Genomic DNA, 57,671 nt, shown 5'->3' with positions numbered 1-57,671 from the left:
ATAACTTTCATCATATGGTCTCGTTCTTCTTGAGAGTGGCGAAACAAATAATTGGCTATTCCGCCATAACCTTCACTGTCCGCCCAACAGCCATAAGATAAATATATTTGAGCGGCTTCTGCCTCTTTGGTTACTTGATGGTTTAAAATTGTTTCTATTTTTTTTGATAATCTGTTGGTGTTCATTTTATATGGTTTTTTTATGCTTTAATAAAGGTCTTGAATAGCCTTAAGAAAGGTTAACTACTTAGAATTAAATTTTAACTCAAATGCGTTATTTGTTTTCTGAAGAAGTTCTTAAGTATTTTAAACAAGTGCAATATATCACAGAAAGCAAGATTTAAACCTTAATAGTTTTAGCTTAAAATTTAGGGTTAGTTCTTCTGTTATCTGGTTTTACCTCAGTTTAAAGACATTTTCTTTAAATCCTGTCTCTATTTGTTTTTACAGGGTTTAAGCGAGATGGAATATAGGCTGCGCTACTTAAGTTGATTTAGTAGTTATTGAGTAATGGGCTGAGTTTTTTTATAATTTTTGAAGCGTAATTTTTCACATCAATCATTTTTGATGAGCCAGTAATGGCATCTAACTCTTCTATTTTCAGGTCTCCTTGATATGAAGTACTAAATACTAAAATGTTATTTAAGCAGCGATAATGGTTATTTATAAATATTTCAACTTCTTTAGGTGGCTTCCATGTGTACCAGGAATGAAGAATAAGTATAGCATCCTGATTTTTAGGCTGAGCATCGGATAGAGAACTCAAGGAAATTACTTTAATGTTTACCGGTTTAGAGTTGTAATGTTGTATAATTAGACTAACCAAAGAATCTTTAAAATGGCTTCCTTCGTTGGCTATTAGTAAGTTGTATTTGTCAGGAGTTTTTTTCGAGAAAAGACTGTAGCCACAAGGATTATAAAACAGTGAGAGGTACAATACGAAACTTAGTAAACCTAATAAGGTAATTATCACTGTTTTTTTAAATATGGACATAAGGGTAGATTTTTAACTTCAATTAGCTGTTTCTTTTATTGTATTTACAAACAGTTTAAGAATGTAGCTATAAAGTTACATGTAATTTCCTTGAAGATTAATGATTTATGTCAATTGAGAGCTGTCTTTAAAATAAAGCAATAATTATAAATGGAAAATTGTGAATGTTTTGGAAGAGGTTGAATTTGTATTATAGGTATTGATATGGGAGATAAGAAAGGTACTGTAATATAAAAGTATAATTAAATATAAAAACCAAAAAACCCGAACATTTGTTCGGGTTTTTAGTGGTGGTGCCTCCAGGAATCGAACCAGGGACACAAGGATTTTCAGTCCTTTGCTCTACCAACTGAGCTAAGGCACCAATTGCATAATTGCGAGTGCAAATATAGAATCAATTTTATTATTCGCCAAATGAAAGTAAATAAAAAATCGTTTTGTAAATTTGCAACCTTAAAACGAGCCATGAATTTAATTATAGATATTGGAAATACTTTTATTAAATTTGCTGTTTTTCAGCAAGATGAGGTTGTGTTTCAATCTTCGGTTGAAGAAAATGAAGTTAAAAATGAATTTGAATTATTTTTAAAAAAATATCCTAAAATTAATAAATGTGTCATTTCTTCCGTAGGAAAACTTGATGAACAGGCTTTAAATTTTGTAAAACAACGTTTAAAAGTAATAGTTTTAGATTCGGAAACTAAATTGCCATTTAATAATTTATATGCTACTCCAAAAACGCTGGGAGTAGATAGATTGGCTTTAGTAAGTGCAGCCGTTAAACAATTTCCAAATAAAAATTGTTTGATAATAGATATGGGGTCGTGTATTACCTATGATTTTATTTCTGACAAAAATAATTTTTTAGGCGGTGCTATTTCGCCAGGATTACGAATGAGATATAAATCTTTGAATAATTTTACAGCCAAATTACCGTTAATAGAAACAAAGTTACCGGAAGACATCATTGGAAACTCAACAGAAAACGCCATTCACACAGGAATTGTTTTTGGTATTTTAAACGAAATAGATGGTGTAATAGACAGTTATAAAGAGAAATATTCAGATTTAACAGTTATTTTAACAGGAGGAGATGCTAATTTCTTGTCAAAACAATTTAAAAATAGCATATTTGCCAACTCAAATTTCCTATTAATAGGATTGAACCATATTTTACAATTTAATTCAACCGAATGATTAAAAAACTTGTATTAGTTTTTATTGCCTTGTGTGCAATTCAAAGTTACGCCCAAGAAGGTACGGCCTCACCATATTCATTTTATGGTATAGGTAGCTTAAAATTTAAAGGAACTGTCGAGAACAGAAGTATGGGAGGGTTGAGTATTTATTCAGATAGTATTCATTTAAATTTAAGAAACCCAGCATCTTACGCAACTAAAAACTTAGCCCAATATAATAACGAAAGTAGGCCTGTAAAATTTGCTATTGGTGGAGGTCACTCTAATTCTAAACTAAAAAGTGAATCTGCATCAGATAAGGTAAATTCAACCACTTTAGATTATCTTGCAATGTCTTTTCCAATTGGAAGATTTGGGTTAGGTATGGGGCTGATACCTTATACAACTGTAGGTTACAAATTAGAAACCTTGAATAATGAGGATAATCTACAAAGTAAATTTAGAGGTGAAGGTGGAGTTAATAAGGTGTATGCCTCATTAGGATATTTAATTTCTGACGAATTAAGTGTTGGTGTAGATTTTGGGTATAACTTTGGTAGTATTAAAAACAATACCATTGAATACGTCTATACGCATGAAGGAAGTTTGGCACAATACCAAACAAGAGAAGATAATAGATCAGATTTAGGAGGATTAGGAGTAAATCTTGGATTAACATATACGAAAATGATTAAAGATGAGTTTGAATTAACCACATCATTAACATATAGACCAAAGACAAATTTATCTTCAAATAATTCTCGTACATTTAATACCATTACCATAAATCAGATTAATGGTAATGAAAATGTTATTAATTCTATAGATGCCAATTTAGAAGCACAAGGTTTAAGATATACGGATTTTGTTATTCCATCCAGGTTAGCTTTCGGAGCTGGAATTGGGCAACCTAGAATATGGTTTGTAGGTGCAGAATATTCATATTTAGACACAAGTAAATTTGAAAACGCATTATATGCAGCTAGCGATTCTGCAGGAAATGTTAAGTATTCTGGAGCCTCAGCATTTTCTGTTGGAGGATTTTTTATTCCAGATTATAATTCATTCTCAAGTTATTTAAGTAGAGTGGTTTATAGAGCTGGAGTTCGATTTGAAGAAACTGGATTAAACATTAATGACGAGGCTATAAACGAGTTTGGCATATCTTTTGGAGTAGGATTACCAATGGGGAACTCATTCTCTAATGCCAACATTGGTGTAGAGTTTGGAAAGAAAGGAACAACAAGTAGCAATTTAATTCAAGAAAATTTTATTAATTTCCAATTAAGCTTCTCGTTCAACGACAGATGGTTCCAAAGAAGAAAATTTAATTAAGAATAAACTAAATATTATGAAAACCAAAATTACATTCTTGCTATTAACCTTATTTTTAGGATTGAATTTTGTGACTGCTCAAGATGAGGATTCAAGTACTTTATCTATCATGTCTGAATATGCTAAAGCGAAAAATTACGACGCTGCATATAAACCTTTTATGGAATTAAGGAAAAGAAATCCAAATTACAGTAGAGCAATTTACGTTTATGGAGAAAGTATTCTTAACGACAAGATTGAAAAGTCTACCGGAACTGAACAGGTTGCTTATATTAACGATTTAGTAAAACTTTGGGAAGAGAGAGAAGCTAATTTCGCAAGTAAAACACCAAAGGGTGAATTTGGAGCTAAATCTTGTCAGTTATTATATGATAATAGAGAAGTTCTAAATAAATCTGACGAAGAATTATACGCTTGTTTTGATGCTGTATACAAAGCAGATGCAGAGACTTTTACTAATCCAAAATCCTTATATACATATTTTTCTTTAATGGTAGACCTATTTGATGCCGGTAAAAAATCTGCAGGTGAATTGTTTACTAAATATGATGAGGTTGTTGAAAAAGTAGATAAGGAAGTTGCTAACTATTCAGAAAGCTTAAACGAACTTATTGAAAAAGAAGATGCTGGTACAGCTTTAACAAGTAAAGAAGGAAGATATAAGAAAATGTACGAAAGCTATTTAAAAGCTTACGATCAGATTTCTGGAAGTATTAATAGTAAATTAGGGTCTAGAGCTAATTGTGAGAATTTAATTCCTTTATACAGTAAAGATTTTGAAGCTAATAAAAATGATGCTGTTTGGTTACAAAGAGCTGCTGGGAACATGTCTGCCAAAGAATGTACAGACGATCCATTATTCTTTAAATTAGTAAATGCATATCACGATTTAAGCCCATCTGCTAATTCAGCTTATTACTTAGGGATATTAAAAGATAAAGAAGGAAAGTCTAACGAAGCGCTTAAGTTCTACGAACAAGCTTTAAGCTTAGAATCTGATAGTTTCAAAAAAGCAAAACTTTATGAGAAAATTGGAGATAAGTTAAAAGCTAAAGGTAGCTTTGGTTCTGCAAGATCATACTTTAGAAATGCTTTAAAATTTAACCCTTCTAACGGACGTCCGCATTTAAAAATTGCAGACATGTATAATAGAAGTGCAAACAACTGTGGAGATTCTAACTTTAACAAACGTGCCGTATTCTGGTTAGCAGCTATTGAAGCAGAAAAAGCAGGTCGAGTAGACCCAACATTAAAGAGCGCTGCTGCCCAATCTGCAGCAAGTTATAGAGCTAAAGCACCACAGAAATCTGAAATTTTTAGCGAAGGTAACGCTGGTCAGAAAATAAACATTGGATGTTGGATTGGAGATAGTGTAACTGTTCCAAGTTTATAATGAATAAAATTTTTCCACATAAAATTAATCACATAGTCACAGCTTTTGCTGTGACTATGTTTTTTTAAAATGGGTATATATAATTCACATAAAAACTTTCTTATTTACTGCATAATTTTTATTGTGCTCAATTCTTGTAAAAATAACTTCGATGAAGTTAAAAAAATAGGTGTTTCTGAAAACGAACCTATGGGTGTTGCAGAACATATTAACCTTATTCGAACGGATTCTGGAAGAGTGACTGCCAATTTAAAAAGCCCTAAAATGTTGGATTATTCCAATAGAGATTTTGTTTTTAACGAGTTTCCAGACGGTATCGACTTAGATTTATTCGATGAACAAAACCAAAAAAGTAATGTTATTGCAGACTATGCAATAGCATACGATAAAACTGGAATAATAGATCTGCAAGGAAACGTGGTCTTGTCTTCTGCCAATAACGATACGTTATTTGCAGAACAACTCTATTACGATCAAAAAAGAGAGTGGCTTTTTACAAATAAACCCGTAACTTTTAGAACAGGGCAAGACGTTATAAATGGTAAAGGTTTCGATTCCGATACAAAATTTAATCAAGCTCAAGTATTAGAAATCGACGGAATCATTACACTTGACGAATAATTCTTTATCTTTACACACCAACTTTAACATATCGAAATGAAATTATTTAAGTTTTTTCAATACGCCTATTTAGTGTTTGCTATTATCTTTTTTTACAATGTTGTATCAGTGTATTTAAAGGAAGGAACTCTTGATATTGCTTCTTTATTATTAGCTGCAGCAGCTGTATTTATGTTTTTCTTTAGAAAAAGATTTAATAAAAAGCTTGAGAACAAAGACGATCAGTAATCAATGAGTCCAGATGTTATAATTATTATAGCTTCCTTAATTCTTTCTGCTTTTTTTTCCGGAATGGAGATTGCTTATGTGTCTTCTAATAAAATTCACATAGAAATTGAAAAAAAGCAACAAGGGATTTTGGCAAAAATACTAACAAGATTAACAGCAAAACCTTCCAAGTTTATTGCCACAATGCTTATTGGAAACAATATTGCTTTGGTAATTTATGGTCTTTTTATGGGAAATTTGCTGGTAAACTGGTTTCATACCTTTTTGCCTTCAGATTCAAAAATTGTTAATTTTCTACTTATAGATTTTAGTTTGTTAACTCAAACCGTTATCTCAACTTTAGTTATTTTAATAACTGCAGAGTTTTTACCTAAAGTGTTTTTTCAAATTTATGCCAATTCACTACTAAAACTTTTAGCTCTTCCGGCATATTTTTTCTATATCCTTTTTAGTTATATTTCAGATTTTGTTATTTGGATTTCAGATTTTATTTTAAAGAAATTCTTTAAAACAGAAGGAGATCAAATACAATTGGCATTTTCAAAAGTAGAATTAGGAAATTATATAAGCGAACAAATGGAATCTGTTGAAGAAAGTGACGATGTTGATTCCGAAATTCAAATCTTTCAAAACGCTCTAGAATTTTCAGAAGTAAAAGCTAGAGAAGTAATGGTGCCACGAACGGAAATTACAGCTGTAGACGTAACAGAGACCTCAAAAAACCTTAATTCCCTTTTTACCGAGACTGGATATTCTAAAATATTAATATATAAAGATACTATAGACGATATTTTAGGATACGTGCATTCCTTTGAGCTTTTTAAAAAACCAAAAACTTTAAAATCCATTCTGGTTCCCATAGAGTTTGTTCCAGAAACTATGCTAATCAAAGATATTTTAAGTACTCTAATTAAGAAACGAAAAAGTATGGCTGTAGTTTTAGACGAATATGGCGGTACTTCAGGAATCTTAACAGTAGAAGATATCGTGGAAGAGCTTTTTGGTGAAATTGAAGACGAACATGATACCATGCTTCTAATTGAAGAAAGATTGGAAGAAGATGTATATAGATTTTCGGCAAGGTTAGAGGTGGATTATTTAAACGAAACCTTTAAACTTAACTTACCCGATAGCGAAAACTATGAAACTCTTGGTGGTCTAATTGTCGACTTCACGGAAGAAATTCCTCAACAAAATGACATAGTTAAAATTGATAATTTTCAGTTTAACATCCTTGAAGTCTCCAATACAAAAATCGATTTAGTGGAACTTAAAATACTTGAGGTCGATTAAAATCCTAATCTTAATATAATTAATGCGTAATTCTACTTTTATTATTAAATAGAAAATGGTATTTTCGCGCTCGATAATTTATAATCTATAGAAATAAAAAATGGCAGTTTTAAATAAAATTAGACAACGTGGACTTTTCTTAATCATAGTGATTGCGTTAGCGTTATTCTCTTTTGTAATTGGAGATTTGTTTAGAAATACAGATGCATTAGTTGGAAAATCCCAAAATATTGTTGCAACAATTAACGGAAAAGATATTACCCGTGAAGATTTTATGCAAAAAGTGGAAGTAGCGCAGAGACAACTTGGTCCTAACGGAACAAGTACTCAAGCTATGAACAGAGTGTGGGATCAAGAAGTAAGACAAGCTGTTTTAGAAACACAATTTGAAGAATTAGGTCTAGATGTTCAAAAGGATCAAATGAGAGATTTGTTAAGAACCAACTTAGCTAATAGCCCAGAGTTTCAAAATGAAGTAGGACTTTTTGACGAGAACAAATTAAACGAATACATTGCAAACTTAAAAGAAACATCGGCTGTTGCATATAAACAATGGGTTGATTACGAAAATAGTATTGGAGTAAGTGCTTTACAGCAAGACTACTTTAATATGGTTAAAGCAGGAATGACTGGAACTTTGGCTGAAGGAAAATTAGAACACACCTTGCAGAGTGAAACTGTAGATATAAAATACGTTCAAGTTCCTTATACGTCTATTTCTGATAGTACAGTACCTGTTTCTAAGTCTGAAATTTCTTCATATATCAAAAAGCACAAAAAGCAATACGAAGTTGAAGCTTCTAGAGATATACGTTATGTAGAGTTTAGAGAAGTTGCTACGGCAGAAGATGAAAATAACATCAAACAAGATTTATCAGATTTATTGAAAGATCAAGTTGTTTATAACGAGGTTAGCAAAACTAACGATACAGTTAAAGGATTTGCTCAGGTTACAAATAATAAGGCTTTTGTAAATTCAAATTCTGATATTAAATTTGAAGATCGTTTCGTATTTAAATCAGGTTTACCTACGGCTGTTGCTGATACTATTTTTAAATTAAATACTGGTCAGGTTTACGGACCTTATAAAGATCAAAACTATATTAAGTTAACTAAAGTGGTTGCTGCTGTTCAAATGCCAGACTCCGTTAAAGCAAGACATATTTTAATACCTTTTGTTGGTGCTGCAAGTGCGCAACCAGATGTAACACAGTCTGAAGCTGATGCTAAGAAAACGGCAGATAGTTTATTAACTATCTTGAAAAAGGATAAATCGAGATTTGGTGAATTTGTAACAACATATTCTTCAGATCAAGGAAGTGTTGAAAATGGAGGAAGTTACGATTACTTCCCTTACAACGCCATGGTAGAAGAGTTTAGAGATTTTGCATTCGAAAATAATGTAGGGGATATGGATGTGGTTCAAACTGCTTTCGGATTTCACATTATAGAAATTGAAGGACAAACTGCTAAGCAACGTGCTATAAAAGTAGCTACTATTGCTAGAGAGATTGAACCGTCTGAAACAACCATTAATCAAGTGTTTAGGGATGCTTCTAATTTCGAAATTGCTATTGAAAAAGGTGATTTTGAAACTGTTGCAAAAGAGAAAGAATTAACTGTACGTCCTATAAATGGAATTAAGCTTTTAGATGAAAATATTCCAGGTTTAGGAAACCAGAGACCTATTGTACGTTGGGCTTTTGAAGAAGGTACTAAAGTAGGAGCAGCTAAACGTTTTAACTTAAATGGAGGTTATGCTATTGTTCAAGTTACAGCATCTAATCCTGAAGGTTTAATGAATTCAGAACAAGCTTCTGTTACAGCCTTACCTGCTATTAGAAAAGAAAAGAAAGCTAAATTAATAATGGATAGAATTTCTGCAACAACGGTTGAAGATGTAGCTTCTGGTGAAAACCAAACTGTTAAAACTGCTCTAGCTATCAATATGAAAAATCCAACTATTTCTGGTGCCGGTAAAGAAGGTGTTGTTGTTGGAACTGCTTTTGGATTAAATGAAGGTGAAACTTCAAAATTAATTGAAGGAGAAAAAGGTGTTTATATGATTCAAGTTACCAAAAGAACTCCTGCTCCAGAAATGGATAACTATCAAGGATTTGCAAATCAAATTGGAAGTGCAAAAACGGCAAAAGTAAATACCAAACTATACGATGCTTTAAAAGAAGCTTCAGAAATTGAAGACAATAGAGCAAATACAGTTCAATAAGATTTCTTCTTATTATAGATATAAAAAAAGCTTCACAGATCTGTGAAGCTTTTTTCGTTTTAAGTATATAAGATTATTTAATCATTTCAGTATATGGAATAATAGTATCATAGCCTTTGTTATTAAAATAGGATCTAGGATTCCCTTCTGATGTTGCTAAAACAAAATCTCCTCCCCAGGCTCCAAGACTTTTTATAGAACCTTTAAAATCTGAAAACAATCTTTCCTTAACAGGAGATTGATGAATAATTTTAGATATTAAATGCTCATGATTGTCTAATAGGATATTAAATTCCTTTAGATTGTTGCAATTTATCAAAGAGCTAGTTATTTCGCTAATCTCTTTTATTGCTTTGGTTTTATTAGTTTTATTAGACTTGTATTGTGCAATTCCTTCACGGCTATTTTGCTTTTTATTTAAGTATACAAAATATAGAGCTCCTTTGAATGTGGGATTAAAAGTTACTTCTTTAATTTCCCTATGTTTATTATTGCTTAATTGATAGGTTATGGGTTTATTGTTTTCTGCGCAAGCAATATCGTAACCAGAACCTCCAAAAGTCTTTGCTAAAAGCTGGTAAGCATCTACTTTAGCCCAATTTGCTATATTATTAATTAGGGTAGAAGATGAGCCTAAGCCCCATGATTGAGGAAAAGTCAATTTGGTTTCAACATGATATCCATCCTTTAAAAAATTTGGATTGAGCTGTTTTGCAGTTTGTAATATTTCAAATAACCTAATTGATTTGTCATCGGACATATTAGGAGCTCCCGCAATTATATCTTGTAGAGTCAATGTGGCTTCAAACCAGAGCTTATTTGTATAGTCTAAACTCTTCCAGTTAATTTTAGATTCATTAGTTTTTCTTACTTCTAAATACTGACCTTGAGCGGTAGGTATAGCTAAAGATAAAGCGCCATCCAGAACTACATATTCCCCTGTTAGTAATAATTTTCCGTTACTATAATATGTTTCGGCCTGCATATTTACACTTAAATTTACTTTTTTCTTAAGTTTTTTATCGCTTGAACAACAGAGCTATGTGTTGCTGTATGTGTTTTAAAATATTGAATAAGAGTGACTTTCTCTTCTTCAGTGGCTTCAAACTGATTTAAGATATTCATCAAATGCATTTTCATATGGCCTTCTTGAATTCCAGACGTTGTTAAAGAACGCAAGGCTCCAAAATTTTGTGCCAACCCAGCTACAGCTACAATTTGCATGAGTTCTTTTGCAGATGGCTCGTGTAGTAATTCTAAAGCTAATTTTACCAATGGATGTAAGCTTGTTAAGCCCCCCACGGTTCCAAGTGCTAAAGGAATTTCAATCCAAAAATAAAAGATGCCATTTTCAATTTTTGCATGGGTAAGACTACTGTAGGTTCCATTTCTGGAAGCATAGGCGTGTACACCAGCCTCTACAGCTCTAAAATCGTTTCCAGTGGCTAAAACTACGGCGTCTATACCGTTCATTATTCCTTTATTGTGCGTTACCGCTCGGAAGGGTTCTACTTCAGCAATTCTAACAGCCTGAAGAAATTTATTAGCAAATTCTTCTGGGTTTATAGAAGGGTTTTCGGTTAAATCTTTAACAGGGCAACTTACTTCCGCTCTTACCAAACAATCGGGTACATAATTAGAAAGAATACTCATAATAATTTCAATATTCTTTTCTTTTTTAGAAAAGGCACTAAAAACGAGAGCTTCTTCTCTAAAGGTTTTAGCAAATTGCTCTAAACAAGAGTTGATAAAATTGGCGCCCATAGCATCCAAAGTTTCAAAAGTGGCATGTAGTTGATAATAACCTTCTAGACTTTCGGTTTTATCGCGTAACTCTATATCTATAATTCCACCCCCACGTTTTTCCATGTTTTTTGTTATGGGTTTTGTGGCTTCAATAAGCTTAGGTTTTACAGTTTTAAAATAGTTTTGTAAAATCTTGAAATCCCCATGAAACATAAAATGAACTTGCCCTATTTTCGTAGTGGATAATACTTCAGCTTTAAATCCACCTCTCTCAGACCAGAATTTAGCAGCTTTACTCGCGGCAGCAACTACAGAACTCTCTTCAATTGCCATTGGAATAGCATGCATTTTTCCATTTATTAAAAAGTTTGGCGCTACTCCAAATGGTAAATAATAATTGGTAATGGTATTTTCTATAAACTCGTCATGGAGTTGTTGTAATTTAAAATTTGAATTCCAATATTGTTCAATGATATTTTTAGTATCAGGATTGTTATTGAAATAAGTGGAAACTATCCAATCGATTTTATGTGATTTAGAAAGTTTAGAAAAGCCTGTTATAGATTTACTCATGAAAATTTAAATTGGAATACAAAGATACTCTTCTTGTAATTATTTTTGTGCGCAATACATTTTAAAAGCCTATTTAACTGTTAATATTTGGTGTTTTTTGCTTAATTTTTAGTAAACTTGACAATATTTTTTTTGAAAAAACTTTTTTAATGAAATTTACAAGACATCTACTTTTGTTTTGCTTTTTAGCAACTCTCTTTACATCAGCCCAAAACAAAGAAATTACTTTAGAAGAAATTTGGAATGGTACCTTTAGAACCGAAGGTATGGACGCTTTACATTCTATGAAAAACGGACAGCAATACTCTGTTCTTGACTTTGATAGAAACTCCGGAGTAACGGCGATTGATGTTTACGATTATAAAACTTTGAAGAAAGTAAAAACCTTAGTTAATTCTAAAAATTTAGAGGATATAACTTATTTTACCAATTATACTTTTAGTGAAGACGAAAATAAAATCCTTCTAGCTACAGATGTAACACCTATTTTTAGACGTTCGACCTTAGGGATATATTATGTCTTTAATACAAAAACTGAAAAACTGACTCTAGTTGCTGAAGAAAAAATTCAAGAGCCAACCTTTTCACCAGATGGAACAAAAATAGCTTATGGATATAGCAACAACTTGTTTGTAAAAGATTTAAACTCTGGAAAAACAACTCAAATTACTTTTGATGGCGAAGAAAATAAAATAATCAATGGTATTACAGACTGGGTTTACGAAGAAGAATTTGGTTTTGTTAGAGCTTTTCAATGGAATGCAGCTAGTAATAAAATAGCTTTTATTCGTTTCGACGAAACACTTGTTCCAGAATTCTCCATGGATATTTATGGTAAAGACTTGTATCCAACTCAAGATGTGTTTAAATACCCTAAAGCCGGAGAAGCAAATGCATTAGTATCTCTTCATTTATACAATCTAAAAACAGATAAGCTGTCTGATGTAAAAGTAAATAAAGAATATCACGATTTTTATATTCCAAGAATTAAATGGACTAATAATCCGGATGTGTTAAGTGCTCAATACTTAAACAGACATCAAAATGAATTAGACTTATGGCTGATAGATGCCAATAAGAACACCGCAGAATTAGCTTTAGAAGAAAGAGATAATGCGTATGTAGATGTTACAGACGATTTAACTTTTTTAGAAGACAATAGCTTTATTTGGACTTCAGAAAAAGATGGTAATAATCATATATATCATTATTCTAAAAACGGAAAATTACTGAATCAAGTAACTAAAGGAAATTGGGAAGTAACTAGTTATTATGGTTACGATGAGAAACACGATAGAATATTCTACCAATCTACCGAAAATGGTTCTATAAATAGAGCAGTTTACAGCATAAAACTTAATGGAAGAGATAAAGAGCAACTAACAAAAGGGGAAGGATCTAATAGAGCTTCTTTTAGTGCAGATTTCTCTTATTTTATTAATTCTTTCTCAAATGTTTCAACGCCTCCAACTTTTACTCTAAACAATGCCAAATCAGGTAAATTAATTAAAAGTATAAAGGATAATGATAAACTATTGCAAAAACTAGCAGCATATAAAATGTCTCCAAAAGAGTTTAGTACCATTCGTATTAATGGAAATGATTTAAATATGTGGATGATAAAACCTGCTAATTTTGATGAGACTAAGGAGTATCCATTATTTATGTATCAGTATTCTGGGCCAGGATCTCAAAGTGTATCTAACAGTTGGGGTGGAGCAAATGATTATTGGTATCAATACTTAGCGCAAAAAGGCTATATTGTGGCCTGTGTAGATGGAAGAGGAACTGGGTATAAAGGAGCTGATTTTAAAAAAGTTACTCAAAAAGAACTTGGTAAATTTGAAGTTGAAGACCAGATTGATGCGGCTAAACAATTAGGTGAATTACCATATATAGATGCATCTAGAATGGGAATTTGGGGCTGGAGTTATGGTGGTTTTATGAGCAGTAATGCACTTTTCAAGGGGAACGATGTGTTTAAAATGGCTATTGCTGTAGCTCCTGTTACTAGCTGGCGTTTTTACGATTCTGTTTATACAGAACGTTATATGACAACCCCGCAAGAAAACCCAAGTGGTTACGACGATAATTCGCCAATAAATCATGTGGATAAATTAAAAGGCGACTTTTTACTAATTCATGGGTCTTCAGACGATAATGTACATGTTCAGAACACCATGAGAATGGTTGAAGCCTTGGTTCAAGCCAATAAACAATTTGAATGGATGATTTATCCAGACAAAAACCATGGTATTTATGGAGGAAATACGAGATTACATTTATACACTAAAATGACAGATTTTATAAATCAAACTATAGGAGATAAAACTAATTAAAAGTAAAATTGAACTAACTAAAATATAATAAACCTAAAAACTAAACTTATGAGCCAAGAAAATGATCCAGCTTTAATCAAGCACCTTGATAAAAAAGGTGTTGATGACGTTATGGTAATGGGACATCCAGCAGGACTGTTCATTTTATTTTTTACAGAAATGTGGGAACGTTTCAGTTATTACGGAATGCGAGCATTGTTAACAGTATTTTTAATAACAGAAATAGCTAAAGGAGGTTGGGAATGGTCTAATGCCGATGCAATGCAGCTTTATGCTTGGTATACTGGTTTGGTTTATTTAACGCCCCTATTAGGAGGTTTATTAGCAGATAAGTTTACTGGCTTTAGAAAAGCCATTTTATTAGGTGCTTTAATTATGACTTTAGGGCATGCATCTATGGCTTTAGAAGGGTTTAGTCCTAATTTTTTCTATGCAGGACTTGTTATGATGATTTTAGGTAACGGTTTATTTAAGCCGAATATTTCTTCTATGGTAGGAAATTTATATCCAGATTCAAGTTCTAAAAAAGATGCAGGTTATACTATTTTTTATATGGGTATTAATGCGGGTGCATTTTTAGGAATGTTACTTTGTGGATATATTGGAGAAAAAATAGGATGGCATTATGGATTTGGATTGGCTGGTGTATTTATGCTTTTCGGAATGTTACAATTCTATTTTGCAGGTAATATATTCGGTTCTATAGGTGAAACACCTAAAAAACAACTAGAGCAGGATTTAGAAAAAATTGCAGATGACGAAGACGAAATTGAAATTCCAGCAAATATTGTTAGAGATAGATTAGTGGTTGTTGGAGTATTAATGGTTGCAAGTATATTTTTCTTTTTTGCTTTTGAACAAGCAGGTGGATCTATGACCGTTTTTGCTAAAGATTATACACAGAGAGTTTTAGAAGGGAATTCCGGAGTTATTTTTAAATGGGTGGATGCTATTTTAACAATTTTCCCAATTTTAATAGTTACCTGGGTACTGTTCGGCTTAGGTAAGAAAATATATAAAAAATATCCACTAACAATTATTTTTACAGCAATTTCATTTGTTATTATTTGGATTTTAGGAGGCTGGAAAGTGTATAGAGAATTCAGTCTAGAGCAAACAGAAGTTACGGTTTCTTGGTTTCAAATTCTAAACTCCTTTTTTATTATCACCTTAGCTTCTTCATTTAGTAAAATGTGGGAAAAAGTATGGAATCCTTCTGGTCCAATTAAATTTGCAATGGGACTGGCATTAGTAGGACTTGGGTTTGTGGTACTTTCTATAGGTTCTAATAGTATTCCTCAAGGCGCAACTAGCGCATCTGTAAGTATGGTTTGGTTAATTATGGCCTATTTCTTTCATACAACGGGAGAGTTATGCTTGTCTCCAGTAGGACTGTCTTATGTATCTAAATTGTCGCCCAAACGTTTGGCAGGTTTGCTGTTTGGACTTTGGTTTACAGCTTCGGCAATTGCCAACTTTATTGCAGGAATGACAGGTTCATATATTGATAAAATTTCGCAAACGTATTCTATGTCTACCTTCTTCTTAATTATTGCATCTATACCAATTTTTGCGGCAGTAGTCCTATTGATTATAAATCCGAAATTGAAGAAAATGATGCACGGAATTAATTAATATTAGTAATTAACCAATTAAATACTTATTGCAATGAATACAGATATTGAAAATCTATTTAAAGACACCGTACTAGGGCATCCAGTCGGGTTATTTATCCTGTTTTTCACAGAAATGTGGGAGCGCTTTTCTTTCTATGGAATGCGTATCCTTCTAATTTTATTTTTAACAGCACCAATGGTGAGTGATAATCCTGGATGGGATTGGCCACGTGAGCATGCGTTATCATTAATAGGAACTTACGCATCACTGTTATATTTAACACCAATTGTTGGAGGTTGGATTGCAGATAAAATTACAGGTTATCGTATTGCGGTAATTATTGGTTGTTTGGTTATGACTCTAGGTCATGCGGCCATGGCTTTTGATACCACGCTAACATTTTATATTGGTTTAGCTTTATTGGTTATTGGAACTGGTTTCTTTAAACCGAATATTACTTCCATTATATCCGAAATGTATAAAACTAGAGAGTCCAAAAAAGATGGAGCTTACACTATTTTCTATATGGGTGTTAATGCTGGAGCTTTCTTTGGAATGATGCTTTGTGGGTATTTAGCTGAAAATTATGGATGGCATTGGGGTTTTGGTCTAGCAGGAATTTTTATGCTTTTGGGAATGCTTCAATTTATCTTGGCTCATAAAATATTTGGAAAAATTGGGGATAAACCAGCTAGAAAAGAAGAGGTTGTATTATCTCATAATGTAGATTCAACAGATCCTGAAGAAGTAGAAGAGGAGTTGAAAGCTGAAATCAAGCTTAATCCATTTACAAAATTTGATTACTTGTTAATCGCTTTATCGTCTATAGGAGGGTTACTTTATCTTTTTAATGATCCCTTAGAAACTATCTATTCTAAATCTTTAGTGCCTTTTGAAATTGGCGGAATGAGCGGTACAAATATAGTGGTTCTAGCTGCTTTAGCTATGTTTCTTGTTTTATTGATAACACGTATTGCACGTTATTTACCAATAGTAAGAGATAGACTGATCGCGGTTACAATATTTGCTCTTTTTACAGTATTTTTCTTTGCCTTTTTTGAGCAATCTCTAGGGTCAATGACCTTGTTTGCCAATGATTATACTGATAGAAGTCTGACTGGAAATACCGCAACTATATTCAAGATAATCGATGGCTTGTTAACTACAATCCCGCTAATTATTATAACCTATGTAATTGCTCTTATATTCAAGAAGACATTCACAAAAATTGGAGCTTCAAACATAGTACTAGCTATTGCATTCGCATTAGTATGGGGTCTAGTTATTTTCCGTTTATTCGATAAGTTTAGCCAAACAGAAATGACAGTAGATGCTACCTGGTTTGGAATTCTTAACTCGTTTTTTATAATTACTTTGGCGCCTATATTTTCTAAATGGTGGGAAAGTAAATACAATCCGAGTGCTGCAATGAAATACGGTATTGGATTAGTACTATTAGGTCTTGGTTTTGCTATTTTGTCTTATGGTGCAACAGATATTCCTCCAGGTGCTAAAACAGCCTCAGTAAGTATGATATTTTTAATACTTGCATACTTGTTTCATACTATGGGCGAATTATGCTTATCTCCATTAGGACTGTCATACCTTAGTAAACTCGTGCCAGCTAGAATGATTGGTTTTATGTTTGGAGTTTGGTATCTAGCTATTGCAGTAGGTCAAAAAGCGGCAAATACTATGGGAGGAATGATTGATAAAATATCAGAACAATATTCTTTAGGAACATTTTTCTTAATCTTTGCTGTAATTCCTGTAATTGTAGGGCTTATTTCTATGGCATTGAATCCGCTTCTAAAACGTTTAATGCACGGAGTGCGTTAATAGAGTAAAAACATAAAATAATATAAAAAAACACTTCAGTATTGAAGTGTTTTTTATATTTTAGGAACAATTTTTGAAAAGGATATACTTAAAATTTATATGTTTGAAAAATTACTTTTTAAATTAAGTAAGTATTTCAAGAAGTAACGACTAAGTTTAACATGAAGTTTTAAATTTTGAGAATAGCTTCAATTTGAGATATTAAAATAAATTAAAAAATGAAAAAAATACTCCCCCTAATCGCTTTAATATTAGTTGCAACCAGCATATCTGCTCAAGAAATTAATTGGATAACATTAGAAAAGGCTGTAGAGCTTCAGAAGAAAAATCCAAAAAAAATAATGATTGATGCCTATACTAATTGGTGCGGTCCATGTAAGATGTTAGATAAAAACACCTTTCAGAATAAAGATGTGGCAGCTTATGTAAATAAGTATTATTATGCAGTGAAATTTAATGCTGAAGGAAACGAAACCATTAATTTTAAAGGGAATACTTTTACCAATCCAGGATATAATCCAGCAAATAAAAACAGGCGTAATTCGCAACATCAATTGTCTGCGTATTTTAGTGTAAGATCTTATCCAACTATTTTAATTTTAGACGAACAAGCTGAGTTTTTAACACCAGTGATTGGGTATAAAACACCTCAACAATTAGAACTGTATTTAAAATTGTTTAAGGAAGATAAACATGTAGATATGAAAACTCAACAAGATTTCACGGCATATTCTAATGCCTTTAAACCTGAGTTCTCTAACTAATCTGCCTTTAGAGGAATAACGAAAGCTCCTTTTTTATTAGTTTGATGAAAAAGGAGCTTTTGTTTTTTACAAGTAGCTTCCCAACGTTGCATATAAGATTTGTAATTGCTCCCATCTGCAATAATTACTTGCGGTTGTAAAGAGTCTATTAACCTTTTTAAGTTAAGTTTAGGAGAGTTACTGAGTAATACATATTTTGGATTTAATGATTTTATATCATAAACTCCCAGACTATCTACAACCAATAACCATTTAGTGTCTATTTTATATAAAGTCTGTAAGCTGTCTACTTGGATGTCTGAAATATAATTGCTAGTGGTATAATTAGTAATCATAGTGCTATTGGCCTCTGTAGTGTCAATTATTCTAAGTTGTAATTGTAATTTTCTCCCTTTATGAACTCCTAATAGAGTGGAAGATCCTTTATGGAATACCACAAATTGTTCCTTTGTTTCTGTAGAATACTTGGTGGTAATAAGAACAAACTGACCTATTAAAATAGCAGTAAATACGTATAAGACTTGCTTATAACTTTTCTTCATATAGAGTTGGTAAACACTAATTATTAAAATATAGCTGGCTATAACCTGAAAAATGTTAAAAGGAATATCCTGAATCAAAAAGGTTTCTTGTTTTGCAATCCATTTGAAAAAACCATTCATAAGTTCAATTATCTTTCCGTAAGATGTAGATAGAAAGTCAGGAAGTAGATTTATAGTTGATAAAATAATTACTATTATCCCAAACCCTAGAATAAAACCTAGAAAAGGAATGGCAATAACATTAGAAAGGAAAAATAAACCAGGGACCTGATGGAAGTAATAGATACTAATGGGTAAAACACCAAATTGAGCCGCAATGGATACAATAAACGCTTGCCAAAATTTATCTGCTAACCAATATTTTGGATGCCAAAAACTATATAATATAGGATAAATAGTAACAATAGCAATTACGGCCAAATAACTTAACTGAAAACCAACATCAAAAAGTAGGTTGGGATTAAACATTAATAAAACAAAAGCTGAAGCAACTAATATATTTATGGTATTTCTTGGTCTATTTATATTCATAGCAACTGCAACAAAGCTAAACATGAGTGCAGCTCTTAGAACAGAAGCAGATAGTCCCGTTATTACAGCAAAAATCCATAAGCATATAATAATTAAGATAATTTTATAGATACGGCCATGCTTTATATACTCTATAGGTTTAAATAAGAAGTTTAGAAATAATAAAATAATACCCACATGCAAACCAGACACAGCTAGAATATGTATGGATCCAGCGTTTTTATAATCGTTGTAAATGTCTTCGCTTAATCCTTGTCTCTGTCCTAAGAGTAAGGCATTTATTATGGCTAGTTCATCGGGTTTAAAATTGTGACTTTGGAGTTTGGTATTTATATGTTTTCTAATGGCGTCTGCATACCCATACACTGTAAATCTCTTTTTTTCTGAAATAAAAACTTGCTCATACGGTAGATATATTTGAGAATAAATGTATTTGTTCTCCAGAAATTTTTTAAAGTTAAATTGATCTGGATTTAAAGGAGCTTTAATAGGGTGTATTTTTGTTTTTACAATCAGAATATCGTCTACGGCAAACACTGGGTTTAGGCTATCTTTTCTAATATTTAATAAGGATAAGCCTTCGACTGGGACCTGATTGATTTTTAGTATATTAACCACATATCTGTCGTTGAACTTGTTTGGTTTTAAGCTGTTTGAAACTTTAAGAGTTACTGTTAGAAGACTGTCTTGAACAAATTCTGAATTGTTGGTATAATGGTTTTTATGATTTTTTTGATTGTGGATGTTCGAAATCAGAACACCTAATGATGTCATCGTAATATATGCTATAACTCCAAACCAAATCGTCTTTTCTAAACGAGGTTTTGAAATAAAATATACAAGCGTTAATAAAGTGAAAAGTGTTCCAGTAACTTTAGCAGAAAACAGTAGAGGAATATCGAAAAATCTAGCCAATAAAATGCCCGTAACCAAACAAATGGTTAGCTTAATGATAATAAAGTCAAGTAGTTTCACATAAGTAAGATACTAAATATCTTACAATATGCGACGTGCCTGAACAAAGGCAAAATACCAATATTTTTCTGAAAGTTTGGAAGTAATTACTCCTGCACTGGTGGTAGAATGAATAAACTCTACAAACCCTCGTCGAGCTTCTGTAACAAGTCCTACGTGATTGATACGTCGGCTGTTTTTGCTAGTTGCAAAAAACAATAAATCTCCTTTTTGAACCTCTTTAACATCTACCCAGTTTCCTGTAGTAGCTAAACTACCTGTAGTTCTTGGAAGTTGAATGTTTTCGCTGTTAAAGGCAGTAGTAATTAAACCAGAGCAATCCATTCCTTTTTTTGTAGTTCCACCATATTTATAACGAACTCCATTGTATTTCTCTGCTGTTTGAATAATATTGTTAATAACCTTAGTGTCAGCTTTAGAGTTAGTTGGTGTGTTTGCTACTTTAGTAGTTTTTTGATTTTTTTTACTAGAGGTTTTAGCTTTTTTTGTCGATTTACAGGCAGTAATAGAAATAAGAAGTACTAATATGTAGGTTATTTTTCTCATGTTAATTTTTCTCGATAATGTTGTTGTAGATTAATTTGGCTGTTTTTTGGCTAGCTCCTTTGCCTCCTAATTTTTTCTCAAGTTCATAATATTCTAAATATAATTTAGCTCTTTCGTATGGGTCTAATATAATATTAAGTTCTTGTTTAAGCGTTTTAGTATTAAAATTTGTTTGAATAAGCTCTGTTACTACTTTCTTGTTCATTATTAAATTAACTAAAGATATATATTCTAAATTAACAACGCGCTTTCCAATTTGGTAAGAAATCCAGTTCCCTTTGTAGCAAACTACTTGAGGTACTTTAAATAGAGCTGTCTCCAATGTGGCGGTTCCAGACGTTACAAGGGCAGCAGTGGCTACAGATAATAGATCGTAGGTTTTATTAGATATAAATTTAACACTAGAACCTTTGGTAAACTGCTGGTAAAAGTGGTAATCCTGACTGGGAGCTCCAGCAATTACAAATTGATATTTAGGATAGTCTTTTACCACAGATAGCATAACAGATAACATTTTCTTTATCTCTTGTTTTCTACTTCCAGGTAAAATGGCAATTATAGGTTTCTCATTTAATTCGTAATCTGCTCTAAATGCGTATTCGTCAACTTGTGGTCTGTTTGCTATGGCGTCAATAGTTGGATGTCCCACAAAATGAACAGGGTAATTATGTTTCTTTTCGTAGAAATCTTTTTCAAACGGCAGAATTACATACATTTCATCCACGTCGTGTTTTATGGCTTTAATACGGTTTTCTTTCCAAGCCCATATTTGTGGAGAAATATAATAATGTGTTTTATAGCCTTTTTGTTTAGCCCATTTGGCAATTCGTAAGTTAAATCCCGGATAATCAATAAAAATAATTACATCAGGATTAAATGCTTCAATGTCTTTTTTACAAAAGGATAGGTTTCTAAATATAGTTCTTAGGTTTAAAAGAACTTCAGCAAAGCCCATAAAAGCTAAGTCTCTATAATGTTTAACTAAAGTACCGCTAGTTTTGCTCATTAAATCTCCTCCCCAAAACCGGAAAGAGGCATTTACATCTTCCTTTAGCAAAGCTTTCATAAGGTTAGATCCGTGTAAATCTCCCGAAGCTTCTCCAGCAATAATATAGTATTTCATATGTTTATATTATTCGTTTTTGATATATCACGCAATCTATTATGTTTTAAAAAAGAAAGTTAGCACAGCAATAACAATAGTTATTAGTAAAACACCCCTAGCACGATAATCCTGTTTCTTTTTTATAAATACAAAGAAAACTAAAAGATTTAAAATAGCACCTAAACTAATTAGTTTTCCTAATATTCCTTCTTTAGAGGCCGAGCGTAATACGTCCAGGAAAGAACTTCCATCTCCAAAGTATATAGTAGCCAGATAAAGTCCAATAGAATTTGCAAGAAGCCCAACTAAAACGCCTATTAAAAGTTCTTTTTTCATTTATTATTTTTTATCTAAATCGTTAAAATCCCAAGCATTTAGATTGCTAATGGCATGGTGAGCCGTTAAATCAAATTGCACAGGAACTACAGATACATAGCCATTTTCAAGCGCCCATTCATCAGTATCTTCTCCTGAGTCTAAATTTACAAATTTTCCTGTAAGCCAATAATAATCTTTTCCTTGAGGCGATTTTCTTTTGTCAAACTCTTCTTCCCAATTAGCTCGTGCTTGTCTGCAGACCTTAATCCCCTTAATATCTTTTTCAGGTAAATTAGGTATATTCACATTTAAAACCACCTGATCTGGAATACCATTTTCTAAGGCATTTTTGGTGATAGTCCTTACATAGTGTTTTGCCGTTTCAAAATTGGCATTATAATTATAATCTAATAGCGAAAATCCAATGGCAGGAATGCCTTCAATCCCCGCTTCTAGAGCAGCACTCATAGTTCCAGAATAAATAACGTTTATGGAAGAATTTGATCCATGGTTAATTCCTGATACACATAAATCTGGTCTCCTCCCTAATATTTGTTTGGTAGCAAGTTTAACACAATCGGCTGGAGTTCCAGAACAGCTGTATTCTAATTGCTCTCCATTATCAACATATACACGTTCTATATGTAACATAGAGTTTATAGTAATGGCATGTCCCATACCACTTTGCGGGCTATCTGGAGCAACAACTACAACATCGCCAAGTTCTTTCATAACTTCTACTAAAGCTCTAATTCCAGGAGCTGTAATTCCATCGTCGTTTGTTACTAAAATAAGTGGTTTTTTTCTCATTATTTCATTAAATTAACACAACAAAAATACATAAAATCCTACGGAAGGCCTTAATTTTTCTGGTTTAACAAAAAATTATTACCAATTGTCTCTATTGGCATAGTTTTTTCTTTAAATTAGTAAAATAAAAAGATACTTTTAGGATTTTAAATGTGTTTATTGTGATTTGTCGTAATTGACTGAAATTCAATAAAAGTAATGAAATTAATATGATGAGATTTATGAAAAGGAATTATAAGATATTGGTATTGGTTGTACTGTTAGCATTTGCTTCGTGTAGTTTTACAACTAAAACCTTTGAAGATCCAGATAAAGATAAGCTTTTAATACAAGTTATTACTTATGTATTACAACGTGGGCACTTTGATCCAAAGATGGTTGACGATGAGTTTTCTGCAGATGTATTTGATGGCTATTTGGACCAATTAGACCCTTTGAAAAGATACTTTTACCAGTCTGATATTGAAGAGTTTGAAAAATATAAATTAGAACTTGACGATCAGTTAAAGGAGTACGATATTTCTTTTTTTAACTTAACTTACAACAGACTTATTCAAAGAATAGACGAGTCGAAATCTATTTATAAAGAGGTGTTAGCTTCTCCATTTGATTATTCAATAGATGAAGAATTTAATTCAGACTATAAGAGTATTGGTTATGTAAAAAATAAAAAGCAAATGAAAGACCGTTGGAGACAACAGTTAAAATTCTCGAATATTGTTAACTACGACGATCTAATTTCAATCCAAGAAAAAGCGAAAGAAGATAATAATTTAGTCGAACCAGGCACACTTAAAGATTCAGAAGATACTGCTTCTGCAGATACCGATAATAACAACGATCTTAAGGTAGAGAGAAAGACCTTAACTCAAATAGAAAAAGAAGCAAGAGAGGAGACTTTGAAGTCTATTGATTTGTATTACTCAGATTATATAGACGATTTTCAAAGAAAAGATTGGTTTGCAATGTATGTAAATGCTATAGTAGAAGAATTTGATCCGCATACAACTTATTTTGCTCCAGAAGATAAGGAGAATTTCAATCAGCAAATGTCTGGAAAACTTGAAGGAATTGGAGCTAGACTTCAAAAGAGAATGGATCATACTAAAATTGTTGAATTGATTTCTGGCGGACCAGCATGGAGAGGTAATGAGTTGGAAGTTGGAGATCTTATTTTAAAAGTTCGTCAGGAAAAAGAAAAGGAACCTGTAAATATTGTGGGCATGCGTTTAGAGGATGCCATAAAATTAATAAAAGGACCTAAAGGAACAACCGTGGTTTTAACGGTTAAAAAAGTGGACGGTACTACTAAAGATATTAGTATTACAAGAGATGTTGTAGAAATAGAGGAGACCTATGCAAAAACGGCTATTGTTGAAAAAGACGACAAGCGCTTTGGTGTAATTAATCTGCCAAAATTCTACGTGGATTTTGAAGACTATAAAAGCAGAAATGCAGCGTCAGATATAAAACAAGAAATAGAACGATTAAAAAAAGAAGGCATGGAAGGTCTTGTTATAGACCTTAGAAATAATGGAGGGGGATCTCTTCCAGTTGTTGTAGAAATTGCCGGGATGTTTATAAAAGAAGGTCCTGTAGTTCAAGTTAGAGCTACTGGAGAGCCTAAAGAAGTTTTAAAGGATAAGGATAAATCTATAGTTTGGGATGGACCTTTAGTAATTATGGTTAACGAATTATCAGCTTCAGCTTCAGAAATTCTGGCAGCTGCTATGCAAGATTATAAACGTGCAATTATTATTGGAAGCAAACAAACCTATGGAAAAGGAACGGTTCAAAACTTCTTGGATCTAAACAATATGGTTAGAAATAATAAAAATGGCGACCTAGGAGCCTTGAAATTAACTACACAAAAGTTTTATAGAATCAATGGAGGCTCTACTCAGTTGGAAGGTGTAAAAAGTGATGTGGTAGTTGTAGATAGATTTAGTTTTATTGATATAGGTGAAAAAGATCAGAAAAATCCATTACCATGGGATAAAATAGATTCTGTAGATTATACTTTATGGAAAGGAAATTTTGATTATAGTGGAACTATTGAAAAAAGTAGCGAAAGAATGGATAATAATGAACAGTTGAAGCTTATAGGTGAAAATGCGCAATGGATTAAAGCGAAAATGGACGAAAATATTCATTCACTAAACTATAATAAATATAAAGCCCAATTAAATTTGAATGAAGAGGAGTCTAAGCGTTATGAGAAAATTTCGGAGTATCAAACAAACTTGACTTTCGAGTCTTTACCATACGAACAGGAGCTTTTTAAAACAGATACCATTCTAAAAGAAAAAAGAGACCGTTGGCATAAAAGCTTAAGTCAAGATGTGTATGTAGAAGAAGCTATTCACGTACTTCAAGACTTAAAAATGTCTTATTCTATAAAAGAACTAGCAACTACGGTTAAAGAGTAATATTAAATGAGTAATAATACAGGCTCATTAGGTCAGTTAGCGCTCCAAAAATTCAAACAAAATTTTTGGGGCGTTTTTAGCTTTTGGTTTATTGTTCTAATCGGAATTATTTCTGTATTTGCCTATGCTTTTGCACCAGATAATTCTCAGCATGCTAATCAAATGCATTTGTCTATTCATTCAAAGAGACCAGGATTTACAGTTCAAATGCTAACTCTGCCAACTTCTATTGTCAATGAGCAATCTTATTTAGATAAACTTTTTTTTGGAAAAATTAATACCGAAACCGAAATACCTATCTCAAATTACTCTATAGAAAATGATACTTTGTTTTATACTGAATATGCTTCTGATGGTTTAAAAGGAGCAGAAAAGACTCTGAATTTGAATTCAATGTCACGAAGAGAAACACTTATTAAGGAGCAAAATTTCCTGTTTGGAACAGATAAATATGGCCGCGATTTGTTAAGTAGAATTCTTGTGGGAGCAAGAATTTCTTTTTTTATTGGATTTGTAGCTGTCTTTATTTCTCTGGTTATTGGTGTTTTTATGGGAAGTATGGCGGGTTATTTTGGCGGAAAAGTAGATGCGTTTATTATGTGGATTATTAATGTAACATGGTCCATTCCTACCTTATTATTAGTTATTGCTATTACTTTAGCCTTAGGAAAAGGATTCTGGCAAGTGTTTATAGCTGTGGGTTTAACTATGTGGGTAGAGGTGGCAAGAGTGGTTCGAGGACAAATAATTAGCGTTAAAGAAATGCAATATGTAACAGCCGCAAGGGCGCTTGGGTTTAACGACTTTAAGATCATCGCTAAACATATCCTTCCAAATATAATGGCACCGGTAATTGTTATATCTGCAGCTAATTTTGCAGCAGCTATTTTAATAGAAAGTGGTTTAAGCTTTTTAGGAATTGGAGCCCAGCCACCAATGGCAAGTTGGGGAGCTATGATAAAAGATCATTATAATTATATTATTTTAGGCAAACCTTATTTAGCACTAATTCCTGGTTTTTGTATTATGAGCCTAGTTATGGCATTTATGCTTATTGGTAATGCTTTAAGAGATGCATTGGATGTTAAAAGTTGACAGTGTAACTATATGCACCTAAAGAGCTTAAAAGTTTGATGCTATTTCTGTCTAAAATATAGTATTAGCGAAACATATAAGAGTTTCTTGTAAGCTATTCTAATTTCATATTCTTATTAAGAGTGTCTATATAATTAAGAACATCTTCCTTCCCGGTTTCATTAGACGAGGAAGTAATAAAATAATTTGGCATTTCCTCCCAGGTTTCTAGCATAATCGCGGTATAGTCGGCTACATGCCTGTCTATTGCTTTGGGCTTTAGCTTATCAGATTTCGTAAAAATAATGGAAAATGGAATCCCTTGTTCGCCTAACCATTGCATAAATTCTAAGTCTATAGGTTGCGGTTTGTGTCTAATATCTACAAGAACAAACGCAGAAACTAATTGCTCACGCAATCCAAAATATTGAGTGATAAATTTTTGAAAGACTTTTTTTGAACTTTTCGAAACTTTAGCATATCCATACCCAGGTAAATCTACTAAATACCAGTTTTTGTTTATTAAAAAATGATTAATAAGCTGTGTTTTTCCAGGTCTTCCGGAAGTCTTTGCTAAACTTTTTCTATGGGTAAGCATGTTGATTAAAGAAGATTTTCCAACATTACTTCTACCAATAAAGGCATATTCTGGAATTAGGTTTTTTGGACATTTTTCAACATCCGAATTACTCATTACAAATTCAGCCGATTTTATATCCATTTTTTGTTCTCGAGAAAGCGAGATTCTTTTTTTATTTGTTCTGTCGAACGGCTTCCCACAGGGAAAAGGGTTTATAAGAATTATTAAACTATTTTAATCTCAAGAGTCAGAATAAAGAGGAATGGATTAGGATTTCTTAGAAACCACGTTTTTCAAGCCATTTATTCATGATGCTATTGAATTCTTCAGGATGCTCCATCATGGCAGCATGACCGCATTTGTCAATCCAAAACAATTCAGAATCTGGTAAAAGCTCGTTGAATTCCACGGCTACTTCTGGAGGTGTTACATTGTCATTTTTTCCCCAAATAATACACGTAGGAGTTTTCATTTTAGGCAAATCTTTTGCCATATTATGTCTAATCGCACTTTTAGCAATAGCAAGTGTTTTAATTAATTTATTTCTGTCGTTTACAGTTTTATAAACTTCATCTACTATCTCTTTAGTGGCAACTTCAGGATCGTAAAATACGTCCTGAGCTTTCTTTTTTATCACTTCGTAATCACTGCGTTTCGTGTAACCACCGCCCATAGCGCTTTCATATAAACCAGAACTTCCAGTAATAATTAAGGCTTTTACTTTTTTGGGATAAAGTTTTGTGTGGTATAAACCAATATGGCCGCCAAGAGAGTTTCCTAATAATATAACTTCATCAAAACCTTTATATTCAATAAAGTCATGTAAATATTTAGCAAAACTCTTCACGTTAGTTTTTAACAAAGACATGGAATAAATGGGCAACTCAGGAATAATAACTTTGTAGCCAACCTTACTAAAGTGTTTTGTTACGGCTTCAAAATTGCTTAAACCTCCCATCAATCCATGAAGCACAATAATTGGTGTTCCTTCTCCAGTCTCAATATATCTGTACTCTTTTTCCTTTTTTAGTCGATGCACCATTAATTTGTTAGTCTTTTCATTGAAAACAAATATAGTTAAATCATTGATAATATTTTCATATTTATTAATTCGTATGGCATCAGATAGCTAAAGAGATATTAACAAATGGAATATGAAAATTTATCGCATTTATAAATATCTGAAAGTGAGTATTTAAAAGAGATGAGGTGATTTTCATAACGAATTAAAGTTGCTGTTAATCGAAAATTTATCAACAAAGTGGTAGAATGTGGTAAAAAGTGGTATATTTTTCGATATATTTGAAACTTAAACACAAAATTTAGAACGAACTCTTTTGAACTCATTAATAGGAACATACGAATGTAAAGTAGACGCAAAAGGAAGGCTTATGCTTCCTGCTGCGCTGAAAAAGCAGTTGTCTCCTGTTTTACAGAATGGGTTTGTTGTAAAACGTGCCGTATTTCAGTCTTGTTTAGAGTTGTATCCAATGTCTGAATGGGAGCTTTTAATGCAGCGTGTTAATAAGCTAAATCGATTCAAGAAAAAGAATAACGATTTTATTAGAAGGTTTACGGCCGGTGTAAAAGTAGTAGAAATTGATGCTACTGGAAGGTTATTGATCCCGAAAGATCTTGTGGTTTTTGCTGATATCTCAAAAGAAATTGTGCTATCGGCTGCTGTAAATATTGTAGAGATTTGGGATAAAGATAAATACGAACAAGTAATAGACGATGCTGCTGTAGATTTTGCAGATTTAGCTGAAGAAGTAATGGGACAAGATGATGACGCATTTGAAATATCATAATCCAGTTTTATTAAAAGAAACTGTAGACGGATTAAACATCAAGGAAGATGGCGTTTATGTGGATGTTACTTTCGGTGGTGGAGGACATAGTAGAGAGATTTTAAAAAGGCTTGGACCTGAAGGGAGGTTATTTGCTTTTGATCAGGATGCCGATGCTCTTAAAAATACAATCGATGATGAGCGTTTTACCTTAATTCATGAAAATTTTAGACATGTAAAAAGGTTTTTAAGGTTCTATGGCGCCAAGGAAGTCGATGGGGTTTTAGCAGATTTTGGCGTGTCTTCACATCAATTTGATGTAGCCGAACGCGGGTTCTCTACCAGATTCGAGGCGGATTTAGATATGCGAATGAATCAGGAGAGCAAGCTTACGGCGTATCATGTTGTTAATGAATATGACGAAGAGCAAATAAAACAAGTTTTGTTACAATATGGCGAGTTGCGAGCAGCACCAGCTATGGCCAGGTTAATTGTAGAAAGCAGGGCTTTAGAACCTATTGTTACTAGCGAGCAATTAAAAAAAGTATTAAAAAAGTTTTTGCCACCAAAGTATGAGAATAAAGTGTTGGCGCAAATATATCAAGCTATTAGAATAGAGGTTAATCAGGAAATTGAAGCTTTAAAAGAGTTCTTATTACAAATGCCAAGCGTATTGAAAAAAGATGGCCGGTTAAGTCTTATTTCATACCATTCTTTAGAAGATAGATTGGTAAAACGTTTTATAAGAAATGGTTTGTTTGAAGGTGAGCCGGAGCGTGATATATATGGGAATTTTGAAGTGCCTTTAAAAAAAGTAGGGCAGTTAATAGTTCCATCAAAAGAAGAAATTAAAATAAATAATCGTGCTAGAAGTGCCAAATTAAGAATTGCGAAAAAATTGTAATGAGAAAAAGTTTGTCAAACATATTAAAAGGAACCTTTCTAGTTAATGACGATGCATTTAAAAACTGGAGAATGATTTTGTTTGTGTCTTTCTTGGCTTTTGTTATGATAGCAAGTTCGCATAGTGCTGATAATAAAGTGCATCAAATAGCTAGATTAAATAATGAAGCAAAAGAATTGAGGTCGGCATTTGTAGACGGAAGAAAAAAATTAATGGAACTCAAGAAAGAATCGGTGGTAGAATTGAAGATGAAAAAAAAAGGATTGGCAATTTCAGAGATTCCACCAACAAAAATAAAAGTTAAAACTCAAAAATAGTTCAACTTGGCAGTAAAAGAGAAGAACATATTAAACAGATTGTATTTCATAGCAGGATGTATGTTCATCTTCGCTCTGGCTGTTGTGTTTAAACTTTTAACTATACAGTTTGTACAAGGTGATAAATACAGAGACTTAGCAGAAGAACGAACCATTAAAAATGTGGTTATTCCAGCTAATAGAGGGAATGTCTATTCGGTAAACGGCAACTTGCTAGCAACTTCTGTGCCTAAATACGATATAAGAATAGATGCAGTTACATCAAAGACTAAAGTGTTTGAAAAGGAACTAAAAGGTTTAGCAGATTCTTTAGCAAAGTTCTCAGGAAAAAGATCTTCTTCATATTATCAAAATGAAATTAGAAAAGCTAGAGCTAATAAAAATAGATACTATTTGTTGGCTAGAGATATTGGGTATTCAGACTACTTAAGGATTAGAAGTTTTCCTTTATTGAAGTTAGGAGCTTTTAAAGGTGGGCTTATTGTTGAACAAACCACTAAAAGAGAGCATCCAATGGGTGGTGTTGCCGAAAGAACTATTGGGTATGAGCGTTTTGATGAAGATGGAAATGTAACAAGACCTGGAATAGATGGAGCTTTTGGAATTAAATACTTACGCGGAACCAATGGATTAAGGCTTAAACAAAAAATAGGAAAAGGCCAGTGGAAACCTATAGCAGATTATAATCAGGTTGAACCACGAGATGGGTACGATTTGTATACAACCATTAGTGTTAATATTCAAGATATAGCACATCATGCTTTATTGCAGCAATTGGAAACTTACCAAGCTGAACACGGTTGCGTGGTGGTTATGGAGGTGGAAACAGGAGAGATTAGAGCTATTTCTAATCTGGGTAGAACCAAAAGCGGTTCTTATTACGAAAAATTAAATTATGCTGTTGGCGAGTCTCATGAACCTGGGTCTACTTTTAAGCTTATGGCATTAATGGCGGCTCTAGAAGATAAGGTGGTAGATACATCTACAGTTATAGATACAAAGCATGGACGAAAAATGTTTTACGGACGTGCAATTAACGACTCCAAGCATGGAGGTTATGGTAAGATTTCTGTAGCCAGAGCTATGGAAGTGTCATCCAATATTGCGTTTGCAAGCATTATAGACGACAACTATTCTGCTAAACCAGAAAAATTTGTAAACCGATTGAAAAGCTGGTCTTTAGATAAGCCTTTAGGAGTTTCAATCTTAGGCGAAGGACAACCAGTTATTCCTGGTCCAGGCCATGAGCTTTGGAGTAGAAATGCCTTGCCTTCAATGGCTTATGGTTATAATTTGAGGTTAACTCCATTGCAAACCTTAACCTTTTATAATGCAGTAGCTAATAATGGGGTAATGGTAAAACCAACCTTTGTAAAAGAAGTTCGCCAATTAAATAAGTCTATAGAAACAATAGATAAAACTATAATTAACAATAAAATTTGTTCAGATAAAACAATTAATGAAGTACAAGAAATACTTAAAAACGTGGTAGTTCGTGGTACGGGAAGATCTTTGTATTCACCTTATTTCTCAATGGCGGGAAAAACAGGAACGGCAAAAACAGAATATTGGATGGACGATTGGGAGAAAAACCCTAGGTATGTGTCCACTTTTGCTGGCTATTTTCCTGCAGAAAATCCAAAGTATTCATGTATTGTAATTATCCATAAGCCAAGTATAAAAAAAGGTTATTATGGTGCAGATGTGTCGGGACCTGTATTTAAACGTATTGCTCAAAAAGTTTTTACAGATACTCCAATAGTAGATGAGATAGCTAGCTTGAAAGTTAACGATCCTTCTGTGGAAAAGGAGTTTGAAACTTATTATAAAACGGCTCAAACATATAAAACTATTATGCCAAGTGTTGTTGGTTTGCCATTAATGGATGCTATAGCTCTCTTGGAAAATATGGGCTTGCAAGTAGAAACCCTCGGTATGGGTGTTGTTAAAGCGCAATCGTTAACAAAAGGCGAAAAAATTAGAAAGAATCAAAAAATAACTATCGAGGCCTCATGATGCTTTTAAAAGACATATTATATAAAGTAACCCTTCATGCTGTTGTAGGTAGCACGAGTGTGTCTATTAAAAATATAGATTTCGATTCTAGAAATATCTCTAAAAACGATGTTTTTGTTGCTATTGTAGGCTCAATTTCTAATGGTCACGATTATATAAATAAAGCTATTGAACTAGGTGCTAGTGCTATTGTTTGCGAAGAAATTCCTGAAGATATTGTTGAAGGAATTACATATGTACAAGTAGAAAGTACGTCACGAGCTTTAGCTATAATGGCGTCCAATTTTTATCAGAATCCTTCAGAGAATCTAAAACTAGTGGGTGTAACTGGTACCAATGGTAAAACTACCATTGCTTCCTTATTGTATCAATTGTTTAAAAAGGCGGGATTTAAAGTCGGATTGTTATCAACCGTTAAAATTATGGTAGATAATAAAGAATATAAAACTAGTCATACCACTCCAGACTCTTTGACTATTAATAAGTATTTAAAGGAAATGAACGACGAGGGAGTGGCTTACTGTTTTATGGAAGTGAGTTCTCATGGAATACATCAAAATAGGACTGAAGGTTTGCATTTTGAAGGTGGTATTTTTACCAACTTATCTCACGATCATTTAGATTATCACAATTCGTTTTCCGAATATAGAGATGTTAAGAAGTCGTTTTTCGACAAATTGCCTGCTTCAGCATTTGCTCTTGTTAATGTGGATGATAAAAATGGTCTGATAATGTTACAAAATACCAAAGCAAAAAAGAAAACTTATGCTTTAAAAGGTTATGCAGATTATCGCGCACAGATTTTAGAAAACCAACTAAACGGACTCTTGCTTAAAGTAGATGAAAGTGAAGTTTGGACCAAGTTAATTGGAAGCTTTAATGCGTATAACGTGTTAGCTATATATGGAACGGCCGATTTGTTAGGCTTGGAAAAAGTGGAAACTTTAAGAATTATTAGCGAGTTAGAAAGTGTAGCTGGAAGGTTTCAATATCTAATTTCAGAGAATAAAATAACCGCTATTGTAGATTATGCGCATACTCCAGATGCCTTAAAAAATGTTTTAGAAACCATTAATAGTATTCGAACTAAAAACGAAGAGTTAATCACAGTTTTTGGTTGTGGCGGAAATAGAGATAAAACAAAACGTCCTAAAATGGGACATATTGCTTCTGCATTGAGTACTAAGGTTATTGTTACAAGTGATAACCCTAGAAATGAAGATCCGGAAACAATTATTGAAGATATAGAAAAAGGCATAGAGCCTCAAAATTTTAAAAAAATAGTAACTATAACCGATAGAAAGCAGGCAATTAAAGCTGCTTGTCAGTTAGCAAATCCAAACGATATTATTTTAATAGCAGGAAAAGGACATGAGACTTATCAGGAGGTTCGAGGTGAAAGATCTGATTTTGATGATTTTAAAATAGTTCAAGAATTTTTAAAACAATTAGAAAAATAATATGCTGTACTACCTCTTTGATTATTTAGACACGCATTTCCAGATTCCTGGAGCAAGACTTTTTGGTTATATAACCTTTAGGGCTGCTGTGGCTATTATTTTATCGCTTTTAATATCTACTATTTACGGAAAGCGTATCATAAGGTATTTACAAAAACAACAAGTTGGAGAAACCATTAGAGATCTTGGTTTAGAAGGACAAGTAGAAAAAGCAGGTACTCCAACCATGGGTGGAATTATCATTATTCTAGCAACACTAATACCAGTATTATTGTTAGCGAGGCTTGATAATGTGTACATTATTTTGCTAATAGTTACAACCCTATGGATGGGAGCTATTGGGTTTATAGATGATTATATTAAGAAATTCAGAAAAAACAAAGAAGGGCTAAAAGGAAAATTTAAAGTGCTTGGTCAAGTCGGTCTTGGAATTATTGTTGGCGCAACTTTGTACTTTAATCCAGATGTTACTTTAAAAGAGAAACTGCCTATAGAGCAACAACAGGAAATATTGGCTGCCAATCCAAAAGTAGAATCGTCTAAGCTTTTTAAAGACGAAGAACGCTCTACTAAAACAACCATTCCATTCGTAAAATCTAATGAATTCGACTATGCTGAAATAATTGCTTGGGTAAATCCAGATTGGGCAAAGTATGCTTGGATTATTTTTATACCCATAGTTATTTTCATAATTACTGCTGTGTCAAACGGTGCTAATTTAACTGATGGAATCGATGGCTTAGCAGCAGGAACCTCGGCTATTATTGTACTCACACTAGGGATTTTTGCGTGGGTTTCTGGTAATATTATTTTCTCAGATTACCTGAATATTATGTATATCCCGCGAGTCGAAGAAATCACCATTTACATAGCAGCATTTGTTGGAGCCCTAATAGGGTTTTTATGGTACAACGCTTATCCAGCTCAAGTGTTTATGGGAGATACAGGTAGCTTAACCATAGGAGGAATTATTGCTGTTATAGCAATTGCAGTAAGAAAAGAATGGCTTATTCCTGTTTTGTGTGGAATTTTCTTAGCCGAAAACTTATCGGTGGTTATGCAGGTAGGTTGGTTTAAGTACACCAAAAAGAAGTATGGAGAAGGAAGGCGTATTTTTAAGATGTCGCCTTTACATCATCATTATCAGAAATGTGGTCATCACGAAAGTAAGATAGTTACTAGATTTTGGATTATTGGAATTTTACTAGCCATTATTTCAATCGTCACCTTAAAAATTAGATAAAATTCCGGCGAAAGCAGGAGTCTCATCAATAGAAAATTGAAAAGAGAAGATAGAAAAGATAGAATAAAGAAAATATATAAAACAGTATTTAGTTTGTGTCAATAAAAAATCAGATAAGTCAGGATGTGAAGCTCGCCTATGAAGGAGATAAAAGACTTGTTGTTTTAGGAGGAGGAGAAAGTGGTGTTGGAACAGCGCTTTTAGGAAAAGCAGAAGGCTTTGATGTGTTTGTTTCGGACAAGCAAAAAATTAAAGAAAAATATAAAGAAGTTCTTATACATAATGAGATTGAATGGGAAGAAGGAGGTCATTCGGAAGACTTGGTTTTAAGCGCCCATATCGTCATGAAAAGCCCGGGAATTCCAGAGAAAGTGCCTTTGGTAAAACAAATTCGTGAAAAAGGAATTGAAGTAGTTTCAGAAATTGAATTTGCTTCTAGATATACCAAAGCTACAATTGTTGGAATTACTGGAAGTAATGGAAAGACAACAACAGCTTGCCTAACACATCATATTCTAAAACAAAAATTAGAGGTTGGTTTGGCAGGAAATATTGGAGATAGTTTTGCAAAACAGGTTGTAGAAAAAGACTTTCCAAATTATGTGCTGGAGATTAGTAGTTTTCAATTGGACGATATTAAAGAGTTTAAACCTCATATCGCTGTAATTACAAATATTACTCCAGACCATTTGGACAGGTATAATTATCAGTTTGAGAATTATATCGCTTCTAAATTTAGAATTGCTTTAAACCAAACTAAAGAGGATTATCTGATTTACGATGCAGACGATCCAGTGATTTTGGATTGGCTAAAAAATCATCCAGTTCAATCAAAATTATTGCCTTTTTCATTAGTAAAAAAAATAGAAAACGGTGCGTATTATAACAACAATAAAATAACAATAACAATAGATAATAACCAGATAGATATGTCAACAAGAGACCTAACCTTAGAAGGTAAACACAATATTAAAAATGCCATGGCTGCATCTACAGTAGCTCAATTATTGCGTATTAGAAAACAAACAATTAGAGAAAGTTTGGAGAATTTTCATGGTGTTGAACATAGGTTGGAGCATGTTTTAAAAATAAATAAAGTACAGTATATAAACGACTCTAAAGCAACCAATGTTAACGCGACCTATTATGCCTTAGAAAGTATGGAAGCACCAACCGTTTGGATTGTTGGAGGTGAAGATAAGGGGAATAATTATCAAGAATTATTTCCATTTATAAATGAAAAAGTAAAAGCTATTATCTGTTTAGGAGTAAATAACGAAAAGTTATTGGAGAACTTTGGCTCTATGGTAGATGTTATTATTGAAACTCAATATATGGAAGAAGCAGTAAAAATAGCATACAAATTAGCTGAAGCAGGAGATAATGTGTTGTTGTCGCCAGCATGTGCAAGTTTCGATTTATTCGAAAATTATGAGGATAGAGGCAGACAATTTAAAAATGCAGTAAGAAATCTATAAATCTATTTGGAAGTTTTATAAAAAAAAGAATCATATAAAATTAGTGTCCTAAAAGGATGAAAAATATAGTTAAGAACATAAAAGGAGATCGATTAATCTGGGCAATTGCAGCGTTGCTGGCAATTTTCTCTTTCTTACCTGTTTACAGTGCAGCTAGTAATTTAGCTTACGGAGGAGATGGAGGGAGCACCTTTTCAGATTTTTTAAAACACTTATTTCATTTGTTTTTAGGTTTTATAATTATGTATGGGGTTCATAAAGTTCCATATCGTTATTTCAGAGGCTTATCTATTATCCTCATTCCAATTGTTATTGTGTTATTAATAATTACCATTTTACAAGGAACAACTATAGAAGGCGCATATGCAAGTAGATGGATAAAAATTCCATTGGTTAATATGTCTTTTCAAACGTCCACGTTTGCCTTTGTTGTTTTAATGGTTTTTGTAGCTCGCTACATGTCTAAAATTAAGGATAAAGAAGTTTCTTTTAAAGAGACTATTTTGCCATTATGGGTTCCGGTGTTTTTAGTGTTAGTTCTTATTTTACCTGCTAACTTTTCAACAGCAGCCATAATGTTTGTTATGGTTTTAATGCTGGTGTTTTTAGGAGGCTATCCTATTAGGTATTTAGCTGTTATTATAGGAACTGGAATCTTAGCACTTACTTTATTTATTTTAATAGCGAAAGCCTTTCCAGATGCTATGCCAAATAGGGTGGATACATGGATGAGTAGGATTGAAAGTTTTTCAGATGAAGGGGATACAGAAGCAGATTATCAAATCGAAAAAGCTAAAATAGCTATTGCTACCGGAGGAATTCAGGGTGTTGGTCCAGGGAAAAGTGTTCAGAAAAATTTTCTCCCACAATCTTCATCAGATTTTATTTATGCCATTATTGTTGAAGAATATGGTTTGATAGGAGGTTTTATATTAATGATATTTTATCTGTGGCTATTGTTTCGAATTGTTATTGTTTCGCAAAAAGCAGATACCATATTTGGGAAACTCTTAGTGCTTGGGGTTGGGTTGCCCATTGTATTTCAAGCTTTAATAAATATGGCAGTTGCTGTTGAGTTATTCCCAGTAACAGGTCAGACCTTGCCATTAATTAGTAGTGGTGGTACCTCAATTTGGATGACCTGTATGGCACTTGGAATTATTTTGAGTGTTAGTGCAAAAAGAGAAGAAATAAAAGAGAAGGAAGATAAGGAGGATAATCCATTATCAATCCTGTCGGAAGCCATATAAAATTAAAGAATTACAATCTTGGACGAGTAAAATTGTAAAAAAAAGAAAAGTTTAAAAATAGAATATAGAAAAAAGAAGTGGGGCAAAATAATAAGACATATAAGATTATTTTATCTGGTGGAGGAACAGGTGGTCACATCTATCCTGCTATTGCGATTGCAAACGAACTAAAACAGCGTTTTCCTGATGCTGAGTTTTTATTTGTTGGAGCAAAAGATAGAATGGAAATGGATAAAGTGCCTCAAGCTGGTTATAAAATTGAAGGACTTTGGATTTCGGGAATTCAACGTGAACTCACTTTAAAAAATTTAAGCTTTCCGTTTAAGTTAATTAGCAGTTTGTTTAAAGCCAGGAAAATAATAAACAGGTTTAAGCCAAATGTTGTTATTGGAACAGGAGGCTTTGCTAGTGGACCATTGTTGCAGGTGGCAAACTCAAAAGGGATTCCTAGTTTAATTCAGGAACAAAATTCCTTTCCAGGAATAACCAATAAGTTACTGTCTAAAAATGCTGATAAAATTTGTGTGGCTTACGATGGTTTGGAACGATTTTTTCCTGAAAGTAAAATAATTAAAACTGGAAACCCAGTGAGACAAGACTTGTTAAATATTGATTCTAAAAGAGAAAAAGCTTTAGAATATTTTGAGTTGAGTAAAGAGAAAAAAACACTCGTTGTTTTAGGAGGAAGTTTGGGAGCTCGACGTATTAACGAGCTGATAGAAAAAGAGCTCGATTTTATTCTAATACACAATATGCAAATTATCTGGCAATGTGGAAAGTTGTATTACGATCAATACAAAATTTACGATAATACTAGAAATATTCAGGTGCATGACTTTCTAAATAATATGGATTTGGTCTATGCTGCAGCAGATGTTATCGTGTCTCGGGCAGGTGCAAGTTCAGTATCAGAATTATGTATTGTTGGAAAGCCAGTCATATTCATTCCTTCGCCAAATGTGGCCGAAGACCATCAAACAAAAAATGCCATGGCTTTAGTAAATGAAAAAGCGGCTATGGTAATTAATGAAGCCGATTTAGATGTGGATTTTGAAAATGGATTTTCGCAATTAATGGCTTCCCCAGAAAAACAAGAACTATTAAGCAAGAATATTAAAAAGTTAGCTCTAGTAGATGCTACAAAACATATAGTGGACGAAGTAGAAAAATTATTGAATAAATAAAAATAAATCGAGCAGAATCGAGATTTAAAGAAAATGAATTTGGACAACATAGATAACGTATATTTTATAGGAATTGGAGGTATAGGCATGAGTGCTTTGGCCAAATATTTTCATGCCAAAAATAAACGAGTTGCTGGATACGATAAAACCAAAACAGACATTACAGATAGTTTGGAGGCTTTAGGTATTCAAGTTCATTTTGAAGATTCGGTTTCTAATATTCCAGAGCCTTATTTAAATTATGATACAACAGTAATTGTGTATACTCCTGCCGTTCCTAAAGCGAATATGGAATTGGTTCATTTTAAAAATCAGCCTAGCTATACACTTTTAAAACGTTCGGAAATTCTTGGGTTAATAACAGAAAACACATTTTGCTTAGCAGTAGCCGGAACACATGGAAAAACAACCACTACTAGTATTTTAGGGCATTTGTTAAATGAATGCCAGGTTCCTGTAACAGCCTTTCTTGGCGGAATAAGCGAAAATTATAATTCGAATTTAATTCTAAACGGAACCGAAGTTTCAGTAGTTGAAGCAGACGAATTTGATAGGTCTTTCTTGACACTGTCTCCAGATATAGCTTGTATTACATCTATGGATGCAGACCATCTGGATATTTATGGGGATGCATCTGAATTAGTTAAATCCTTTGGAGATTTCTCTAAAAAAGTAAAAGAAAATGGCACCTTGTTTGTTAGAAATGGATTGCCTATTGCTGGAATCACTTATGGAATTGAAGATCAATCAGATTATTCAATCCAAAATATAAAGATAGAAAATGGTGCCTATGTTTTCGATGTAAAAACACCAAAAACAACACTTAAAGATTTACAATTTAACCTACCTGGTAGACATAATCTGTCGAATGCATTAATAGCCTTGGCGATGGCTGTAGAGTATGGTTGCCCTCACCAGCAGCTCGCCAAAGCTTTAGCATCTTTTAAAGGGGTTAAAAGAAGATTTTCATATCATATAAAAAGAGAAGATTTTGTGTACATAGACGACTATGCACATCATCCAGAAGAAATAAATGCCGTATATCAGGCAGTTCGCGAAATGTATCCTGGTAAAAAGGTGCTGGTTATTTTTCAGCCGCACTTATTCAGTAGAACGAGAGATTTTATTGACGACTTTTCAAAAAGTCTATCTCAGTTCGATCAAATCGCTTTGTTGGATATATATCCAGCTAGAGAAACACCTATTGAAGGAGTTAGTTCGGAGTGGTTATTAAGTAAAATAGAAAATAATAAGAAACAACTAATAGAGAAAAGCGAGATAAATGCTTTGATAAAGGAAAGTCAGGCTCAGGTTGTACTAACTCTTGGAGCAGGAGATATAGGAGAAGAAGTTAAACATATTAAAAAAGCTTTAGAGGTTGCAAATTAACTGGAATTACATAAAGATGATTGGTCTACTATGCTTAGTAGTGTTCTTGTATGCCTTTTCTTCAGGGAAAAATAAGTTTAGAAAAGTACCGGAACCTATTATAAATTTTCAAGGAGATAACAACCTTTTCTTAACGCGCGAGAATGTTAGTAAATTGTTAATACAAAATACAGAAGGCATTAAAAATAAGGCCAAAGAAAGTTTAGATTTGAATGTTTTGGAGTCTGCCCTAAATTCTAACCAAACAATAAAATCGGCTCAAGTGTATCTGTCTGTAAATGGATTACTTACAGTAGATGTTGAGCAAAAAAAACCTATAGCAAGAGTACGTACAAATGCATCTTATTACATAGATGACCAGGGGAGTTACATGCCATTGTCATCTAATTATTCTGCACGAGTACCACTTGTAACCGGAAAAGTCGCTAAAAATGAACTTTCAAGTGTTTTTAAAATAGCAAAAAAAGTGAATGAAGATGAGTTTTTAAAAAAACATGTCATAGAAATTCATCAAATAGATCCAGACCGTTTTAATTTAAAATTAAGACAAAGTCATTTTACGGTACAGCTTGGAGATTTGAAGAATTTAGATAAAAAAATAATGAATTTAAAAGCATTTTATAATAAGGCCTTAAAAGAGAAGTTACTTGATAAGTATGCAAATGTTAATTTACAGTTTGAGAGTCAGGTTGTGTGTACCAAAATATAAACTATGGAAAACAGTATAGCAGTAGGATTAGACATAGGAACCACAAAGATTGTGGCCATGATAGGTCGTGAAAACGAGTATGGAAAAGTTGAGATTTTAGGAATTGGAAAATCTAAAAGTCTTGGGGTGCATCGTGGGGTGGTAAATAATATTACACAAACCATCCAATCTATTCAATCTGCAGCACAAGAAGCAGAAGCAGCAGCAGAATGTAAAATTGAAAATGTAACCGTTGGAATTGCAGGACAACATATTAGAAGCTTACAACACAGCGATTATATAACAAGACCTAACTCGGAATTGGTTATTGATGAAGACGATATTGAACGATTAATTAATCAAGTTCACAAATTGGTAATGCTTCCTGGAGAAGAAATTATCCATGTATTGCCTCAAGAATATAAAGTAGATGGTCAAGCTGAAATTACCGAGCCAGTAGGAATGTATGGTGGTAGATTAGAAGCTAATTTCCATGTGGTAGTTGGACAAGTATCTTCCATTAGAAACGTAGGTCGATGTATAAAAAGTGCTGGATTAAATCTAGAAGGAATTACTCTAGAACCATTAGCTTCCGCAAATGCCGTATTAAGTCGTGAAGAAAAAGAAGCTGGAGTAGCTTTAATCGATATAGGAGGAGGTACTACAGATTTAGCAGTTTTTAAGGATGGAATTATTCGTCATACAGCTGTTATTCCTTTTGGAGGAAATGTAATCACAGAAGATATAAAAGAAGGGTGCTCGATTATAGAGAAGCAAGCCGAATTATTAAAAATAAAATTTGGCTCTGCATGGCCAGGAGAAAATAAAGATAATGAGATTGTTTCCATTCCAGGTCTACGAGGAAGAGAACCAAAAGAAATTACCTTAAAAAATCTGTCTAAAATTATTCATGCCAGAGTTGTAGAAATTGTAGAACAGGTATATGCAGAAATTAAAAACTACGGTCACGAAGAACAAAAAAAGAAACTTATTGCAGGAATAGTTTTAACAGGAGGAGGCGCTCAATTAAAGCATTTAAAGCAACTAGTAGAATATATAACAGGAATGGATACCAGAATTGGTTACCCTAACGAGCATTTAGCAGGAGATAGTGACGACGAAATTACAAGTCCTCAATACGCTACAGCTGTTGGTTTAGTTATGGACGGTTTAAAAAGACAAGAAAGAAAAAAAGTAGAAAAAATAATAGAAGAAGCCGAAGAAAAAGGAGAATTAGAAGAGATAGAAGAGGAACTTAAAGATAAAAAACCAGAAAGACGTTCCTTTCTGGATAAGTTAACTGACAAGGTGAAAGACTTTTTAGATAACGCAGAATAAATTTAATACAAAAAATTAATCCAAATAGATATTTTAAATATCGCAAAAAGTAATAGAATCATTAAAAAACGAAATTCATGAGCAGCAACAAAGAATTCGAAAACAACATTTCATTTGATTTACCTAAAAATCAATCTAATGTTATCAAGGTTATAGGCGTTGGAGGTGGTGGTAGTAATGCCATTAATCACATGTTCCAGCAAGGCATTAAAGGGGTAGACTTTGTAATTTGTAATACAGATGCACAAGCACTTCAAAATAGTGGAGTCCCAAATAAAATTCAATTAGGTTTAAATCTAACTGAAGGATTGGGTGCTGGAGCAAATCCAGATGTAGGAGAAAAATCTGCTATAGAAAGTTTTGAAGATATTCAACGTATGTTGGATACCAATACCAAAATGATATTTATCACAGCCGGAATGGGTGGAGGAACCGGAACAGGAGCAGCTCCCATTATTGCTAAAATGGCTAAAGAGTTAGATATTTTAACTGTAGGAATTGTAACTATGCCTTTTCAGTTTGAAGGTAAAATGCGTAATCAACAAGCCCAAATAGGAATTGAAAACCTGCGTAATTGCGTAGATTCATTAGTAGTTATTAACAACAATAAACTCCGTGAGGTTTATGGTAATCTAGGTTTTAAAGCTGGATTCTCAAAAGCAGACGAAGTTTTATCTACAGCTGCAAGAGGTATTGCAGAAGTTATAACCCATCACTATACACAAAATATAGATTTACGTGATGCTAAAACCGTATTAAGTAATAGCGGAACAGCTATTATGGGGTCTGCTGCAGCTTCTGGTCAAAACAGAGCGCAAGAGGCAATTAGTAATGCGTTAGATTCACCTTTGTTAAACGATAATAAAATTACTGGAGCCAAGAATGTATTGCTGCTTATTGTTTCTGGTGCACAAGAAATTACTATTGATGAGATAGGTGAAATTAACGACCATATACAAAACGAGGCAGGGCACGGTGCCAATATCATTATGGGAGTTGGAGAAGACGATTCTTTAGAAGAGTCTATTTCTGTTACTATTATTGCTACTGGATTTAATATAGATCAACAAGACGAAATTTCAAATACCGAAACAAAAAAGGTAGTTCATGCTTTAGAAGAGGATAAGCCAACAGAAAAGGAATTGGTAAAAAAGGAACAGGCGCCACCAATAATTAAACCAAGTGTCGAGCTGCAAGAAAAAACAGAGACTCCAATTGTAAAACACACTTTAAGTTTTGATGAAGAGGAAGATAATAGTCAGCCTAAGAATGTAGATTCTAATAATGATTTAATACCTACCTCAGAAACCATTAAAAATATGGATGTTGATTACAAAGAAGTTTCACCTGAGGTAGAAACGGACGATTTTGTAATTACAGAAGCTCCAAGCAACATAGAAGAGCAAAAATTTGAAGCTGAAGAAGAACAGCAAATCACACTTACTTTCGATATGCCTATAAGTAATACCAAAGTAAACAATATTGAAGAGGACAAGGAAGTTCATGATTTAGAAGAGGATATTAAAAAAATGCCTGTAAACGATTATGTGGAAGTTATTCCTGTAACAGAAACAACTAAAAATGGCGAAACCAGATATGCTCTTGACGATTATGTTGAAATTGAATCTGAAATTAATCAAAAGCAAAAAAAGACTATTGAAATAGCTGAAGAATTGGATAAAGAAATTGTTTTTGAAAAGAAAACGGTAAGTCAACCAGAAACTGAAGAAGTAGCGGATGAGGTTGACCCATTAAACAGTCCAATTTCTGAATTACTAAAGGAACGCGCAGAGGAACGCAGACGCAAAATGAAGGATTTTAACTATAAGTTCAATAATTCAAAAATTGATGATATAGAAAAGGTTCCAGCATACAAACGTCGAGGAATTGATTTAGATGAAACACAGCATTCATCAGATTCCAATATGTCCAGAACCAGTATTGGTACAGACGATAACGACGATATACAATTTAGAAGCAACAATTCGTTTTTACATGATAATGTTGATTAATAGCAATTAAGTTTATTGAGAGTGCTTCTTTAAAAACCCGGATAATCAAATGGATCTTTCGGGTTTTTGTTTTGTGTAAACTTCAGAATATTTTGTTTTATCATATGTTTTTTTTCATTTAAACAAAATAGAATTTTATTTGAAGTCTAAAAATGCCAGTCGTAAGATGTGCTAATAAATCCTTACTTTTTTATATCTTCGTAAGCTCTTAACAAAACAAGAAAAATGAGTTTACAACAAGACCTTATGGTAGCTCTAAAAGATGCCATGAAAAATAAAGATCAATCAGCACTAACAGCATTAAGAGCTGTAAAGTCGGCTATTTTATTAGCCCAAACAGAAAGTGGATCTAAAGAAGAGTTAACCGAAGAGCAAGAGCTTAAAATACTTCAAAAGCAAGTTAAGCAACGTAAGGATAGTGCAGCTATTTACTTAGAGCAAGGTCGTAAAGATTTAGCGGAGCCAGAATTAGCGGAAGCAGAAGTTATTTCACAATTTTTACCAGAAGCCCTATCCGAAGAGGAAATTGAAAAAGTTGTTGTAATGACTATTGAAAGCATTGGAGCAGAAGGCATGAAAGATATGGGGAAAGTTATGGGGATAGTAAGTCAAGAGTTAGCTGGACGAGCAGATGGGAAGACTATTTCTAATGTGGTTAGAGCTAAGTTATCTTAAATATAAATTAAACTTAAACTTTTCAGTCCCGATTCTTCGTGAAAAATACTTTAAATCAGGATCAGGAAAAGAGTTTTTAAAAAATAAAATTATAATTGGCCTCGTAGTTCAACTGGATAGAATATCAGATTTCGGCTCTGAGGGTTGGAGGTTCGAATCCTCTCGAGGTCACTAGCACACAAAGCTTAAATTAAACATCCTTTAATTTAAGCTTTGTGTGTTTTTTTATACATAACTTTTAAGATTAATAAGAGTTGTTTAATTAGTCCTCTTAAAATCATCTCTTAATTAGGAGTATAAAATAATCATTAATTTAGTCCTTCACTTTTATTTTTAATTGACTAGATTTATCACAGTAATCCCAATCCTATGATCGACCTACCAAAGCTACCTACAGAATACCTCTTCATATTTGGGTTTTTACTTTTTATTTTATCAGGTGTAATTATTTTTGCTCTTATTAATATGATAGAGTCAGCTTTTGTTATGATTTATAAAAAGCCACTTTATCGACATAGTTCAATTTGGTTAAAAAAGTTACCTAAACAGCAAAAGGATATTTTAGAGGAAAAATTCATTTTTTATAACAGACTTCCTGCAAAAGAAAAAAAGTTTTTTGAAAACCGATTATCTCGTTTTATTACAGATAAAGAATTTATTGGCCGTGATGGAATTGTAGTTTCTGAAGAGATGATAGTTTTGATTTCGGCTACAGCCGTCATGCTTACCTTCGGTTTTAGAAATTTTTATATCCGTTCTGTAGAGGTCATTTTTATCTATCCTTCTCAATTCTATTCTCAAACAAATGATGCTTATCACAAAGGAGAATATAATTATAGACTAAAAGCTTTGGTGTTGTCTTGGTCACACTTTTTAGAAGGATATGATATTGAAAACGATAATCTCAACCTAGGAATCCATGAATTTGTACATGCTATTCATTTAAATAGTATGAGAGAAAAACACATTGGGGCTGCTATATTTACGGATACTTTTTACGAGTTAAACGAATTGCTAGCGAATAGCAAAAACCTTCGTGAGCGTATGATAAGTACGGGCTATTTTAGAGAATATGGCCTAACCAATCAATTTGAGTTTGTAGCCGTTATTATTGAAACCTTCATTGAAACCCCAACTGAATTTAGATCTCAATTTCCAGAAGTATATGCGAAAACCAAGCAAATGTTAAATTTTAATTTTTCTGGCTATTAGCCTCACTACATGATTTTTATCATACTTTTTACTGACTTAGTTCTTTACCTTTAGTAAACAATCTAAAACCTGTAACATGAAACAAAGAGCACCTATTTCAGACATAATGACTAAAGATGTCATTACCTTAAATCATAAAGACGATTTAGAAACTGCAGAACGCATATTTAAAAAGAAAAAAATAAGACATATTCCTGTAGTTAGTGGCGATAAAATTATTGGTATATTAAGTTATACAGATTTACTCCGTATTAGTTTTGCAGATGCCATAGATGAAGATCAAGATACTGTAGACACCGTTGTTTATAATATGTTTACTATCGAACAGGTTATGGCTAAAAACCTTACAAGTATAACCTCTGCCACAACTATTAAAGAGGCAGCAGAAATATTGGCTAAAAAAGAGTTTCATGCCTTACCAGTTGTAGATAATAATAAGTTAGTAGGTATTGTTACTACTACAGATTTAATCAACTATCTAATTAAACAATTCTAACCAATTGCTATTAATCTAAACCGAAAAAAGCTCCATTTGGAGCTTTTTTTATGAATTGGCAAGCAGTTTTAATCGCTTGATAGTTTCTGTTGGGTTATCACTTTTAAAAACATGACTTCCTGCAACAAAAGCATCGGCACCAGCATCTACTAGTTGTTTGATGTTTTTGTCTGTAACACCTCCATCTATTTCAATTTTGGTATTTAAGCCTTGTTCGTCTATCATACGTCGTAGTTTCTTAATTCTATTATAGGTCATATCTTCAAACTTCTGACCTCCAAAACCTGGATTAATAGACATGAGTAATACCATATAACATTTTGGTAGAATATCTTCTAACACAGAAACAGGGGTTGTTAGATTTAAAACTACACCGGCTTTACATCCTGCATCTTCAATTTGAGTAAGTGTTCTATGTAAGTGAACTGTAGATTCGTAATGAACCGTAATAATATCTGCTCCAACTTTAGCAAATTCTTCAATATAGCGCTCAGGTTTTTCAATCATTAAATGGACATCTAATGGTTTTGTGGCATGCTTTTTAATTGCAGCAATTACTGGCATTCCATAAGAGATATTTGGAACAAAATGTCCATCCATAACGTCTATATGAAACCAATCGGCATCACTATTATTAACCATTTCTACATCGCGTTGCATGTTGCCGAAATCGGCTGCTAACATGGAAGGAGCTATTAATTTAGAGTTCATTGTAGTTGTATTGTTTTATTTTTACAAAGATAGGAAAATAAGTTTTTAGTCTCTGTATTCAGCCAACAGTAAAATGCCAGTGAGAAGGATGTTTGTACTTAGTAAATACAGAAGGATATATAAGTGATTCCTAGAGGAAAACGAAACATATTATTAATCGAAAAAAAATCTTTATTTAGTAGGGTAAGAATTTGGGAGAGGTATAAAAAAAATGAAGCCAGAGTAATCAGCTCTGGCTTCTTTCATCAATCAAAAAACGAACAGTTTATTACCCACGAAAGTGGGTATCTCACCGAAGCGAGATTATACTGTTTGTTGCTGTAAAACTCCAAAAGACAAAACTCAAAATTCAATCTCTTAGTTTTTGGATTTTAGTGTTTGTTATTTTTGGAATTTAAACTTACCCAAGGTAAGTTTTTAATATTTTACTTCTAGACGTATGTTTTAATCTACGAATAGCTTTTTCTTTAATTTGTCTGACACGTTCTCTTGTAAGGTCGAATGTTTCACCAATTTCTTCTAAGGTCATTGGGTGTTGATTTCCTAGACCAAAGTACAAGCGGATGACATCTGCTTCACGAGGCGTTAAGGTTTCAAGTGCTCTTTCAATTTCAGTACGTAAAGATTCGTGTAATAAATCTCTATCTGGATTTGGAGACTCTCCACTGTTTAATACGTCGTATAAGTTAGAATCTTCACCTTCTACTAAAGGAGCATCCATACTTACGTGACGGCCAGAATTTTTCATAGACTCCTTAACATCGTTAATAGTCATGTCTAATTCTTTAGCAATTTCTTCTGCACTTGGCGGACGTTCATGTGCTTGCTCTAGAAAAGCAAATGTTTTATTAATTTTATTAATAGAACCAATTTTGTTTAAAGGCAAACGAACAATACGCGACTGCTCTGCCAAAGCTTGTAATATGGATTGTCTAATCCACCATACAGCATAAGAAATAAACTTAAAACCACGAGTTTCGTCGAAACGTTGTGCCGCTTTTATAAGTCCTAAGTTTCCTTCATTAATTAAATCCGGTAAGGTTAAACCTTGATTTTGATATTGCTTAGCTACCGAAACTACGAAACGCAGGTTAGCTTTTGTCAACTTTTCTAAAGCAATTTGATCTCCTGCTTTAATACGTTGTGCTAATTCTACTTCCTCGTCTGCTGTAATTAAGTCAACTTTTCCAATTTCTTGAAGATATTTGTCTAACGAAGCGGTTTCTCTATTGGTAACCTGCTTGGTAATTTTAAGTTGTCTCATCTATTGAATGCCTATAAATAATTAAGTTGATACTTTGTGTTATGGTTATACGCTTAAAGAGTAAATTTTGTTACAAGAAAAGATGATTATTTTTTCTAAAACTATTTTTTTTAAAAAATTATCAGAAATGTAGTATCTTAAACCATTATTTAATCCAAAAATTAACAATATGAAAAAATTATTATTTTTATTCTTTGCATTTGGAATGATGCAAGTTTCGGCACAAGATTTAAACTCTTTATCTAAGAGTGGAGCTTCTTCAACCTCAATGATTGAAAGTTTGGCTTCGGATCAAGTTAAAAGTTTGACCAAAAAATTGAATCTAAATGAAAAGCAACAAGAACAAGTTTCTGGTTTGGTGGTTAGTCAATTAAGAAGTGATAAGTTCCAGAAACTAATTGGTAGTTTTGGAGCAGATAAACTTATGAGTTCCAACTCTGACCAAACAGAAAATTTACAAGCAGCTTTATTGGGAGAAGAAAGTTTTCAAAAAGACATGAGTTCCGTTTTAGATAAAAAACAAATGGAAAAGATGAAAAGTCTTATTCCGCAATAGAAAAGAGATTACAAAATTAAAAGCCCAGCAAAATAATATTTTGTTGGGCTTTTTTTATTAGAAGTATCTAATTAAAGTGGCTTTTACACACGTACATGTCCATCGCCAAATACGTAATATTTATTAGTTACTAATTGATTTAAACCTAATGGGCCGCGATGATGCAATTTGTCTGTACTAATAGCTAATTCGGCACCTACACCCATTTGTCCACCATCTGTAAATCGTGTAGAAGCATTATGATAAACTGCAGCGCTATCTATTTGCTCCATAAAGGTAGTTGCTTCCTTTTTGTCTTCTGTAATAATAGCGGTCGAATGTCCGCCAGAATAAGTGTTAATCATGGTAATAGCTTGATCCATACTGTCTACTTCGGCTAATAGAATTTTCATTGCTAAAAACTCTTCATACCAAGTATCTTCATTAGGAATTTGATCTTCACTGGTTAAAATCTCACCAATTTTTTTATCAACTACTAAAGAAACTCCTACATGATTTAAGGTTTTTTGAAGTTCTTTAATCTTTTCTTCGTAATTAGAAATATTTTTGTCAATCAATACTTTATCTAAAGCATTGCAACCAGAAATTTTATCTGTTTTGGCATTCACAATTACTTTTACAGCTTTCTCCCAATTGGCATGTTTTGAAACATATAAAAAGTTGTTTCCACGTCCAGAAATTAGGACAGCACAAGTGGCATGATCTTTTACAAACTTAATTAGACGTTCGCCACCACGAGGTACAATTAAATCGATTTTCTCTGTTGGGTTTCTTAAAAACTCTTGTGTTTCTTCACGTTTTAAATGAAGAAGTTTAATCCAATCTTTAGATAGTTCATTTTCTTCTAAAGCTTCATGCCAGCATTTTTCAAGAATTAGATTACTGTTAATAGCCTCTTTTCCTCCTTTTAATAATATTTTATTATTGGCTTTAAATGCTACAACTGCAGCTTCGATGGTTACATCTGGGCGCGATTCGTAAATAATCATTATCGTTCCAAAAGGTGCTGTTTTATTGGTAATCTGCAAACCGCTATCTAAGGTCATGTCAGAAATAGTAGTACCCACTGGATCTACTTGATCACGAACTTCTTTTATGGCTTGAATCATACCATCCACTTTAGCAGAGTTAACTACTAATCGGTCGTATAAAGCTTGATCGTCTTTTTTAAAAGCTTCTAAATCTTGCTTGTTTGCTTTTATTATGTTTTCGCGTTCTCTATCAATAATTTTAATCATTGAATTTAAAACGTCGTTTTTCTTATCTGTATGTAATAATTCCATTTGTTTTGTTTTTAATGAATAAATTTGGTTCCTATTTCCTTGTCATTTACTATGTCAACAATCACATTTTCACGTTTTCCATTGGCAATATATGTTGGAATGTTTTTTTGTGCTGTGACTTTTGCAATACGTAATTTTGAAGCCATCCCACCACGGCCTTCGCCTTCTTTTTTATCAGATTCTTTTACGTATTGTTCCACATCTTGATTAAAGGAAACCTCTTTAATCTTTATGGAATCTTCATCATCTGGATGTCCTGTGTAAAGTCCATCGGTATCTGATAAAATTATTAATCGATCTGCATCAATTAATTCGGCTACTAAACTTGCTAACTCATCATTATCTGTAAACATAGACATGGTTATAGAAACGGCATCATCTTCATTAGCAATTGGTACAATGCCTTCAGATAGAAGCCCTTCGTAACAGTTAATCATGTTTTCGCGATGCATTCCAGGGTCAAAATCTCGTTTTGTTGCCAAAACTTGAGCGCAACGCATGCCATAGTCGTGAAATAAACTATAGTAATGACGCATCATACGAGGTTGACCAACGGCAGAATATACCTGACGTCTAATGGATTTATCCGATATTTCGGTGTCGCCTATAACTTCTTTTCCTGCAATTGCTGAACCTGAAGAGACTAAAACCACCATAACATCATTTTCATATAATACTGAAATCTGGCGAACAAGTTCTCTCAAAACTGGTCCTAAAATCCGGTTGTCTTTATTGGTTAATACGTTTGTTCCTACTTTTACTACTACGCGCTTTATGTCGTCGCTCATATTATTTTTCTTTTCCTAATTCTATTGCTCTATCAAAAGCGGCATATGCTGCATCTTGAATAAGCTGTTTAACATTATTATCGTCCATAGAGTCTATGGCTGCTTGGGTGGTTCCTCCTTTTGAGGCAACACGATTAATCCAGGTTTCTGGAGAAATATTTGACTGGTTAAATAATTCAATAGCACCTTCAAAGGTGTTACTAACCAATACTTTGGAATCGTAATCTGAAAAGCCCATTTTTAATGCAGCGTCCAGCATAGATTGCATAAAGTAAAATACATAGGCTGGTCCACTTCCAGAAATTCCGGTAGAGGCATCTATAAAGTTCTCGGTATCTACGTGAATTGAAGTTCCTGTGGTATCCAGTAAATTGCGTACCATGATAAGTTCTACTTTAGAAACGTCTTCAGATTCTGTGTAAGAGGTAACGCCCTTTCCAACTTTGGCTGGTAAATTTGGCATGGCTCTAACTACTTTTTTGGCACCTAATTGGTCTTTAATTGTGTCAATTGTAACTCCTGCCATTAAGGATACAAATAATTGCTGGTCGTTTATTTGTGGGGCCATCGTTTTGAATAAGTCTTCAATATGATATGGTTTTACGGCAAGAAAGACAATGTCTGCTTTTGGTAAGCAAGCTTCTAAATTATCATAAACGTCAAAATGGGGTTCTTTGCTTAATTTTGTAATTTTATTTGGATCAGTATCATAAATCTTTAAATTCTGTTTTCCTAAAAATGACGATTTCGCCATACCTTCGGAATACGTTAATCCCATATTTCCTGCTCCAATTACTAATACTTTCATGTTTTTGTAATGTATTGATTATCAATATTAATTTCTATATATTGTACAAGGACCATACGGAACACCCGAAAAAATAATTTAATTTCAAGAAATCCCATATAGACGATTTCAATAGTTTATTATTGTCAAATTCTTATAAAAATGCCCGATTTGTTGTGAAATATATAATTTTTCTTTTTGTCAAAGTTGTCAAAAAGGTGACAGTCTGTCGGGGTTTCTAATAAGTGTTAGGCAAAATTAATATGTTGTGCCATAAAAAAAGTCTCACATTTTACTGCAAGACTGTTTATTTACGATTGAATAATATTAAAGATTCTATCTATCTCTTTTCGGCTAATCCTCGAGTTAACCATCCTCTTCTACTGGCTGTAGCAATAGCATAAGGAGTTATCCAAAATAGCCCAAATGTGTATAAAATACTATAGGAATATGCCCAAACTGATTCTTTTATTTCATAACGATGTGAATAAAAGGCAACCGAAAATGTTGAGGTTATTAATATGGTTAATAAGGTAGAACCTAGAAATAAAAATGGATGAGTTAACACAAAAAACAGCATAAATAATACAAAAGGGTAACTCATTAATATTCGTGTAGACTGGCTGATAAAAAGTAAACGGCTACCAAATTTATTCCCTTTTCTAAAGTTGCTAAAAACATATTTAGACATGGCTATATTTTCTCTAACATTACTTCTTCCCCATCTGATAAACATTTTATAAAGTCCGGTATATTCTTCTGGTACATTGGTGTATGCTACGGCATTTCTTTGAAATAACACATGTTTTCCTTGTTTTAAAATCATGTTGGTCATGGCGCGGTCTTCTCCAATATCTGATGGTTGTCCCATAAAAGTTTGATTTATCCATTCAGGTAAACAAGCATAAACTGCTGTACTACGGTAAGCAGCTAAGGCACCAGGTGTACATAATACGGAGTTTAAACTGCTTTCTGCAGAGCGTACAAATTCAAAACTCATTACAAAACTTACATCCAGCATTTTAGGAAGCATTTCTCTTTTATTGTTTAAAACTCGAATGTTCCCTGCTACAGCACCACAGTCTTCGTCTATAACAAACGGGCTTACTAAGTTTCTTAGAGTGTCTTCTTTTACTATAGAATCGCTATCTACGGTAACAAAAATATCGCCTGTACCTAAATTAAACCCACGATATAAAGCATGACGTTTTCCTTTGTTTTTGGGTTGTTTAAGAATCTCTACTCGGTCTCCAAGACGTTTTTTTGCGTCTAGCATCCAATCCCAGGTATCGTCTAAGCTACCATCATCAATTGCTAATAATTGCATTTTTTCCTTTGGGTAATCGCTTTCTGCTAAACTCATTAGAGTATCCCAAACTTGTTTGCCCTCGTTATATGCAGGAACAATTATAGTAACGGTAGGCAATTCGTTGTTAGAAACAGATGCTATAGGTTTATATTTAAAATATCTATATGCTATATATATAAAGTAAAAGGCTTTAAAAACAAAAAGAAGACCTGCCAAAACTAAGAATGCAAAACCAAAAGTTGTACTTCTTTGGTTTTCATTAAATTTAATAAAATCTCCATGAAATACGCTAAATAACCAAAGTCCAAATACAATAAATGCAAGGGTGCTTAGAAGCGTAATTCTATTATAAGATATATCAGGATCTCCATTACTATCGGTTGTAAAACCAAAATAGTTTTTAAATGTTTTAATTCTAGAGTTAATAGTTGATTCTAATTTTTTTAAGGACTTTATTTTTGTTGACATAAATGATTCTATCGTTTTTTAGTGTTTATATGATGTACGACGATAGTTGCTTTTTGGACTCTTTTTAATCTTTTTTTAAGAGAAAAGGCTGTGTTTTAACCTTTTTATATGCTTTTTGTGGTTGAATTTGCCTAAAAACCATAAAAAAAACCTCACAAATTAATGCAAGGTTTTTCAGCTATATTTTAAAGAGATGAGGTTTTAGTTCTCTTCTCTTGGCTTTCTGCCATCACCATGGTTATCACGACGGTTATTGTAACGAACCCCACGATTATCAGGTTCACCATTTCTGTAATTATCTCTACAAGGCCTTTCTTTAAAACCTATATTTTACCGCTACAAACAAGTATCTAGGTAATAGTTCTACTGTAGATTTATATATGGAATATTCATCTATATTGGTTATAGAAAATAATTTTTCATTGGTAATATTGTTTAAAATTAATTGATAAGAGAATTTAGATTGTTTTGGATTGAAATCAAGATGAAAGTCTAAAAAATAATAATTAGAGTCTTCCATGAGATAGGAATTGTTTTTCAAAGAAGCTATCCAAATATCTGACATCTTAAAAGCTGTATCCAAATAGATTTTATTCCAATGCGTTTTTGATATTATATTATTAAAATTTGATTCTGAAATGTTTAAGTGATATTTAAAACTAAAATTTATAGGCAGTTTAAAATAGGTTGTGCCAGAAAGAAAATAGGAAGCATGATATGTTTTTAGGTCTTTAAATTCAGCTGTATTAGCTTTTATTGGTGTTTTGGACCAGTTTTGAGAAGTACCTACATTAGTTGAGAGCGCTAAGTTTTTAAAATATGAGGTTAAACTGATATTAGAAGTGAACAAATTACTGTAATTAATAAAACTGTAGGATGATAAGATGATATTTTGACCAATAAAATTTTCGGAAGTATATTTTCCGTCTGAAGTGATATATTGTGCTCTTAGAGAAATAGATTGCGTTTTCAGGGAGTTATTTATCTCATAAAACAAGCCAAAAGTGTTGTTTTGGGGGAAATGGACTTCTTTAGTTCCTTTAATAAAAGACTGAAAGCTGTTTAATTGAAAATGGGGTAAAAATAAGTTAGATTTTGGTGCATTATAATTTTTAATATAACTTAAACTTAGATAACCTATCCTTAATTTGTTTGAACTTAATCTAATTTTTGGATTAAAAAGCCATTTGTTTTTTTGTGCTGTTTTTGTGTCAATTTCTAGGTAATCTAGTCCCAAGCCTACTGATAAATCGACTTTTTTATATACAGAATATTTTAAATTTGTATTTAACTGAAGTTTTCTTTGATTAAAAATAAGATTGTTTTCTAGACTATCAATTTCTATGTTATTTCCAGTCTCAAGTAACTGAAATCTATTTTTTCTATATTCTTTAAGAGATTCATATCCAACTTCTATTGTGGATTTAATCTTTTTAATATTTAGTAACATTGAAGATTTTCCACCATATACAGAAACTCTATCGTTAGAAATATTATTGACGGGTGTGTTTTCTGAAGATGTAAAAATATCGCTTATTTCAGGGTTTTCTAATATGGTATTTTGTTCCAAACTATTTTCTCCAAAATATAAATACGTATGAAGAATATTTTTTTCACCTATTAGGTAGCTGTAATTTAGATGATTGTATACGGAGTATTCGTTTTGCTTTAAGTTTTGATAGATTTTATCGTGGTTGAATAAAGAATGGTTTAAAGTATTCTCAGGCTTATTGTTATATATGAACACATTTTTTAAATATGATTTTTCGCCTATGGCATATTTTAGCTCTAGTTCTCCTCCAGCAATTGAATTTTTACGATTGGTATTACTATATTCTGAATAAAAAATAGGTGTTGTACCTGTATTAAACTTGGTTTCTGATGAAAATAGCTGGTCCTGATTGTCTTTAGTGAAATATCCTGTTCCTCGAAGCTTTAAATTAGATTTTAAACTGGTAGTAAAGCTTAAAGCATTTATAAAAGCTTTGTTAAACGTGCTCTGACCTTCATTAAAAAATTGAACTTCGTTATTTTGTATGGTATATATTGGTTCCATATCAAATTCAATCTTTTGTTCTCTAAATGATCCGTTTGTGTTTAGAGAAGATGGCGCGCCTTCTAATTGTTCCGTAGCTTTATTTCCTAGATTATTATAGTTATTAAAATTAAAAAACTTAATTTTTTTCTTAATTAGGCCAACATTAGAGGCTAGTTTAACTCTATCTTCAGTCCCTAGGCCTGCTTGAATATTACCAAACCAAATATTTTTGTAGTTATCCTTTAACTTTAGGTTAATGGCAACTTTATCTGAATCTATTACTTTTGCTAAGATGGGGTTGTCTTCAAAACCATCTAAGATTTGAACGGCATCTAGAACTTTGGCATCTAAATTTTTAGAGAGAATGGTATAATTTTTATCAAACATATCTTCTCCCTCAATTAATAATTTATCGATATATCTACCATGTGCTTTTATAGTACCATTTTGAAGTACTTCTATGCCTGGTAAGCTTTTTAAAATATCTTCTACAGTTTGTTCAGTATCGTTTTTAAATGCGGATACTTTAATTGTTGTTGTGCGTCCTTCTCTAGAAATTTTCTCGTCTGGCCTTAAAACAATTTCTTTTAATTGTTCTGCATGCTCTTGCAGAATGAAAGAACGCAAATAGTTTTTTTTATTTGGAAGTAGATTTAAGGTGTCTTTTTTGGTTTTAAAACCCAGACTTTGCGCGGATAGAATAAGACTTGTTTGTTTATTGGAATCTATAAGAAGTGTATAGCTGCCATCTTTTTTTGTGTAGGCATACCCAATAAGTTCATTCTTATTATTAAAAACAAGAATATTGGCACTTTCTAAAGCTTGATTGTTTTGGTCTTCAATCCTGCCTGAAATTTCAATTTGGGCGTTGCCTGTTATAGAGCTTAAGACACAGATAAAAACACAAGCAATGGTTATCCAATGAGACATCTGTTTATAGTAAATTCTAAATTAAAACGACTCTAAAAATGTTTCGCTTTTAATTTTTTGTTCGTGTACATTGCTGCCTTGTTTTTGGGCAATTATTATTGAGGTGTTTTTGCTTTTTTCGTAAATATCATCAAGTCTATCTTTAAAATCTTGCAGGGTCGACCAGTTTTTTGGGTGATCTACCGGTCTTTTTATTTGTGTAATACTAGCTTTATTATCAGTAGGGTATTCCAACCCTTTAAAATAGATAAACATTTCTTTGTCTTCATCGTGAGCTTCTAATATCAATCCAGGTAAGCCTTGTAATTTCCATGGGCCAAAAGGTAAAGGGATTTCTAAAACATACCAGGCTGTATAGGTTCTTCCACGAAACTTTCCGGTTGCTTTATGAGCCGTAAAGTCTGCAATTTTTTTGGTTTCTTTTTCTAATTTCCATTCAATTTTTGGGGTCTTCTCAGCTACATAAAAATCCACCCATTGATTCCAATATAAGCTGTCTTTTAATCTGTTGTTATATACTTGATTGCCAAAACGAAAGGTGAGATTATTGCCCAGAGAAAGACCCGACATGCCATCTTCTGTGTAATAGATAGTTTTAAACTCGGTATCCATATCTAAACTATCTTTTCTAGATACGTAATAAGATTCGTTATTATTAAAAACTAAATACCCATTATAATCTGGGCCTACAGGGCTTTTTAGACTAACACTTTCTATTTGACCGTAGTGAACCAAACCTTTGTTTTGGCCGAAAATGGTACAACTTACTAAAGCAAAAAATAAAAAATGATATTTCATAGTGTGGAAATTTTAAAGATACCACATATGTACTTTTTAATGTGTGGTATCTTCTATTAAAAAAGTATTAGCTACAACCAGCATTATTAATATCTGCATGATCGGCACTAGAATATCCTACATCATAATATCCAAAAGAATGACCATTTGCACAATTGTCTTTGAGATAGTTTGATGAGACTGAACTAAAATCAAGTACCTCAAAAGAACGAATCAAACGTAAAAAAAAAAAAA

At 32.8% G+C, this 57,671-nt stretch carries 49 protein-coding genes and 2 tRNA genes (1 of these 51 running past the window's edge); 31 read left to right on the top strand and 20 right to left on the bottom strand.

From position 1 onward, the window contains the following. The 3 genes from OS188_RS02870 to OS188_RS02860 form a co-directional block, all read right to left on the bottom strand. A protein-coding gene (locus OS188_RS02870; protein WP_267147310.1) for a ferritin crosses the window boundary here: on the bottom strand, positions 1-185 show its start. 370 nt of this gene lie to the left of the window's left edge; 185 of the gene's 555 nt are visible here — the first part of the coding sequence; it begins with the start codon at positions 183-185; its stop codon lies off the left edge, out of view. A 307-nt stretch (positions 186-492) separates the two neighbouring features. After that, positions 493-993: a hypothetical protein gene (locus OS188_RS02865; RefSeq protein WP_267147309.1), complete on the bottom strand. Its 501-nt coding sequence runs from the start codon at positions 991-993 to the stop codon at positions 493-495. Positions 994-1,281: 288 nt separating this feature from the next. Next, a tRNA-Phe gene (locus OS188_RS02860) sits at positions 1,282-1,357 on the bottom strand. A gap of 101 nt (positions 1,358-1,458) precedes the next feature. Here OS188_RS02860 and OS188_RS02855 point away from each other — a divergent pair. The 7 genes from OS188_RS02855 (at position 1,459) to OS188_RS02825 (ending at position 9,268) form a co-directional block, all read left to right on the top strand. Next, positions 1,459-2,190 (top strand): type III pantothenate kinase, encoded by a 732-nt coding sequence (locus tag OS188_RS02855; protein WP_267147308.1) that lies wholly within the window; start codon positions 1,459-1,461, stop codon positions 2,188-2,190. After that, positions 2,187-3,506, top strand: coding sequence for a beta-barrel assembly machine protein BamG (gene bamG / locus OS188_RS02850; RefSeq protein WP_267147307.1), 1,320 nt, complete (start codon positions 2,187-2,189; stop codon positions 3,504-3,506). Before OS188_RS02855 ends, bamG begins: the two co-directional genes overlap by 4 nt. Positions 3,507-3,522: 16 nt before the next feature. Beyond that, positions 3,523-4,899 carry a tetratricopeptide repeat protein gene (locus OS188_RS02845; RefSeq protein ID WP_267147306.1) on the top strand — a complete coding sequence of 459 codons (1,377 nt, stop codon included), beginning with the start codon at positions 3,523-3,525 and terminating at the stop codon, positions 4,897-4,899. 69 nt (positions 4,900-4,968) lie between these two features. Further along, positions 4,969-5,520 (top strand): LPS export ABC transporter periplasmic protein LptC, encoded by a 552-nt coding sequence (gene lptC, locus OS188_RS02840; protein WP_267147305.1) that lies wholly within the window; start codon positions 4,969-4,971, stop codon positions 5,518-5,520. Between the two features lie 36 nt (positions 5,521-5,556). Then, positions 5,557-5,748 carry a hypothetical protein gene (locus OS188_RS02835; protein WP_267147304.1) on the top strand — a complete coding sequence of 64 codons (192 nt, stop codon included), beginning with the start codon at positions 5,557-5,559 and terminating at the stop codon, positions 5,746-5,748. A 3-nt stretch (positions 5,749-5,751) separates the two neighbouring features. Next, a complete protein-coding gene (locus tag OS188_RS02830; protein ID WP_267147303.1) occupies positions 5,752-7,041 on the top strand; it encodes a hemolysin family protein in 1,290 nt (429 codons plus the stop codon). A 100-nt stretch (positions 7,042-7,141) separates the two neighbouring features. Next, positions 7,142-9,268: a peptidylprolyl isomerase gene (locus OS188_RS02825; RefSeq protein WP_267147302.1), complete on the top strand. Its 2,127-nt coding sequence runs from the start codon at positions 7,142-7,144 to the stop codon at positions 9,266-9,268. Positions 9,269-9,341: 73 nt separating this feature from the next. Here OS188_RS02825 and OS188_RS02820 read toward each other — a convergent pair whose 3' ends face one another. Together OS188_RS02820 and OS188_RS02815 are read right to left on the bottom strand one after the other, a co-directional pair. Further along, positions 9,342-10,253 (bottom strand): GYDIA family GHMP kinase, encoded by a 912-nt coding sequence (locus tag OS188_RS02820; RefSeq protein ID WP_267147301.1) that lies wholly within the window; start codon positions 10,251-10,253, stop codon positions 9,342-9,344. A gap of 14 nt (positions 10,254-10,267) precedes the next feature. Further along, positions 10,268-11,587, bottom strand: coding sequence for a hydroxymethylglutaryl-CoA reductase, degradative (locus OS188_RS02815; protein WP_267147300.1), 1,320 nt, complete (start codon positions 11,585-11,587; stop codon positions 10,268-10,270). 149 nt (positions 11,588-11,736) lie between these two features. Between OS188_RS02815 and OS188_RS02810 the strand changes: the two genes are divergently transcribed. From OS188_RS02810 to OS188_RS02795, 4 genes are all read left to right on the top strand, one after another. Then, on the top strand, positions 11,737-13,926 hold the full coding sequence (locus OS188_RS02810) for a S9 family peptidase (RefSeq protein ID WP_267147299.1): 2,190 nt from the start codon (positions 11,737-11,739) through the stop codon (positions 13,924-13,926). Between the two features lie 111 nt (positions 13,927-14,037). Continuing rightward, on the top strand, positions 14,038-15,561 hold the full coding sequence (locus tag OS188_RS02805; RefSeq protein ID WP_267147499.1) for a peptide MFS transporter: 1,524 nt from the start codon (positions 14,038-14,040) through the stop codon (positions 15,559-15,561). Between the two features lie 33 nt (positions 15,562-15,594). After that, entirely contained in the window at positions 15,595-17,382 is a 1,788-nt protein-coding gene (locus OS188_RS02800) for a peptide MFS transporter (RefSeq protein ID WP_267147298.1), read from the top strand. Positions 17,383-17,600: 218 nt separating this feature from the next. Next, entirely contained in the window at positions 17,601-18,146 is a 546-nt protein-coding gene (locus OS188_RS02795; RefSeq protein ID WP_267147297.1) for a thioredoxin family protein, read from the top strand. On the opposite strand, the gene OS188_RS02790 is transcribed toward OS188_RS02795, so the two are convergent. From OS188_RS02790 to surE, 5 genes are read right to left on the bottom strand one after another with little or no spacing between them, the layout of a single operon-like run. Beyond that, positions 18,143-20,194: a ComEC/Rec2 family competence protein gene (locus OS188_RS02790; RefSeq protein ID WP_267147296.1), complete on the bottom strand. Its 2,052-nt coding sequence runs from the start codon at positions 20,192-20,194 to the stop codon at positions 18,143-18,145. The two genes, OS188_RS02795 and OS188_RS02790, sit on opposite strands and share 4 nt — an antisense overlap. Positions 20,195-20,215: 21 nt before the next feature. Then, a complete protein-coding gene (locus OS188_RS02785) occupies positions 20,216-20,740 on the bottom strand; it encodes a C40 family peptidase (RefSeq protein WP_267147295.1) in 525 nt (174 codons plus the stop codon). Position 20,741: 1 nt separating this feature from the next. Beyond that, positions 20,742-21,863 (bottom strand): lipid-A-disaccharide synthase, encoded by a 1,122-nt coding sequence (gene lpxB / locus OS188_RS02780; RefSeq protein ID WP_267147294.1) that lies wholly within the window; start codon positions 21,861-21,863, stop codon positions 20,742-20,744. Between the two features lie 39 nt (positions 21,864-21,902). Then, complete coding sequence (locus OS188_RS02775; protein WP_267147293.1) at positions 21,903-22,181, bottom strand: hypothetical protein; 279 nt, start codon at positions 22,179-22,181, stop codon at positions 21,903-21,905. A gap of 3 nt (positions 22,182-22,184) precedes the next feature. Continuing rightward, positions 22,185-22,973 carry a 5'/3'-nucleotidase SurE gene (gene surE / locus OS188_RS02770; protein ID WP_267147292.1) on the bottom strand — a complete coding sequence of 263 codons (789 nt, stop codon included), beginning with the start codon at positions 22,971-22,973 and terminating at the stop codon, positions 22,185-22,187. Positions 22,974-23,194: 221 nt separating this feature from the next. Between surE and OS188_RS02765 the strand changes: the two genes are divergently transcribed. Beyond that, positions 23,195-25,402 (top strand): carboxy terminal-processing peptidase, encoded by a 2,208-nt coding sequence (locus tag OS188_RS02765; protein ID WP_267147291.1) that lies wholly within the window; start codon positions 23,195-23,197, stop codon positions 25,400-25,402. A gap of 6 nt (positions 25,403-25,408) precedes the next feature. Then, positions 25,409-26,497: an ABC transporter permease gene (locus OS188_RS02760; protein ID WP_267147290.1), complete on the top strand. Its 1,089-nt coding sequence runs from the start codon at positions 25,409-25,411 to the stop codon at positions 26,495-26,497. Between the two features lie 94 nt (positions 26,498-26,591). Here OS188_RS02760 and yihA read toward each other — a convergent pair whose 3' ends face one another. Continuing rightward, on the bottom strand, positions 26,592-27,197 hold the full coding sequence (gene yihA / locus OS188_RS02755) for a ribosome biogenesis GTP-binding protein YihA/YsxC (RefSeq protein ID WP_267147289.1): 606 nt from the start codon (positions 27,195-27,197) through the stop codon (positions 26,592-26,594). Positions 27,198-27,333: 136 nt separating this feature from the next. Then, entirely contained in the window at positions 27,334-28,098 is a 765-nt protein-coding gene (locus OS188_RS02750) for an alpha/beta fold hydrolase (RefSeq protein WP_267147288.1), read from the bottom strand. A 295-nt stretch (positions 28,099-28,393) separates the two neighbouring features. Between OS188_RS02750 and mraZ the strand changes: the two genes are divergently transcribed. The 17 genes from mraZ to OS188_RS02665 all read left to right on the top strand — a co-directional run bounded on the left by mraZ (position 28,394) and on the right by OS188_RS02665 (position 46,505). Continuing rightward, positions 28,394-28,864, top strand: coding sequence for a division/cell wall cluster transcriptional repressor MraZ (gene mraZ / locus OS188_RS02745; protein ID WP_267147287.1), 471 nt, complete (start codon positions 28,394-28,396; stop codon positions 28,862-28,864). Beyond that, positions 28,851-29,747: a 16S rRNA (cytosine(1402)-N(4))-methyltransferase RsmH gene (gene rsmH / locus OS188_RS02740; RefSeq protein ID WP_267147286.1), complete on the top strand. Its 897-nt coding sequence runs from the start codon at positions 28,851-28,853 to the stop codon at positions 29,745-29,747. The genes mraZ and rsmH overlap by 14 nt, the downstream gene beginning before the upstream one ends. Next, on the top strand, positions 29,747-30,064 hold the full coding sequence (locus tag OS188_RS02735) for an FtsL-like putative cell division protein (protein WP_267147285.1): 318 nt from the start codon (positions 29,747-29,749) through the stop codon (positions 30,062-30,064). Before rsmH ends, OS188_RS02735 begins: the two co-directional genes overlap by 1 nt. A gap of 60 nt (positions 30,065-30,124) precedes the next feature. Then, a complete protein-coding gene (locus OS188_RS02730; RefSeq protein WP_267147498.1) occupies positions 30,125-32,080 on the top strand; it encodes a PASTA domain-containing penicillin-binding protein in 1,956 nt (651 codons plus the stop codon). Next, a complete protein-coding gene (locus OS188_RS02725; protein ID WP_267147284.1) occupies positions 32,077-33,540 on the top strand; it encodes a UDP-N-acetylmuramoyl-L-alanyl-D-glutamate--2,6-diaminopimelate ligase in 1,464 nt (487 codons plus the stop codon). The genes OS188_RS02730 and OS188_RS02725 overlap by 4 nt, the downstream gene beginning before the upstream one ends. A 1-nt stretch (position 33,541) precedes the next feature. Then, positions 33,542-34,783 (top strand): phospho-N-acetylmuramoyl-pentapeptide-transferase, encoded by a 1,242-nt coding sequence (gene mraY, locus OS188_RS02720; RefSeq protein WP_267147283.1) that lies wholly within the window; start codon positions 33,542-33,544, stop codon positions 34,781-34,783. Positions 34,784-34,878: 95 nt separating this feature from the next. After that, positions 34,879-36,261 carry a UDP-N-acetylmuramoyl-L-alanine--D-glutamate ligase gene (gene murD / locus OS188_RS02715; RefSeq protein ID WP_267147282.1) on the top strand — a complete coding sequence of 461 codons (1,383 nt, stop codon included), beginning with the start codon at positions 34,879-34,881 and terminating at the stop codon, positions 36,259-36,261. 56 nt (positions 36,262-36,317) lie between these two features. Beyond that, positions 36,318-37,511 (top strand): FtsW/RodA/SpoVE family cell cycle protein, encoded by a 1,194-nt coding sequence (locus OS188_RS02710; RefSeq protein ID WP_267147281.1) that lies wholly within the window; start codon positions 36,318-36,320, stop codon positions 37,509-37,511. A gap of 77 nt (positions 37,512-37,588) precedes the next feature. Beyond that, the gene (gene murG / locus OS188_RS02705) at positions 37,589-38,695 is read left to right on the top strand and encodes an undecaprenyldiphospho-muramoylpentapeptide beta-N-acetylglucosaminyltransferase (RefSeq protein ID WP_267147280.1); all 1,107 of its coding nucleotides are present in this window, start codon (positions 37,589-37,591) and stop codon (positions 38,693-38,695) included. A gap of 33 nt (positions 38,696-38,728) precedes the next feature. Beyond that, complete coding sequence (murC, locus tag OS188_RS02700) at positions 38,729-40,084, top strand: UDP-N-acetylmuramate--L-alanine ligase (RefSeq protein ID WP_267147279.1); 1,356 nt, start codon at positions 38,729-38,731, stop codon at positions 40,082-40,084. Further along, the gene (locus tag OS188_RS02695) at positions 40,074-40,793 is read left to right on the top strand and encodes a cell division protein FtsQ/DivIB (RefSeq protein ID WP_267147278.1); all 720 of its coding nucleotides are present in this window, start codon (positions 40,074-40,076) and stop codon (positions 40,791-40,793) included. Before murC ends, OS188_RS02695 begins: the two co-directional genes overlap by 11 nt. A gap of 3 nt (positions 40,794-40,796) precedes the next feature. Beyond that, positions 40,797-42,110, top strand: coding sequence for a cell division protein FtsA (gene ftsA / locus OS188_RS02690; protein ID WP_267147277.1), 1,314 nt, complete (start codon positions 40,797-40,799; stop codon positions 42,108-42,110). Between the two features lie 77 nt (positions 42,111-42,187). After that, positions 42,188-44,122, top strand: coding sequence for a cell division protein FtsZ (gene ftsZ / locus OS188_RS02685; RefSeq protein ID WP_267147276.1), 1,935 nt, complete (start codon positions 42,188-42,190; stop codon positions 44,120-44,122). A gap of 225 nt (positions 44,123-44,347) precedes the next feature. Beyond that, positions 44,348-44,797: a GatB/YqeY domain-containing protein gene (locus OS188_RS02680; protein WP_267147275.1), complete on the top strand. Its 450-nt coding sequence runs from the start codon at positions 44,348-44,350 to the stop codon at positions 44,795-44,797. 97 nt (positions 44,798-44,894) lie between these two features. After that, positions 44,895-44,968 (top strand) — tRNA-Arg (locus tag OS188_RS02675). Between the two features lie 198 nt (positions 44,969-45,166). Then, positions 45,167-46,009, top strand: a complete 843-nt coding sequence (locus tag OS188_RS02670) for a zinc-dependent peptidase (RefSeq protein ID WP_267147274.1) — start codon at positions 45,167-45,169, stop codon at positions 46,007-46,009. A gap of 76 nt (positions 46,010-46,085) precedes the next feature. Next, the gene (locus tag OS188_RS02665) at positions 46,086-46,505 is read left to right on the top strand and encodes a CBS domain-containing protein (protein ID WP_267147273.1); all 420 of its coding nucleotides are present in this window, start codon (positions 46,086-46,088) and stop codon (positions 46,503-46,505) included. A gap of 48 nt (positions 46,506-46,553) precedes the next feature. Here OS188_RS02665 and rpe read toward each other — a convergent pair whose 3' ends face one another. Beyond that, positions 46,554-47,216 carry a ribulose-phosphate 3-epimerase gene (gene rpe / locus OS188_RS02660; RefSeq protein WP_267147272.1) on the bottom strand — a complete coding sequence of 221 codons (663 nt, stop codon included), beginning with the start codon at positions 47,214-47,216 and terminating at the stop codon, positions 46,554-46,556. A 400-nt stretch (positions 47,217-47,616) separates the two neighbouring features. Next, complete coding sequence (locus OS188_RS02655; protein ID WP_267147271.1) at positions 47,617-48,480, bottom strand: sigma-70 family RNA polymerase sigma factor; 864 nt, start codon at positions 48,478-48,480, stop codon at positions 47,617-47,619. Positions 48,481-48,649: 169 nt separating this feature from the next. Here OS188_RS02655 and OS188_RS02650 point away from each other — a divergent pair, with 169 nt between their 5' ends. Beyond that, positions 48,650-49,036, top strand: coding sequence for a hypothetical protein (locus tag OS188_RS02650; RefSeq protein ID WP_267147270.1), 387 nt, complete (start codon positions 48,650-48,652; stop codon positions 49,034-49,036). 83 nt (positions 49,037-49,119) lie between these two features. Here OS188_RS02650 and OS188_RS02645 read toward each other — a convergent pair whose 3' ends face one another. From OS188_RS02645 to OS188_RS02620, 6 genes are all read right to left on the bottom strand, one after another. Next, positions 49,120-50,319 (bottom strand): glutamate-5-semialdehyde dehydrogenase, encoded by a 1,200-nt coding sequence (locus OS188_RS02645; protein ID WP_267147269.1) that lies wholly within the window; start codon positions 50,317-50,319, stop codon positions 49,120-49,122. A gap of 11 nt (positions 50,320-50,330) precedes the next feature. After that, positions 50,331-51,107 (bottom strand): glutamate 5-kinase, encoded by a 777-nt coding sequence (proB, locus tag OS188_RS02640; RefSeq protein WP_267147268.1) that lies wholly within the window; start codon positions 51,105-51,107, stop codon positions 50,331-50,333. Position 51,108: 1 nt separating this feature from the next. Beyond that, the gene (proC, locus tag OS188_RS02635; RefSeq protein ID WP_267147267.1) at positions 51,109-51,915 is read right to left on the bottom strand and encodes a pyrroline-5-carboxylate reductase; all 807 of its coding nucleotides are present in this window, start codon (positions 51,913-51,915) and stop codon (positions 51,109-51,111) included. A gap of 319 nt (positions 51,916-52,234) precedes the next feature. Further along, the gene (locus tag OS188_RS02630; RefSeq protein ID WP_267147266.1) at positions 52,235-53,671 is read right to left on the bottom strand and encodes a glycosyltransferase family 2 protein; all 1,437 of its coding nucleotides are present in this window, start codon (positions 53,669-53,671) and stop codon (positions 52,235-52,237) included. A gap of 316 nt (positions 53,672-53,987) precedes the next feature. Beyond that, positions 53,988-56,639 (bottom strand): carboxypeptidase-like regulatory domain-containing protein, encoded by a 2,652-nt coding sequence (locus tag OS188_RS02625; RefSeq protein WP_267147265.1) that lies wholly within the window; start codon positions 56,637-56,639, stop codon positions 53,988-53,990. 21 nt (positions 56,640-56,660) lie between these two features. Next, positions 56,661-57,437: a GLPGLI family protein gene (locus OS188_RS02620; protein WP_267147264.1), complete on the bottom strand. Its 777-nt coding sequence runs from the start codon at positions 57,435-57,437 to the stop codon at positions 56,661-56,663. Between the last annotated feature and the right edge of the window lie 234 nt (positions 57,438-57,671).

The sequence above is a fragment of the Xanthomarina sp. F1114 genome (assembly GCF_026410255.1).
Lineage (GTDB): Bacteria > Bacteroidota > Bacteroidia > Flavobacteriales > Flavobacteriaceae > Xanthomarina.
Note: the sequence above shows the minus strand (reverse complement) of the source record. Positions and strands in the feature narration are given on the sequence as shown.

What these genes read in the sequence shown, in the direction of transcription:
- OS188_RS02865 (WP_267147309.1), bottom strand. Translation starts at nt 993, where the DNA reads ATGTCCATATTTAAAAAAACAGTGATAATTACCTTATTAGGTTTACTA.
- OS188_RS02855 (WP_267147308.1), top strand. Translation starts at nt 1,459, where the DNA reads ATGAATTTAATTATAGATATTGGAAATACTTTTATTAAATTTGCTGTT.
- bamG (WP_267147307.1), top strand. Translation starts at nt 2,187, where the DNA reads ATGATTAAAAAACTTGTATTAGTTTTTATTGCCTTGTGTGCAATTCAA.
- OS188_RS02845 (WP_267147306.1), top strand. Translation starts at nt 3,523, where the DNA reads ATGAAAACCAAAATTACATTCTTGCTATTAACCTTATTTTTAGGATTG.
- lptC (WP_267147305.1), top strand. Translation starts at nt 4,969, where the DNA reads ATGGGTATATATAATTCACATAAAAACTTTCTTATTTACTGCATAATT.
- OS188_RS02835 (WP_267147304.1), top strand. Translation starts at nt 5,557, where the DNA reads ATGAAATTATTTAAGTTTTTTCAATACGCCTATTTAGTGTTTGCTATT.
- OS188_RS02830 (WP_267147303.1), top strand. Translation starts at nt 5,752, where the DNA reads ATGAGTCCAGATGTTATAATTATTATAGCTTCCTTAATTCTTTCTGCT.
- OS188_RS02825 (WP_267147302.1), top strand. Translation starts at nt 7,142, where the DNA reads ATGGCAGTTTTAAATAAAATTAGACAACGTGGACTTTTCTTAATCATA.
- OS188_RS02820 (WP_267147301.1), bottom strand. Translation starts at nt 10,253, where the DNA reads ATGCAGGCCGAAACATATTATAGTAACGGAAAATTATTACTAACAGGG.
- OS188_RS02815 (WP_267147300.1), bottom strand. Translation starts at nt 11,587, where the DNA reads ATGAGTAAATCTATAACAGGCTTTTCTAAACTTTCTAAATCACATAAA.
- OS188_RS02810 (WP_267147299.1), top strand. Translation starts at nt 11,737, where the DNA reads ATGAAATTTACAAGACATCTACTTTTGTTTTGCTTTTTAGCAACTCTC.
- OS188_RS02805 (WP_267147499.1), top strand. Translation starts at nt 14,038, where the DNA reads ATGGTAATGGGACATCCAGCAGGACTGTTCATTTTATTTTTTACAGAA.
- OS188_RS02800 (WP_267147298.1), top strand. Translation starts at nt 15,595, where the DNA reads ATGAATACAGATATTGAAAATCTATTTAAAGACACCGTACTAGGGCAT.
- OS188_RS02795 (WP_267147297.1), top strand. Translation starts at nt 17,601, where the DNA reads ATGAAAAAAATACTCCCCCTAATCGCTTTAATATTAGTTGCAACCAGC.
- OS188_RS02785 (WP_267147295.1), bottom strand. Translation starts at nt 20,740, where the DNA reads ATGAGAAAAATAACCTACATATTAGTACTTCTTATTTCTATTACTGCC.
- lpxB (WP_267147294.1), bottom strand. Translation starts at nt 21,863, where the DNA reads ATGAAATACTATATTATTGCTGGAGAAGCTTCGGGAGATTTACACGGA.
- OS188_RS02775 (WP_267147293.1), bottom strand. Translation starts at nt 22,181, where the DNA reads ATGAAAAAAGAACTTTTAATAGGCGTTTTAGTTGGGCTTCTTGCAAAT.
- surE (WP_267147292.1), bottom strand. Translation starts at nt 22,973, where the DNA reads ATGAGAAAAAAACCACTTATTTTAGTAACAAACGACGATGGAATTACA.
- OS188_RS02765 (WP_267147291.1), top strand. Translation starts at nt 23,195, where the DNA reads ATGAAAAGGAATTATAAGATATTGGTATTGGTTGTACTGTTAGCATTT.
- OS188_RS02760 (WP_267147290.1), top strand. Translation starts at nt 25,409, where the DNA reads ATGAGTAATAATACAGGCTCATTAGGTCAGTTAGCGCTCCAAAAATTC.
- yihA (WP_267147289.1), bottom strand. Translation starts at nt 27,197, where the DNA reads ATGGATATAAAATCGGCTGAATTTGTAATGAGTAATTCGGATGTTGAA.
- OS188_RS02750 (WP_267147288.1), bottom strand. Translation starts at nt 28,098, where the DNA reads ATGGTGCATCGACTAAAAAAGGAAAAAGAGTACAGATATATTGAGACT.
- OS188_RS02735 (WP_267147285.1), top strand. Translation starts at nt 29,747, where the DNA reads ATGAGAAAAAGTTTGTCAAACATATTAAAAGGAACCTTTCTAGTTAAT.
- OS188_RS02730 (WP_267147498.1), top strand. Translation starts at nt 30,125, where the DNA reads ATGTTCATCTTCGCTCTGGCTGTTGTGTTTAAACTTTTAACTATACAG.
- OS188_RS02725 (WP_267147284.1), top strand. Translation starts at nt 32,077, where the DNA reads ATGATGCTTTTAAAAGACATATTATATAAAGTAACCCTTCATGCTGTT.
- mraY (WP_267147283.1), top strand. Translation starts at nt 33,542, where the DNA reads ATGCTGTACTACCTCTTTGATTATTTAGACACGCATTTCCAGATTCCT.
- OS188_RS02710 (WP_267147281.1), top strand. Translation starts at nt 36,318, where the DNA reads ATGAAAAATATAGTTAAGAACATAAAAGGAGATCGATTAATCTGGGCA.
- murC (WP_267147279.1), top strand. Translation starts at nt 38,729, where the DNA reads ATGAATTTGGACAACATAGATAACGTATATTTTATAGGAATTGGAGGT.
- ftsA (WP_267147277.1), top strand. Translation starts at nt 40,797, where the DNA reads ATGGAAAACAGTATAGCAGTAGGATTAGACATAGGAACCACAAAGATT.
- ftsZ (WP_267147276.1), top strand. Translation starts at nt 42,188, where the DNA reads ATGAGCAGCAACAAAGAATTCGAAAACAACATTTCATTTGATTTACCT.
- OS188_RS02680 (WP_267147275.1), top strand. Translation starts at nt 44,348, where the DNA reads ATGAGTTTACAACAAGACCTTATGGTAGCTCTAAAAGATGCCATGAAA.
- OS188_RS02670 (WP_267147274.1), top strand. Translation starts at nt 45,167, where the DNA reads ATGATCGACCTACCAAAGCTACCTACAGAATACCTCTTCATATTTGGG.
- OS188_RS02665 (WP_267147273.1), top strand. Translation starts at nt 46,086, where the DNA reads ATGAAACAAAGAGCACCTATTTCAGACATAATGACTAAAGATGTCATT.
- rpe (WP_267147272.1), bottom strand. Translation starts at nt 47,216, where the DNA reads ATGAACTCTAAATTAATAGCTCCTTCCATGTTAGCAGCCGATTTCGGC.
- OS188_RS02655 (WP_267147271.1), bottom strand. Translation starts at nt 48,480, where the DNA reads ATGAGACAACTTAAAATTACCAAGCAGGTTACCAATAGAGAAACCGCT.
- OS188_RS02650 (WP_267147270.1), top strand. Translation starts at nt 48,650, where the DNA reads ATGAAAAAATTATTATTTTTATTCTTTGCATTTGGAATGATGCAAGTT.
- OS188_RS02645 (WP_267147269.1), bottom strand. Translation starts at nt 50,319, where the DNA reads ATGGAATTATTACATACAGATAAGAAAAACGACGTTTTAAATTCAATG.
- proB (WP_267147268.1), bottom strand. Translation starts at nt 51,107, where the DNA reads ATGAGCGACGACATAAAGCGCGTAGTAGTAAAAGTAGGAACAAACGTA.
- proC (WP_267147267.1), bottom strand. Translation starts at nt 51,915, where the DNA reads ATGAAAGTATTAGTAATTGGAGCAGGAAATATGGGATTAACGTATTCC.
- OS188_RS02630 (WP_267147266.1), bottom strand. Translation starts at nt 53,671, where the DNA reads ATGTCAACAAAAATAAAGTCCTTAAAAAAATTAGAATCAACTATTAAC.
- OS188_RS02625 (WP_267147265.1), bottom strand. Translation starts at nt 56,639, where the DNA reads ATGTCTCATTGGATAACCATTGCTTGTGTTTTTATCTGTGTCTTAAGC.
- OS188_RS02620 (WP_267147264.1), bottom strand. Translation starts at nt 57,437, where the DNA reads ATGAAATATCATTTTTTATTTTTTGCTTTAGTAAGTTGTACCATTTTC.